The organism is Pseudomonadota bacterium (assembly GCA_039193195.1).
Taxonomy (GTDB): domain Bacteria; phylum Pseudomonadota; class Gammaproteobacteria; order Steroidobacterales; family JBCBZW01; genus JBCBZW01.
In genome coordinates this window covers 57,672-115,342 of sequence record JBCCWS010000011.1, presented here as the reverse complement: position 1 = coordinate 115,342, position 57,671 = coordinate 57,672, and the positions used below count along the sequence as shown (strand labels likewise).

Here is a 57,671-nt window from a genome sequence, read left to right as displayed (position 1 = left end):
CCGACCACGGCCAGGGGCACGTCCGGATGACGCGCGGCCAGCCAGTTGATCGCACTTGGCACATCGCGCTGCCCCCAGTCGCGGTAGCGCACTCCACAGCCGCGCAGGGACGGTGGCGCGGAGTCACCGATGCCGCGATAGTCGTACGTCAACACGGCGAACCCGCTCTGCGCCGCGTGCGAGGCGAAGCGCCGATAGAAACGTCGCGGGATACCGGTGCCCGAGTTGATCAGCAGGGCCGTGTGGCAAGCGTCACCTGGCTCGTAGAACGTTCCCGCCAAGCGAGTACCGTCGCGCGCCTCAAGCGCCACGGTCTGCTCGAGCGTAGGGCGCATCACTTAGCCCGCGCCTGTGCCGCCTCCATCAGGGCAGCCCACTGGGGGTACTCGCGCCAGGCCTGGTCATTCCAGATCACCTCCAGGTCGCGCCGGGCCTGCGCCTCGGGCACGCCCTGGCGCAAGGTGCGGTAGAGGTACACGAAAGCGGATGCGCGGTAGTTGGCCATGCAGTGGACCAGGGTCTTGCGATCCGCTCGTGCGTCCATGATGGCAAAGAACAGATCCAGATCATCCAGCGTTGGTGACGACCAAAGCACCGGGATGTGCACGTAGGCGATACCCTCGGCCGCAAGGCTCGGACCGTCGCTCGCGTTGTGATCCTCCTGCACCGTGGCCAGGTTCACCACCAGCTCGAACCCCGCGTCCTTCAGCTCGGGCACCTGCGGCGCCATCACATGGCCGCCGGTGGAGAGTCTGTCGTTCACCTCGTGATAGTTATGAATCTCGCCGAGTTCGGCAAACCCGTGCATGCTCATAAGCAGGAGACCGACGGTGAGTGCCAAGCGGCTAGCGTTCGTTATCACGGTGGGTTGACTCCGTTTTCCGGCTAACGGTTGAGGGGGAGGGCAAAGAAGCCTCGATGCGGCGAAGAGCAAGGCACTGGTCATCGCAGCGCCGATAGGCCAGCGCCATTCGTTCGAGACCCTCGCGAAAGCAAGGTTCCCGCAACAGGGCCTCGATGGCCTGGCGCAGCACCCTCGGCTTGCTTCGCGCGAGATCCAGGTGCAGCCCCAGGCGATGGTAAACCACGCGTGCGGCATTGCCATGCTCGTCGAGGCTTCCGCCGGAGCACACGAGCATTGGTACGTGCGCCAACACCGCCTCGTTCACGGTCGCGATGCCGCCATGACACACGAGTGCATCCGCCGCTTCCAACACCTCCAGTTGGGGGACGTAGCTCACGGCCTGAACGTTCTCTGGCAAAGGCGCCAGGTCATCACACGTCAGCCGCTTACCGTACGCAATCAGCAGATCGAAGTCCGCGTCCTGGGCGGCGTCGCGCACACGGCGCAGGAAGTCAGGCAGGGACAGGATGCTGCCCATTAGACACGCCACCAAGGGGCGCGTCCCATCGCGCCGGGCAAGGTAGCGGCGCACCTCGTCGATCGCTGGCGGGTGCGCCGTCTCTTGCCGCGCAGCCTGCACCATGGGGCCGACGTATGCCGGATCATCTCCATGGCCGTGGAACTGCAGGGCGCCCGCGTTCAGGAACAGGTGAGTGAGCTGCGGATAGGTAAGGATCGGCCAATGATCCATGCGCACGGTGGCGCGCCAGTCTAGTCCCTCGCGGCGCGCGAGATCTCGCCAGGCGCTGGGCTCATCTCGGCCCCCCGCGCGTAGGCGCGCCAACGCGAGCCTCACGCGCCGACGCAACAATAGCCAGCGCCACTGCGCTGCGCTGCGCAGTTGGGCCAGCGCTCCCACTCCTGGAGCGGCCAAGGAAGTGGGCGGCGGCAGGCCCGGCCGCCGGCGTGGAGCAATGTGGTACTCGAGGATGAGCGGCGCGAGGCCCAGACCCAGCAGCTGCAGAACGACTGCATGATACTCCGAGTCCACCAGCACGAGATCTGGCTGCCAACGCTCGACCAAGCCCTCGATACCCTCGCCCCTGAGCGCGGACTCGTAGCGCAAGCGCTGGCGTGTACCGGAAGCTTCGACCGCCGAGCCATCGCCGAGCGCCATGAACTGTATGCCCTCTTGGGCCACGCGATCGGCGATCTTACGTCGGGTGCTGGCCAGGAGCACCGTATGCCCCGCGGTCTCGAGCATCTGCGCAAGCGCTAAGCAACTATTTAGGTGACTCGTGATGCCCACGGTGACCAGGGCCAGGCGCGCCATCAGGATCTACTCGGTTCGGCCGTGATCGCGCGCCAAGCGGCGCCGATGAGCGCGAGGTCAGCCAGGACGCGAACCACCACCAACATCGCGACCAGCACGAGCGCATCGACATCGCACAACACGCTGGCCGCTACCATCGCGAGCTGAGCCGCAAGCACCGCGGATTGCAGTTTCATCGGGTCCTGCTGGCGGCGCAGGATCACCAGCACCTCGGATGACGGCGCGCTTGCCCATTGGGTGAACAAGAGCGCGGCGAGCAGCTGTGCGTAGGTCCCCGTGCCCGCCCAGGCCTCCCCCATCAGGGTGCTCATCAACCACGGGGCGGCGAGCACCAGCGCCAGGGCGGGCATCCACCCGATGGCCACTAGCGCCACGGTACTCTTGAGCCATGCCCCGCGAAGGGAGCGGCCCGCCTGGTGTATGCGCGCGCCACGCTGATTGAAGACCCGACGGACGGAGGTCGCCAGTACGTTGCCGGGGGCACCCACGAGGCGTACAGCCATGGCGTAGAAGGCGACGCTCGCGCTTGAGTACAGGGCGGCGAGCGCCAGCTGCGGTAGCGCCTGTGCGATGGCACGCAGGAAAGTGGTCGGCATACTGAACAGGGGGAAGTCTCGATAGGCGACGATTGGGGCGATGACCTCGCGCAATCGAGCGGGAGGACGCCAAGCGGCGACATCGCCCGGCAAGCGGCGCCCAACGAGCGCGAGCTGAATCAATGCTCCTACAAGGTAACCTGTGATCAAACCGCCGACGGAGGAGCCCAGGGTGAGGCCCGCCCCGATTCGGGCCGCCCCTGTCGCCGAGGCGCGAGACACCTGTCCAGTGGCGATGGTGGCGAAGTACTTCTCACGCGTGTTCCAGCCGTTGACAAGGGCGGTCAGGCCCAGCAGCAAGACCATCGCCGGCACCGCCCACCACCAGCGCTTGAGATCCACCACCACCCTGTCGTCCAGTGGCCCGGCCACCACAGCCATGACCAGCGCGAGGGCCACGCAGAACACCAGTAGCCAGGAGGTCGCGCTATGGGCCAAGGCACGCGCCTCATCGCGCCCCTTCGGCAGGGTGAGCGCCTTACCCAATTGCAAGGTGGCCACGGTCACTAGAGGCTGGGCCAAGGCCAGCAACGCGGCCATTTGACCGAAGTCTGCCGGACGGAACAGGCGGGCGATGATCGGGGTGAGGGCGAGGGTCACGAGCATCGCGCCCGTGCCACCGCTGCTGAGCACGGCCACGCTGCGGGCAAAGTCCACATCCAGCCGCAGCTTCGACAGCAACGAGCGTTGCCTCGACTTGTTGGTCAGCTCGTCTTCCATCGTGCCCTCGCAGCCGCCCTCAGGGCGCCGTGCGGCTCAGAGCATACCTCGCCGCACGCGCGCTGCGGTCGATCAGATAGGCAGGAATGCCAAGCCGAAGGCTCGCTCCACCAGCCATCCCAAGGCCAGCAAGCCGATGGCGACGGACCCCGCAGGGAACAGGAAGCGCAGGTAGGCGGCGGTGCCACGCAGGGCGAACAGCACTGGGAAGATCACCAGAATGATCGCCACCTGGCCGATCTCCACCCCGATGTTGAAGCCGAGAAGGTCGATCACGATGTTGCTACGGTTCTGGATCTTCTCCGCCAGCACGCTGGCGAAGCCGAAGCCATGGAACAGTCCGAAGCCGAAGACTATCAGCCCCATGCGCTTGTGGAGCACGGGGAACAGGTTGTTGATCGCCGCCACCACCACGGAGGCGGCGATCACCGATTCGACGAAGCGGGACGGCAAGCGCACGACGTCTAGGGCGGCGAGGGACAGGGTGATCGTGTGCGCCAGGGTAAACAGGCTGACGATCTTGACCACGTTCCACAGGGCGGGGCCGAAGTCCTGCACGGGCGCCCAGGCAGGCGGCTCCCGACGCACGAGCACCGCCGGCAGGATCAGGGCCAAGAGGAACAAAATGTGGTCGATACCAATCCAGATATGCCAGATGCCAGAGCGGATGAAGGTGACCAAGCTGGTCCAGGGGGAGAGCGCCGTCACATCGAGCGTGCGCTCCTTACGATCAGGAGCGAAGGCGAGCGTGGTCTCCTCACCCGTGTCGATGCCCTTACCCTTGGCGTTGGTGGGGATCACCAGGAAGCCGCGGTGACGGTCGTCCACGTCGAACAGCAGCTCGTAGCGCAGGCGCAAGACGTCCGGCACCTCGCCGGGATCGCGCACGTCGTAGAGGTACGCCACGTACTTGCCCTCGGGGTAGCGCCGATACTCGTAGCCCGTCCAGTCGATGCTGTAGTCCCTATCGGCCGTGCCGATCCCCACGCGCGCTTCGATGTAGGCGAGAATCTCCCCGATACGTGCCTCGGCTTCCTCCTCGTTGAACTTGCCATCGCCGTTGGCGTCAAGGTCGAAGGCCTTGTCCAGATCGTCGAAGGTCACCTGCAGCTCCCCGTGCAGGCGATCGAGGCCCACGTTGAGGAACAGGTAGCCCTGTCCCAGCGCGTGGCCGTGCGAGGCGCCAGCTAGCGTGAGGCCTAGGAGCAGGAAGGCGAGCGCGGCGGCCGAGGAAAAACGGGTGTTGTTATTGCTTTGGTTCATCTCTCTCTTCTTCGGCCCTGCGCAGCCACCGACCGAGGCCAGCAGCCAGTAGCTCTCCGGCCGTCTCGTTGATCAAATCGACGTGGCGACGTGCCCCCGCCACCAACTCAAGGTGCACCGTACCGCGCACCTTCGCCCCCCAAGCCTTGGCCGTCTCCTCGCGGTACACCTCGTAGGTTTGCGGCAACAGCAGGGTCAGGTCGCCGTTGTAGGCGGGGTAGTGATAGCGGGCGCTCATGCGACGGTAGTGCTGACGGTCCCGATAGCTGATCAGCGACGCGGGCGTGTTTTGATGCTGACGAATAAAAGTGAGCACGCCGAGAAGCAAGCCAAGCAGCACCGTTAGCAAACCGCCGATCGAGTAGGGCGCCGTGCGCGAGTAGCGCGCAGCAAAGCGGCCGCGATCCAAACGGGCGACGAAGCGCGGCGAGAGGGTCTCAACGCTCGCCAGATCCGCGCCCGTTTCCACATTCACGCGGTACAGCTTGCCGGCCTGCACCTCAAAGGCGCCGACGCCGCGCTCCGCCGCGGGCAAGCCGCGCAGACCGAAGCTGGCAAAGTAGGGGTCACTCTGGCCAAAGGGCACGCGCAGCAAGATGCGGCGCAATCGACCGACCGGGGTGCGCGGGCCTGGATCGATGTAGGCGTAGTCGCGCACGTCCCCGCTCGCGATCGTCGCCGCATCCTCGCCGAGCGCTTGCCAGCGTACGTCCAGGGGCGCAGGTTGCTTCACGGCCAGGGCCGAGCGGCGCAGGGCCGCCAAGGGCAAGGCCTTGTCCACCTCCAGCGCGAGTTCGATGCGCCCGTCCTGCTCAGCGACGAAGGTACCTCCGCTCACTTGCGCTGGCGTCAGGTCTAGCACCAGAGGGCGCCAGGTGGGCTGATTGAGCACCCAACCGGCGCCCGCCCACAGCGCGAGACCAAGCGCCAGTAAGGCACTCGCCGCGCCGTAAAGCGCACGCGAGGAACGGCGCGTACGTGAGAAATAGGCGTCCAGCATGCGCATGCGCCAAGTGCGTACGCGGCCCTTCACCACGCGCCCGATCCAGCGTAGACCCCCGCCGCCGACGCCCTTGGTCTTCAGCTCCTCACGGCGCACGCGCCATTGCTGGCGATAGTAGTCCGCGCCGGCTGGCGGCGGCGGGTCGCACAAGGCTAGGGAGACGCGCTCGCCCTGCGCATCCAAGCGGCAGGCCATCTCGTAGGCGATTTTGCCGCCGAAGGAGAAGCCGCACAGACGGTAGGGACCGCGGGGTTGTACGCCGCGCACCTCCTCAAGGTAGCGCTCTGCCATGGTCTGTACGGAGTTGCCTTCCGAATCGCGCTCGGACAGATGGGTAAAGGCGAGGTACACGGGTTGATCCTCACCGAGGTGCCGAGCCGCCTGCCGGGCGCCCCCGTGCACGCAGAACAGCGGCGGCCGAGAGCCGTTCGGCTGCACGGGCATTAGCAGAGGCGAGCGGGCTCGAGCTTCGCCGGTCTCGCGCAAGCGCTCGGCCAGGGCCGATAAGCGCGGCGCCTCGAACAGGGCCGCGAGGGGCAAGCTGCGGCCGAAGCGGCGCTCGATCTCCAGCATGAGGCTCACGCCAGCCAGTGAGTGGCCGCCGAGCTCGAAGAAGTCGTCCTCCGGGCCCACCTGCTCTACGCTGAGAAGCTTGCGCCAGATCGCCGCTAGGTCGCGCTCCGTATCATCCGCGTAATCCCTGCGCGCCGTTGGCGTGACGAGCGCCGTGACCACCTCAGGCAAGCGCTGCCTATCAATCTTTCCGTTAGGCAGGCGTGGCAAGGACTCGAGCATCTGAAAGTGGCTCGGCACCATATACGCGGGCACGTGAACCGCCAGGTGTTGGCGCAGCACGGAGGCCGTGGGCACCTCACCCTGCGCGACGCACCAAGCCACTAACCGCTCGTCAGCGAGACCCACGGCCGCGTCATGGACCTGAGGATGGGCGCGGAGCAGGCTCTCGATCTCTGCCGGCTCGATACGAAAGCCGCGCAGCTTGATCTGCTCATCGGCGCGCCCAAGGTACTCGAGTTCGCCCCCGGGGCCGCGCCGTACCAAATCGCCCGTGCGGTAGCATCGGCCTGAGCCCACTGCAGACGGCGAACGGAAACTGGCCTCGGTCAGGGCCGCTTGACCGATGTAGCCCTCGGCAATTCCCGCGCCACCGATCCACAGCTCGCCGATCGCCCCGTCCGGCAGCAAAGCACCCCGGGCATCGAGGACAAAGGTCTCGGCGCCGGCGATCGGCCGCCCGATCGGCACGTGGTCGACCTCCGCGCCCGTACAGTCGTAAGCGCTCGCCCACACGGTGCCTTCCGTGGGGCCGTACTCGTTGGTCAACTGCGTCCGCTCACCCAACACCTGCGCATGGCGTTGGACGACGCCTACGGGGCACGCCTCACCGGCCACGATCACCGTGCGCAGGGTGGCGAGCTGGGCGTGCGTCGACGCCTCCAGCAGCAGTGCGTACAGGTCGGGCAGCATCAGCGTGTGGGTGATGCGATGAGCCTCGATCAGCTGCCCGAGGGCCCTTGGGTCGATCGCCTGCGGCGCCGGCGGCACGACCAGCGTGTCACCGTCCATCAGGGTCCAGAAGATCCCCGCCACGGAGCTGTCGAAGGCGTAGGACGACACGAGGAGATAGCGCGCCGGCGAGTAAGGGTAGTGCACGGACCGCGCTTGGGTGGATGCCAACAAATTGCGATGGCGAATCGCCACGCCCTTCGCGCGTCCGCTCGAGCCGGAGGTATAGAGCACGTAGGCGAGGTCGTTACCATCGATAGTCGGTGGGTTCGCCAGAGGCGGCTGCGCGAGGGCGCCAGCCAGGGTCAGCACCTCCACCCCATCCGTGGGCGCTGCGCTCCCCGCCAGCATGAGTGGCGTGCGCCCTGCCCTAGCGGTGAGATCCGCGATCACCTGACGGCGGCGCTGGTCGGGATAGTCAGGATCGATGGGAACGTACGCGGCTCCCGCAACCATAACCCCGAGTAGGGCGACGATTTGCTGCGCGCCGCGGGGTAGTGCGACCAGCACGCAATCGCCCTGCCCCACGCCCTGCCCCTGAAGAGCCCCAGCCACTCGACACACCGCCTCGTGCAGCGCCTCGCCGGTGAATGACTGCGCCCCATCGCTCACCATCACCGCATCGCCCCTCGCCAGCGCTCGGGCCAGGATCGACGGCACGACCGAAAGCGAATCGCCCGCGACCGGAAGCACTGCCCCACGCGAGCGTGCACGCAGCTCGTCTGCCTGGGCAGGCGTCACTAGGGGCAGGCTGTCGAGGGCCGCCCCGGGGGTCGCTATAGCGCCGCTTAGGTACTCGGCATAGGCGTCGATCAGCAACATCGCCGTGGCGCCATCGTATAAATCGCTCGCGTACTCGACGGACACGGTCAACTGCCCGTCGTCGAGGTTGACGAAGCACGTCAAATCGAGCTTGGCAAAGCCGGACTCGACCGGCATACGCTCCTGGGCGAGCGCCCCGAAGCTTGCCTCGGCACCTTCGTCGCTCTCCAGCACGAACATCGTCTGAAACAGAGGATTGGCACCAAGGTCACGCTCGGGCTGTAACTCCGCCACCAATACCTCAAAGGGCAGGCCCTGGTGTTCGACGGCGGCCAGAGACGTCTCTCGTACGCGCGCCAGCAACTCCTCGAAGGACCGCGCGCCGTCGATCTGCTCGCGGATGACGACGCTGTTGAGAAACAACCCCACCATCTGCTCGCTCTGCGCCGGCGCACGCGATGCGACCGGCGTGCCCACGCGTACGTCCGATTGCCCACTCAGGCGGTAGAGCACTGCCAGAAAGGCCGCGAGGAGCACCATGTAGGGCGTGGCCTGGTGCTGACGTGCCAAGGCGGAAACGGCGCTCGCCAGAGCGCCGTCCAATCGTCGCTGCTGCCAACCGCCGCGCAGGCTGGCACGGGCGGGCCGGCGGAAGTCACCGGGCAGCGCGGCGAAGGCGCCGTCAAGATCGCCAAGCTGATCGCGCCAGAACGCTAACTGCTCCGTTCGCTGCCTGGCGACCTGCGCTTGTTGCCACAGGGCGTAGTCGCCGTAATCGACCTCGACCGCCGCGGACAGACCCTCGTCACTGCCGCCGTGACCGTAGGCGTTTGCCAGCTCGCGGCGCAGCACGCCGAGGGACCATTCATCTGCAATGATGTGATGCAGGACCAGCGCGAACACGTGCTGATCCGCGCCGACGGCGATCAATCCCGCTCGCAACAGCGGGCCGTCGCCTAGGGAGAGTGGCCGCTGGACCCACCGACGAAGCACCTCGCGCAGAGCGCCCTCGCCCTCTTGCGCATCTGTCAGGTCATAGGTCTCCAGCGCCACGGCAAACGGTGCCCCTACGCGCTGGAGCAGTTCGCTGCCCCGCAGCTCAAAGGTGGTGCGAAGGCTCGCGTGACGGCGTACCACCGTGTCGAGCGCTGCCTGCAAGGCCTCGCGATCTAAGGCGCCGCGCAGGCGTAGACACAGCACCATGTGGTACGCCGCCCCGGCGCCGTGCAGCTGATCGAGAAAGTAAAGGCGCGCCTGGGCGTAGGAGGCCGGCGCCGTGGTGCGATCCTCACGCGGGGCTAAGGCGGGAATAGCAGACGCGACGGAGTCCTTGCCCTTGGAAGCAGCGCCCCCCTGCAGGCGCCGCTTCAGCAGTTCGCGCCGCGCGGCGTCCAGCCGCTCGCGGCGATCGTCTTTGCTAGTCGTATCATCCATCGCGTCGGCCTAGGATTCACCGAGGAGGCGCTCGACCTCCTCGTCCGAGAGTGACTCGATTTGGGTGATCAACGCCGTCTCCACCGCTGCCGCCACGGCGCCGAGCGTCGGCGCAGCGAAGAAGCTCTGCAACGGCAGCTCGACCGCAAACGCCTCCCGGATACGGGCCAGGGCTTGAATGGCGGTCAAAGAGGCGCCGCCAAGGGCGAAGAAGTCATCCTGTACGCCCACCTGATCTACGCCAAGGAGCGAACACCACACGCTCGCCAACTGCTGCTCGACGTCCGTACTAGGTGCGACGAAGGAACCTCCCGCACCACGACCCTCGCCCGAGAACTCCCAGGGCGTCGGCAAGGCCTTGCGATCCACCTTGCCGGTGGGCGCCAGGGGCATGCTCTCCAGCGGCACCAGATAGGCAGGCATCATCTCGTCGGGGAGGTGGGTGGCGAGGTGCTCTCTCAGGGTATCGCTCGAGAGCTCTGCCGCCGCCGTCACGTAGAGGGCTAAGCGAGCCTCATCGCGCGCCGGCGGCTCGCGATAGCCCACCTCGCTCAGCATCTCGCGCACACGCCGCGTGTCGATCTCATCGTCGAGTTCGTACAGCGCCGCCTCGCGCGTCTTGTGCCCGAGGCGCACATCCCAGCTGTAGGGAAGCGCATAGTTGTGGTAGCCACGCTCCTTGCGGTGTACGTAGATCCCCGCCTCGTTGATGAGGCAGTTGGTGGAACGCCCCGTGTCCGCAGGTCGCTGCCAGGGGGTGTGCGTCTCGAGGTAGGCGTACACCTCATCGAGGGGCACGTCCCAATAGCGGTAGAAGTCGATGAACTGAATGTGTTCGAAGACACTGTCATCGTCGAAGGCAGTGACATCTAAATGCTGGGCGACAGCGTCATCGATGCGGTGGTAGACCTTGCGCGCGTCGATGATGGCCTGCTCTACCTGGGCTACATCGAATTGGCGATGGCGGAACATCTCATCGAGTCGGGTCTCGAATATCTGCCCGCGCGAGAGCCCCGTCACGATGTAGGCGATGTTGCGCTGGCGCGCTTCGTTGATGGCAAGCGTGTAGATAGTCTTGAAGCAACCGTGACAGACGTTGCTGTGGCGGCGCAGGCTGTCCGCGAAGATCGCGTTCATATGCGGGGTGCTGGCCATCACCTGATCCACCCCCAGGGACCTGGCCACATGGCGCGTGTTCTCGAGCGCCCCTTCGGAAATAAAGCCATTGTCCAGGGTCAGCGCCAGCACCTTGAGACCCATGGCAGCAACCTGATAGATCATATAGGTGCTGTCCTTGCCGCCGGAAAGCAAGACGATGCAGTCGTACTCGCCCTTGCGCTGGGCTCGCATCGTGCGGGCGATGTCCTCCAGCGCGGCGCGCGGCTGAAAGTAGGCCTGCGCTTCGACCGCGTGGCGCTCGAATGTCACGCACATGCTGCAAACGTCGGCGTCATTGAACACGATCCCCGGGTAGTTCGACGGCATCCCGCAGCGTGTACAAAATCGCACGGGACTGTGCGCTGCGCGATCGACGACCACCGCCACGGCCTGCCCGATCTGTGGATGAGCCACCGCGGCAGCCTCTACTTCGGCCAGTTCGATCCTGGCGCCGCGCACCTTCACCTGCGCATCACCACGACCTAGGTACTCTAGGCGACCCTCGACGGTCCAGCGCCCGAGGTCACCCGTGCGGTACACACGAGCCCCGTCGAGCGCCGCCACTTCGACGAAACGCTCCGCCGTCAGCACTGAACGGTTCAAATAGCCATTAGCAATGCCCTCGCCGCTGATACAGATCTCCCCGAGCAAGCCCGTGGGCACGGGGTCTAACTCCTGGCTGAGGAGGTAGATCTGCGTGTTGGCGATCGGGTGGCCGATGGGCACGGACGCCGCCGTGTCCCGCGGCGGATCGAAGCGGTGGATCATGCAGCCGACGGTGGCTTCCGTCGGGCCGTATTCGTTGTAGAGGGCGAGCGTGGCGGGGAACTGCTCGAGAACGGCGCGCGCAAGATCCGTCTTCAGATCTTCGCCGCCGAGAATCAGGGTGCGGATTCGCTCCGCCCTACCACCAAGTTCACGGATCAGCTCCAGGTGCGCTGGCGTGAGTTTGACCACGTCCACCGCGTCCTCTTCAAACACGCGCAGCACCGGTAGATCGTTCTCGCCCTGATCTGGGTAGACGGCCACGGAACCGCCGCACAAGAGCGGCGTGTAGATACTCGTCACCGTGAGATCCACGGCGAGTGAGGTGTGCAGGGCGAAGTCCTGCGGGCCCCTTGCGCAATACTGACCGCGCGCCCACACGAGGTAGTTGCTGAGCGCTGCGCGGGAGATTTGCACCCCCTTGGGCGTGCCGGTAGAGCCGGAGGTGTAGATGAGGTAGGCAAGATCGCGCGGCGTGCCCGTGGGCTGCACAGGGGCGGCATGCTCCGGCGCCAACGCACCATCGATGTACGGATACCGCGATGGGGCCAGCCCCCGCAGGTGGCTTGGCGCGAGCACCCCCGTCAAGCGCAGGGGCGAGTTAGTCAGATCGTCTAGGATCGCCGCGATGCGGGCCGGGGGATGGCGCGTATCGAGGGGCAGGTAAGCGCCGCCCACGCGCAGGCTTGCCAACATCGCCACGACCGCCTCTGGGGATCGTGGCAGCGCCAAGGCCAGCACCGCACCCGGACCATGCCCGTAGGACTGCAGGTAGCTAGCGAGATCATTCACACGCCGGTCGAGTTCCGCGTAGCTCCACGTTTGACTGCCGCAGCGCATGGCAGGGGCCCGTGCCGTCCGCGCCACCTGCGCACGGAAGGCCTCGTCGACGCCCCCTGCCTCGCCCAGCGCCACCTGGGCCGTGTCGTTGAAGGTGACCAGCTGCTGCTGGCGCTGCGCTCGGGTGGAGAGATCGCAGCGGCGAATCGGCTGATCCAACTCGCGCAGCAAGCCATCGAGGATCGCCAGGAAGTGCTGCAGCAGCAGGTCGTGCGCGGCGGGCGAAAACACGCCTTCGTTCGCATCCAGGTCGAGGCACAGCTCGCCGCTACCGTCGAAATCATGGACCTGCACGCGCAGCTTATGGGCAGCATCGCCCGCGCCAGCGTGGACCCAATCGGTCTCCACGCCCAAGCCGCGCGGGGCCTGCATGCGTGCTGTGACGAAGTTCAGCAACACGTCGTAGGCGTTGTTTCCGGCCGGGGTGCTGGTACCCGGCAGGCCGTGGCGCAAGGTGTCGATCACAGCCTGCCCCACGCTCGCCGCCAGGGCGGAGAAGGTCTCCTCGCCCTCGACCTCCACGATCAGGGGATAGACCTCCATAAAGAGGCCCGGCGTGCGCTTATCGCGGGTCGAGAGTCGGTTGTGCATGGGTACACCCAGGCACAGTCGCTGCGCCCCGCTGATCCGCTGCATCAGGGCCAGCACGGCGGTGGCCGTGAGGCGAAAGAGGCTGAGCTCTTCGTTCAGCAGCTGCAGGCCAGGTGTCGCCGCGAGCGTCCGCAGGGCCGCCGAGCGCTCGGCCCCGAGGGGGTAGCGCAAACGACGGGTTCGCGAGTTACGGCCAACGCCACCAGTGCTGCCGTAGAAGTGCTGTCGGTCGGTGGGCTTGGCGAGCAGCGCCTCCCAATAGCGTCGCGCGCCCGCCTGGGCCTTTCGATCGCGCGAGTCGCGCTCACGGGCAACATAGTCTGCGTAGGCCGGAACCTCCGCCGCGTTCGCCTCACCCTCGTAGTGAGCGGTCATGCGTTCGCACAGCAGGGCGCACGCCCACGCATCGCTCACCAGGTGGTGGAGCTTCAGGAACCACACGTGGTGCGTCTCGCTTATACGCAGAAGCGCAGCCTCGTACAGACAGCGCGAGAGGGTAGAGGGCACCCGGGCGCGTTCGTGTATCCAACGCTCGCACGCCGCCTCGGCGTCGTCGAGGGAAGCGAAGTCTATAGACCTGAGCGAGGGCAACTCGTCTGGGCCAAGCACCTCCTGCTGCGGTATGCCGTCCTCATCACGCAGCACGGTGCGCAGGGCGTCGCACTCGCCAAGCACAGCGTCGAACGCGCGAGCGAATCGATCGCCATCGAGGGCGCCGCGCAAGCGGTAGGCGAACACCATGTTGTAGAGCGGCGAGGCGGGCTCTACCTGCTGCCCCATCCAGATCAGGAACTGGCTACGGGTGAGATTGCTGGCGGCCTCGATATCGTCGATCCATCGGCCGGTGAGCGCATCACCGGTCGACGTGTCGACGGTCATTGCGTCGCAGCTCCTTGGCCTTGACGCGCCTGGAGGTAGGCCACGAGCACGTCTACGGAGCGGAAGTTCTCGATCGTGATGTGCTGCGGCGGCACGCTCATGCCGAGTTCGCTATCGATGAAGCTCACCAGGCGCATGACGCCGAGGGAGTCGAGGTAGCCGTCGACGAGCAGCTCATCGTCGCCGCCGATGGTCACATCATCCTGGTCCGCCAGGAGGTCGTCGTTGATGAAGTCGATTACTTGCTGTCGCATGCTGTTCACTGTGCTCGCGCTTGTGCTCGACCGGGGCTCAAGCAGGCTGCGCGTTGTTGTTGTCGCTGTGGGCTTCCGCCAGCTGGCGTAGCGCACGTCGATCCACCTTACCCGAGGTGGTGCGGGGAAACTCGTCAACGACCGTCAGTGCTACGGGTATAGCATAGGCGGGCAGGCGCGCCTTGAGCGCGCGCTGCAGGGGTGCTGCCTCGAGCTGCCCGCCTGATGCCTGACGAGCCGAGGCGTGCACGGCCAAGGTGCCGGTGCCGTCGGTCACCGGGAACACGGCCGCTTCCTCTACCCCTTCGCAGGTCGCCAACGTGGCTTCGATCTCATCCAGATCTACGCGGCAGCCACGGGTCTTGATCAGGCGGTCCGCCCGACCGAGGAAGTCGAAATTGCCATCGTCACGGCGGATCACGATGTCACCGGTGCGATAGAAGCGATCCGGGGAGCAAGCGGGATAGCGTGAGACGTCGTGATAGGCCTTCGCCATTAGGTCCTCACGATTCCAATAGCCGCGCATCATGGTGGGGGCCCGGATCGCGAGCTCTCCCGTCTCACCCCGCGAGACCGTCCCGCCGTCGGCGTCGATGACCAACGCCTCTACGTTGTCGTAGGGCGTGCCGATCGGCAGCGACGGCGCATCGTCCGCTTCGATCGGCGGCACGTAGTAGCGGGTACAACCATTCACCTCCGTCGGGCCGTACACGTTGCAGAAGGAGACGTGAGGCAGGAGCTGCTGCAGGCGACGCAGGTGCTTGATGGTCATCGGCTCACCGCCGAAGAGCACGCGCGTGAGGGCCGGTAGGGGGCGCTCCTCGAGGGCCCGGCTGGTCACCAGCTGAATCAGGGCGAAGGGCACCGTGTAGAAGAGGGTTAGGGCCTCCTCCTCTAGCAGCTGCGCAAGGCTCGCGGGCATGCGCGCGTGCTCCTCGGGCACCATCACCATGGTGCAGGCGGCAAGGACGCCAGCGAAGTAGTCGAGGGTGGAGAGATCGAAGTGCAGAGGGGCGTAGTTACTGATGCGATCTTCCGACACCAGCTGGTGTTCGGTCGCTGACACCTCCGCCCAAGCCAGAGCGCTGCGGTGGGCGTGCATGATGCCCTTGGGCGTGCCCGTCGAGCCGGAGGAGTAGAGGATGTAGCAGGGATCTTGCTCGGTGACCGGCACGGCGGGGCCGTGCTCGCGGGCGCCGGCGGCGATCTGCTCCCAGGTGAGGCCTTCGCCGCCCTCTTGCTCCACGCCGATCACGTGCGCAAGCGTCTGAGTCGCCTCGCTGAGCTGGGCGAGCTGGCGACGACGCTTCGGCTCACTGATCAATACCGCTAGGCCACAGTCCTCCACGATGAAGGCGTGCCGCAGGGCTGGGGCACCGGGGTCGAGGGGCACGTAAGCGGCGCCGGCCTTCATGATGGCGTGGATGGCCACGGCACACGCGACGCCCTTGCCGAGAAGAACGCCCACGCGATCGCCACGACGCACCCCGCGGGCCACCAGCTCGTGGGCGAGCCCGTTCGCTTGGCGCACGAGGACTTCGTAGGTGAGGGCCTCACCCCGGCAACGCACGGCTTCGCGCGAGGGCTCGCGAGCCGCCGCATCGTCCACCAGGCGATGGAGCAGGTGGCGCATGGCTCGCCCTCGCCTCGCCCTACACGCCGAGCAGGCGCGCGATGACCTGGCGTTGGATGTCCGAGGTGCCGGAGTAGATCACCCCCCCGGCGGCATCGCGCAGGTCGCGCTCCACGCCCGCTTCGGAGAGATACCCTTTACCGCCGTGGATGCGGATGGCGTCCAGGCTCGAGGCGACGAAGGCCTCCGAGATGTGCAGCTTGGCCAAGGCGGCCTCGGCGGCCGACGCGCCACCGTTGTCCATCGACCACGCGGCGCGATAGAGCAGCAGGCGAGAAGTCTCCAGACGTAGCTTCATTTCCGCCAGGCGGTTGGAGATGCTCTGGTAGTTGGCGATCGGCTGACCGAACACTTCGCGCTTGCGGGCAAAGGCGACGCACTCGTCGAGCTGCCGTGCCATGGAGCCGACGTGGCTCGCGAAGATGAAGCTCCGCTCCCATTCCATCGAGTGCTGGAAAATGCTCTGCCCGGCACCGGCGGGGCCGAGCATGGCGTCCGCGGGCACTCGACAATTCTCTAGGGTGAGCTCGCCCATCGGGGCGGTGCGCAAGCCCATCTTCTGCTGGGGCTCTCCCCGCGTGAAGCCCGCCGTGCTCGCTTCGACGAGGAAGGCCGAAAGCCCCCACTGGCCGAGAGACGGATCCGTGGTAGCGAATACTATTGCTAGGTCGCAGGTGGGACCGAGCCCGATGTAGGTCTTGTGGCCGTTGAGCACGTACTCGTCGCCGTCTCGCTCAGCCACCGTGCTGAGGCCAAAAGCGTTAGAGCCAGAGGCCTCCTCCGTCATGCCGTGGGCACCGATGAGCTGACCGTTGGCGAGCCCCGGCAGGTAGCGCTGCTTCTGCTGCGGCGTGCCGAAGGTCTGGATGGGCTCCTGCACGGCCCAGATCTGGCCGTTCAAGCCGAGCGTTAGGCCATTGTCCGGGCACCCGTAGCCGATCGCCTCAAGCACCATGATCGTATCGACGGTGTTCAGGCCGCGGCCGCCATATTCCGTGGGGACGTTTAGGCCGAGCACGCCGAACTCGGCGCACTTGTGCCAATCGCCGCGCCAGTCGCTCTCGTCCTTGGCGCCGCGGTGGTCGCGCGCCACCAGGTCTGCGCCGAGTTCGCGGCTGGCGAAGTCGCGCGCCGCGTCGATGAGCTCTTGGCTCTGCGGGTCTACGGAGAAGTCCATCGTCTCTCGCTCTCAACTCTTCCCTAAGTACCGAGCGCTCAGCTCACCACGGCGGCTACCGCCTGGTCTACCTCGGCGAATTGATACGGGTTCAGGGGGTCGTCACTGATCGACTCGAGTTCGAGCTCGAGGCCTAGGTTGAACTGCTCCGCCCACTCTAGGGCTAGCTCCAGGGCCACGTGGTCCTCGAGGGCGAAACCGGTGGAATCGAACACCGTGAGGCGATCCTGATGGGCCTGCATGGTAGCCGCCTGCTTGGTGATCTCGAGTAGGTCGGGGCCGATCTGGTCGGCCTCGAGGCGCTGGCACTCCCCTTCCTTCATCGCCTGAGGCGCGTAGTCCGGGCACACGAGTGCGCGCTGCAGCAGCGCAATCGGCAGCTCCGTCTTGCCCGGGAAGTCGGCGCCGACGGCGTTGACGTGCAGCCCGGGCTGGCAGTTGCCATCGTCGACTACGGGGCCCGCACCGGCGGCCACGGAGGTGGCCGTGACGAGCATGTCCGAGCGCGCCACGATCTGCTCTGGCGTGGCCGGGACGATGTCGAGGGCGCGCGGTGACAGGCCCGCCACGCGCTTGGCGAAGGACGCTACCGCGGCGCCATCCACGTCGTAGATCAGCACCTGCTCCAGGGGGAAACAGCGGCTCAGGGCGTGTAGGTGACAGACCGCCTGAGCGCCGACGCCCACAATGCCCAGCACGCGACTGTCCGGCCGCGCGAGGATCTGACTGGCCACCGCCGAGGCGGCCGCCGTGCGCACGGCGGTGAGGAAGGTAGCGTCGCTCAGCCCGATGAGATGGCCCGTATCCGTGTCGTAGGCACCGACCGTGGAGAGGATCGTCGGCACCTGGAAGGCGCTCGGGTTGCGCGGGTGGTAGCCCACCATCTTCACGGTGACCCGACGCCCCGCCTCCATCACGGGCATCCACTCGATCAGGCCAACCCGGGGCTGCTCGTAGGTGTACCCGTCGCGCACGCGCACCTGGAAGCGCTGCGTGTCGAACTCGCGACAGGTCTGGGCCAAGCGCTCGATCATGCGACCCATGATTTCGTCCAGTCCAACCTCGGCGACGAGCGCCGCGAGGTCCTGGCTCCTTATTATTCTCGTCTTCATAACTTGACCCAGAGCCTTCCCTAGAATCGCAGAGTGAACGTTGCCCTTAGCTGGCGCGGCTCCACCGGATGGATGTGCACGTCTTCTACACCTTCACCGCTGCTGCCAGCGCCGCAGACCGCCTGCGGGTCCGTCGGTAGGCAAGAAGCGAAGAAGTAGGAGATGTCCGGGTCGTTGGAGTCGAACAGGTTGAAGGCATCGACCGCCACTTCGAAGCGCTCGCGACGGTAGCCGGCACGCAGGTTCACCACGGAGGTGGAGTCGGCCATCACGCTGCCGTCTTCGGTCAGGGGGCTATCGCCGAAGTGGCGGAAATAGACGCCGCCGAAGGGGCCGCTCGGCAGGTCGAAGCTGAAGCCGCTGGTGATCACCCGACCGACGGAGCCCGGGATCTCATCGCCGTTGTCGAACTCCGAGTCCGTGAAGGCGATGTCCGCATCGAAGGTGAGGAACCGGTTGATGCGGTAAAAGTTGCTCCACTCTACGCCCACCCGGCGCGAGGAGCCGCTCGGCTCCGTGGTGCCCGCATCGCCGACGAACAGCAGCTCCGAGTCCAACTCCAGCCACCAGACGGCGAGGGTCGATTGGAGGCCGGGGATGGCCGCCGTGCGAACACCCACCTCGGCGCCACGCGACTGCACCAACGGAGTGACGGGATCGGCGGGTTCGCCGCTGGCGGGGTCGATTCGGGTGACCGTGCCGCGCGCGTCGTTGCTGTGGAAGGCCTCGCCCGCGTTCAGGTAGATCTCCGTGTCGCGGAAAGGCCCGAACACCAGGGTCGCCTTGGGCTGCACCAGGCCATCGCTTTCGTCGCCCACATTGGCGGCGATGTTGCTCTCGTCGATATCGAACCAATACTGGTTCGCGCGCAGGCCCAAGGTGGTGCGCATCCAGGGCGTTAGCTCAATAGTGGTGTCCGCGTAGACGCCGATATTGGTCTGGCTGCCCTCGTCCTCGCGCACCGTGGAGAACGGGTCGCGTGCCACGCTGCGCAGGAGGGCCACGTCGTAGATCTCGTCGTGGCGCAGCTGCGTGCCCACGCGGGTGACCCATTCGCGGCCGAAGAGTTGGTTGGTGAACTCGTACTCGAAGCTACCGCCCACGATTAGGCGCCGATCGCGCTGGGTGATCTGATCGCCGTTCTCGGGATCGTCGAGGAAGTAGGTGAAGTTCGAAAAGAGTTCGAAGTCCGAGGCGACGGCGTAGGCGTTGCCGCGGAAGCCTCCGCCGTTGGCCGGATCGCCAGCAAACTCAAAGTTGAGGCTGTAGCGCTCGCTCTCACCGCCCAGCGTCGGGTCGATATTACCTAGCGGTGAAATTAGGCCTTGCTCGATGGCACGGGTAGGCACCTGATCCGTGGAGTTCCAGTCGGCCGCGTAGGCAGAGGCGGACAGAGAGAGAAAGGTGTCACCGACGTGGCCGGAAATGCGGGCGAAGCCGTTGACCTTTTGGGCATCGTTGTCGAGTTCCCAGGGGCCGTCGTACTGCTGGAGCTCCAGGGCGGCGAGGATGTTGGCGTCGCCAGCGAACTGCTTCGACCCGGCGAGGACCGTGCGGTAGAAGCCGAATTCGCCCAAAGTGGCCTCGATGACAGGCGAGGCCAGGGAGTCCTGGAGCGTGTAGCGAGCGTAACCGGCGGAGGAAAAGTCGCCGATGTCGGCGTAGTAGGGGCCCTTGCCGAAGTCGACCGTCTTCACGAGCTCGGGAATGATCGGGTTCAAGTCGAGGTAACCCTGGCCATGGCCGTGGGTCGGCAGGTTCAGGGGCACGCCGTCGACAAAACCGGCGAAGTCTGTGCCGTGATCGAGGTTGAAGCCGCGCAGGAAGTACTGATTAGCCTTGCCGGGCCCCGAGTGCTGGGTCACGGCGGCGCCGGGGATCGCCTCGAGCAGCTCGCCCACGCGCAGGGTGGGCCTCGCGGCGAGATCGTCCTGTCCGATAAAGCCCTGGGAAGCCGAGGTGGCGACGCCGATGAGGCTAGTGGAGCGGCCGGTGACGATCACCTCTTCGTCCACATCCTCTTCGTGGGCGTAGGCGCCCCCGGCGCTGAGCAGCGTGGCGGCGAGCAGCACGCTGGCGAGGTGGCGCAGCGCAAAAGCTGAGTTCGAGTCCGTCGTGGAGTCGTCCGGTCTGGCGCCGGATGCTGGTCTGGTACGCACGTCCATGTCCTCTGTGTGTTTTTGCGGCTGCCTTCTATTCGCTGGCAAGGCCGCGTCCGATCCTCGTGGGTTCCAGTCTATAGCCGAGATGTAGCAATGAGGCGACGAACGGTCGTTTATACGCGAACAACGACGGCAGTCTTGGGGTGGCGGCAGCTATTGCGGCGGTTATGTTTGATCGACGAGCGTTTCAGCAATCAACGCCGCTAGTGTCCTGCGTTGGGCGTTCATCGCGACACGTGCAGGGGATTTCGTTCCTGGGCGCAGCGTGGCAACGTGCGCGGCAGGCCTCCCATGAGGAGAAGAAACCGGCTTCTGGGGGAAGCGGCCTCAACGAACTTCTAGCTCGAGACGATCAACACAGCGGAAGCAGCGAGGCGATCAGGCGATCGATCTCCGAGGGCGTGTTGAAATAATGCACGGACGCACGCACCACCGCCGTGAGTCCGCGCTGCTCGAACCATACGAGGTTGCCGGAGCCACTCGCCACGGACACGTTCACGCCTCGCTTGCCCAGCCCGGCCTTGAGTGCCTCCGCCTCGCGCCCCGCCACCGTAAAGGTGACGATGCCGCAGCGCTCGTGGCCGCCATCCACCACCTCGACACCGGGCACACCCCCGAGAGCACCGCGCAGCGTTTCCGCCAGGTACTGCACCCGGGCGTAGATCGAGGCGAGGCCGAGATCTGAGGCATAGCGTAGGGCCACGGCGAGCGCCGCCTGGCCGGCGCAGTAGCGCTCCCAGCACTCGAAGCGTCGGGCGTCGTCGCGCATGGTGAAGCGCTCGGCCGAATTCAACTCGGCCGCGTGCTGGTCGAGGAAGGGCGGATCCAACCGATCGAGAAACTCACGGCGCACGTAGAGCAGCCCCGTGCCGCGCGGGCCGCGCAGGTATTTGCGACCGGTGCCGGAGAGCATGTCGCAGCCCAGGGCCTGCACGTCCACGGGCATTTGGCCAAGGGATTGGCAGGCATCGAGGAGGTAGGGCACCTCGTGGGCCCGCGCCAGGGCGCCCACCGCTGCCGCCGGATTGACCAACCCGTTGCCCGTCGGCACGTGGCTAAGGGCGATCAGTCCGACCGGCCGGGAACGATCGCCGAGCCGTTGCGCCAACCACTCGAGGTCGACGACGCCGGCCTCGTCATCCGCCATGAACTCCACCGTAAAGCCGCGTCGCGCGGCCTGGTGTCGCAGGGCGATGACGTTTGAGCCGTACTCGCTAAGGGGCGTGAGCACCGTATCGCCCGCGCCCAATGCAAGACCGTAGAAGGCCATGTTCCAGGCGCGGGTGGCGTTTTCAACATAGGCCACCTCGTGCGCCTGGCAGTTGAGCAGCTCAGCGGCGGCACGGTAGAAGTCCTCGAGCTCATCACGCCGCGCGGCCTCCACCTCGTAGCCGCCCCGCAGCTCTTCGTCGCGCAACCAATCCGTCAGGCGATCGACCACGGGCGCGGGCATGAGCGAGGCGCCAGCGTTATTGAAGTGGCAGCTGTGCTCGAGGCCTCGCGTGTCACGACGGACTTGCTCCAGGGGGAACTCGCTCACGACTTGCGCCCCTGCACAGCGGTGGCGACATCAGCGCCCGGCGCAGACGCCGGCCGCCGTAGGATCACCACGTTGCCGAGGAGCGCCAAGGACACGCCGGCAAGCAGCCATGGCGTCACGGCGAGGCCCTCGAACAGGGCCGAGAGGATCAGCGCGACAATCGGGAACATCACGACCACGTACCCAGCCCGGTGAGCCCCGATGCGTCCCAGCAGGGTCAGGTAGGTGCCGAAGGCGATCACCGAACCGAAGACCGCAAGGTACACGAGGGAGATCACGTAGGCAGGAGACGAATCGAAGGTGAATGCATCGCCGCGTGCTAGGGCGAACAGGAGCTGCCCCAAGGCGCCGTAGGCCATACCCCAGGCATTGCTCTGCACCACCGGCAGCGACTGCCTGGAGCCCCACTGCGCGGCCATATTGCCGAAGGACGCAATCGTAGCGCCCACCAACGAGTACATCACCCCGATCATCACGCTGCCGCTGAACCCCGTGGTAGCAAGCTCCGGCCAGAACAATACGACGATCCCCGCCAGGCCCAAGACTGCCCCCAGCCACACGCGCCCCTCGATGTGGGTACCGAAGATGAGACGCGAGTTGATGATGTTCACCCACAGGAGCATGGAGAACAGGATGGCGTTCAGGGCAGAGCTGATGTGGAACTGCGCCTGGTAAGCCGCCGCGTAGTTGAGGCCGAACAGGAGCAGACCGAGAAGCAGAAACACCCGATGGGCGCGCCAACCGAAGCGCATCGGCAGGCCACGCCACCAGCACCAGGCGAAGAGCACGGCCGCTGCCAGCACGTAGCGGTAGACCAGCGACACCGCTGGGCTTACCTCGCCGAGCTGAAACTCGATGGCGAACCAGGTCGAGCCCCAAATCAGCACGGACGATAGGTAGAGGAATAGATCGCTCAAGCGCCGCCCCGTTCGCTCAAAAACCCGCGCAGGGCAGCACCCGTGAGTGAGGCACGCTTGCGCGCCGCCACCGCCTCCGGCGTGCCGCGGGACACGATGCGCCCGCCCCCTTCCCCGCCTTCGGGGCCAAGATCGATCACCCAGTCAGCCTCGGCGATCACATCTAAGTTGTGCTCGATCACGATCACCGTGTTGCCCGCATCCACCAGGCGATGGAGCACGCGGATCAACTTCTCCACATCCGCCATGTGAAGACCCACGGTGGGTTCATCGAGCACGTAGAGCGTGCGCGGCAAGGAGCGGCGCGCGTGACCGCCGGGTGCAGCACGCGCCAACTCGAGCTGCTCGATGCTCGGCGCCTTGGCCAACTCCGTCACCAGCTTTATGCGCTGCGCCTCACCGCCGCTTAAGGTGGGGCTACGCTGGCCAAGGGTGAGATACCCAAGTCCTACGTCCTGCAGCAAGCTGAGGGTCTTGAAGAGCTTCGGATGAGACTCGAAAAAGGGCGCCGCCTCATCAATGCTCATCGCCAGCACATCGGCGATGCTCCGATCGCGGTAGCGCACGGCCAGGGTCTCGCTGTTGTAGCGCGCCCCGTCGCAGCGCTCGCAGCGTACTTCCACATCCGGCAGGAAGTTCATCTCCACCTTGCGTACGCCCTGCCCCTCGCAGGCCTCGCAGCGCCCGCCGCGCGTGTTGAAGGAGAAGCGGCTCGGCGTGTAGCCGCGGATACGCGCTTCGGGCGTGTCCGCGAAGAGGCGACGGATGTAGTCGAAGATGCCCACGTAGGTGGCCGGGCAGGAGCGCGGTGTCTTGCCGATCGGCGTCTGGTCCACCTCGAGCACGCGATCGATGTGCTCCGCGCCTTCAAAGGATCCGCAACCGAACAGGACCGGCGCCTTGCGTTTGGGCTTGCCCGTCCCAGCGATGAGATTCGTAAGGTTCCGGTACAGCACGCCGCGCACGAGGCTGCTCTTGCCACTGCCGCTCACACCGCTCACACAGACCAGACGCTGCAGGGGTAGCTCAACGCTGACGTTGCGAAGGTTGTTCAGGCGCGCGCCGGCGATGCGCAGAGAATGCTCCGCCCTTGGCCGCCGCGCCATCAGCGGGTGCACGAGGGGCTTGGCCAGGAGCTGCCCCGTCACCGAGCGCTTGGCGCGCGCCACCTGCTTCGGCGTTCCCTGAGCCACCAGCTCACCGCCGCGCGAGCCCGCGCCAGGGCCAAGGTCGATGACATGGTCGGCAGCGCGTATCGTGTCTTCGTCGTGCTCCACCACCACCACCGTGTTGCCCTTGCGTTGGAGCTGCTGCAGCGTGTCGAGGAGCATCGCATTGTCGCGCGCATGAAGGCCGATCGTGGGCTCATCGAGGATGTAGCACACGCCGCGCAGATTGGAGCCGAGCTGCGAGGCGAGGCGCAGGCGCTGGGCCTCACCGCCGCTCAAGGTAGGTGCTGGACGATCGAGGGCGAGGTAACCGAGCCCCACCTGCTGCATGAAGTCCAGACGCGCTCGCAGCTCCGCTAGCACGTCGCGGGCGATCTCCTCGTCTCGACCGCTCAGCCTGAGGCGGTCGAAGAACGTACGGGCCGCGGCTACGGACATCTCGGTGAGATCGGCGATTGAGTGATCGCGGAAGCGCACGCTAAGCGCTTCGCGGCGCAGGCGCTTGCCATTGCAGCTCGGACACACTTCGGGCTCGCCATCGTTGACCGCCGCTTCCGTGACCCAACTGCCCTCTTCGCCGCTCACGTCCTCGTCCATATCGCGCAAGATCTGCCCGGTACCGAAGCAGCTCTCGCACCACCCGTGGCGCGAGTTGTAGGAGAACAAGCGGGGATCGAGCTCCGGGAAGCTCTTACCGCAACCGGAGCAGGCGCGGCGAGTGGAGTAGAGCACCTCGTCGTCGCGGTTCGCATCGGACCGGTTCGCCTTTTTCTTCCGCTTCTTCCTTCCCGTAGCGCCCGGCTCTCCCGCACAGCAGGACTTTTGCACCGGCGCGATGCGTGCCAAACCGCCGCCGTGCTCCATCGCCTCGCGAAGGGCTTCACGCAGCGCGTCACGATCGCTCACCTTCACCCTGAGCTGTCGCACGGGAAGGTCGATGTCATGCTCCTGGAAGCGTTTGAGCCGGGGCCAGTCGTCGGTTGGGGTGAGCACGCCGTCGACGCGCAGGTGCTCGTAACCGCGACCCGAGGCCCACTTGGCGAGGTCCGTGTAGTACCCCTTACGTGCAACGACTAGGGGCGCGAGCACGCTTACCTCTTGCCCGCGGTAGCGCGAGAGCACCTGGCCGAGCACCGCCTCCAGCGTTTGTGGCTCGATCGGAATATCGCAGTCCGGGCAGTAGGCCGTGCCCAGCTTGACGAACAGCACGCGCAGGAAATGGTAAAGCTCGGTCATAGTGGCCACCGTGCTCTTAAAGCCACCGCGGCTGGTGCGTTGTTCGATGGCGACCGTCGGCGGAATACCGTGAATTGCATCCACATCCGGCCGTGTCGAGGGTTGCACGAATTGGCGCGCGTAGGCGTTCAGCGACTCTAGGTAGCGGCGCTGGCCCTCACCGAACAGGATGTCGAAGGCGACGGTGCTCTTGCCGCTGCCACTCACGCCGGTGATCACCGTGAAGCGATCACGCGGCACCTCGACGTCGACACCCTTCAAGTTGTGCTCACGGGCGTTTCGAATGCCGATAGCCTTGGAACGCCTTATCCGAGCGGGTGCTTGCTTTGCAGCAGCTGGGGAACGCTTCGCCTTGGCGGCAGCACGCACAGCAGCATCGGCGTTGCGCAGGGACTTCCCGGTGTGGGAGGCGCGCGCCTTGCGAATGGCGGCTGGCGTACCCGCGAACACCACCTCGCCACCGGCTGTGCCACCTTCCGGTCCCAAATCGATCAACCAATCCGCCGCGTCGATCACGTCCAGGTTGTGTTCGATGACCACCAGCGAACCGCCGTCCTCCACCAACGCCGCGAAGGCGCGCAAGAGCACGCTCACATCCTCGAAGTGAAGGCCTGTCGTCGGTTCGTCGAAGAGATAGAGCGTGCTGAGTCCATGGTCTTCGTCACGCTTACGCGAACGGCGACGTTTGGCCGCCTCGGCGAGATGACCCGCCAACTTCAAGCGCTGTGCCTCACCCCCACTGAGCGTCGGTACGGGCTGACCGAGGCGAACGTAACCAAGGCCTACATCCACCAGCGGCGCCAGGGCGCGCTGCACTTCCGCCTGGTCGGAGAACACGGCGAGGGCGTCTTCCACCGTCAGCTCGAGGACGTCAGAGATGCTCCAGGAGGCATCGTTTCCATCGTCCCGCGACCAGCGCACCTCGAGCACATCTTCGCGATAGCGCTTGCCATCGCAGGTGGCGCAGCGTAAGTACACGTCGCTCAGGAACTGCATCTCCACGTGTTCGAAGCCGGTGCCTCCGCAGTCGGGACAACGGCCGTCGCCCGCGTTGAAGCTAAAGGCGCCGGCCGTGTAGCCGCGTGCCTGCGCCAGCGGGGTGGCGGCGAAGAGCTTGCGGATGCCGTCGAAGGCGCCTACGTAGCTGGCGGGATTCGAGCGCGTGGTCTTGCCGATCGGCGATTGATCCACGAGCACCACATCGCGCAGCTGCGCGGCGCCCTCAACACGCTCATGGCTGCCGGGTAGCTCCGTAGCCCGCCCGAAGTGCTTGGACAGGGCGCGGTAGAGCACATCGTGAATCAGGGTCGATTTGCCGCTGCCGCTTACCCCAGTCACGCAAACGAGGCGTCCGAGCGGCAAGCTCACGTCAATGTTGCGCAGGTTGTGCTCGCGCGCGCCGAAGACGCGCAGATCGCCAAGATCCTCCTGGCGCAGTATCGGTGCATAGGGCGTAAGGTCTGGCGGCTCGCCGCGCAGGTGCGGTGCCGTGGCGCTGCGCGTAGAGCGCAGGAGCTGCGTGGGCGTGCCTTCGAAGACCACCGTACCGCCTCGCTCGCCGGGCCCGGGGCCAATGTCGACCACGCGGTCTGCGGCGCGAATCACGTCGGGGTCGTGCTCGACGACGAGCAAGGTGTTGCCTGCGTCACGCAGGCGATGCAGCACACGGACCAGACGGTCGACGTCGCGGGCGTGCAACCCTATGCTTGGCTCGTCGAGAACGAACAGGGCATTGACCAGCGAGGTGCCTAGGGCCGTCGTCAGGTTTATTCGCTGTACCTCCCCACCACTCAAGGTTCGCGACTGGCGATCGAGGCTCAGGTAACCGAGACCCACGTCGCTCAAGAACCTCAAGCGCGAGCGGATCTCCTCGTAGAGCAACTCCATCGCCTCGTCGGCTTCGATCGCTATGGCGTCGAAAAACGTGCCGAGGTCATCAAGGCTGAGCTGCATCAGGTCGTGCACACACAGCCCGGGCAGCTTCTCGCGCTGGTCGCGTGGCAGGAGCGGCAGATCGAGGTCGTCGGTGGCCACGGGCTGAAAGCGCTGAGCGGGCGGCAGCACCGCATCGGCTTGCTCTTGCGTACCCAAGCGCCAGGCGAGCGCTGGGCGCTTCAAGCGGGCGCCGCCGCAAGACTCGCAGGTGTCGTAGCTGCGGTAGCGCGACAGCATCACCCGCACGTGCATGCGGTAGGCGCGGCCCTCGAGCCAATCGAAGAAGCGACGCACGCCGTACCAGTGGCCACCATCCCAGTCGCCATCGCCCTCCAACACCCACGCGCGCTCGGCGTCCGTGAGATCGCACCAGGGCGTGTGCATATCGATGCCGACGCGCTTAGCGTGCTTGGCAAGATCACGCTGACACTCGCGGTAGCTCTTGCTCGTCCACGGCTTGATCGCGCCCTCGGCGAGGGACAGCGACTCGTTGGGGACCACTAGGGCGTAGTCGATCCCCATCGTGCGACCGAAGCCGCGGCAGCTATCGCAGGCCCCGATCGGTGAATTGAAAGAGAAGGTGTTGGGAACGGGTGTCTCGTAGTCGATATCGCAGTGAGCGCAGTGAAACTGATCGGAGAAGTGCGCCGTGTCCGCGGCCTCGCCGTGCTCGTCCAGTAAGCGCACGAAGGCCCGGCGGCTACCCCGACGTAGCGCGGCCTCGAGGGCTTCCACCAGGCGTCCCCGATTGTCGGTCCGCAAGCGCAGTCGATCCTGAATTACCTCCAGGCGCCCATCGCTCACCGCGGCGTAGCGCGTGTAGCCCTGGGCCTTGAGCAGGGCTTCCACCTCCTCCTGGGTGAAGTTCTCCGGCACGCGCACGTAGAAGCCGACGATGGCTCGCACCTCGCCGTGCGTGTCGATCAACTCGCCGGCCGCCTGCACGGGATCGTCCTTGCGCACCGGCCGGCCGCAGCCCTCGCAGTAAAGCTCCGCCATCCGCGCGAAAAGCAGCTTTAGATGGTCATTGAGTTCGGTCATCGTGCCCACGGTGGAGCGCGAGGTCCGCACGGGGTTGGTCTGATCGATAGCGATGGCCGGCGGGATACCCTCGATCCGCTCGGCGCGCGGCTTATCCATGCGATCGAGGAACTGGCGCGCGTAAGGCGAGAAGGTCTCTACGTAGCGTCGCTGCCCTTCGGAGTACACCGTATCGAAGGCGAGCGAAGACTTGCCCGAGCCGCTCACGCCGGTGATGACGATAAGCTGGCCCAGGGGCAGATCGATATCGACACCCTTCAGATTGTTCTGACGGGCGCCGCGGACGAGGATGGCGTCTTGGGTCATGGCGCTCGCGAGGGCCGCACGCAGGACAGGCGACGATAGGGGGGCGGTCTGCGGCCGGTCAAGGCTTGACACAGGGCGGTCAACGGCCCCGTTTTCCGCGATAATCCCGTCCTTCCCGAAGCTGTTGGCAATGCAGGAGTCTGGACCCGTGAACGATGTCGTACGCTTGGAGTGGCCGAGCCTTCAGATCGGCTTGATTCGCGTGGCTAACCCCCCGGTGAACGCCATCTCCCACGCTGTACGCCTGGGCCTGGTGGCCGCCGTAGAGGAGGCAGCCAAACGAGCCGAAGCGCAGATGCTGGTGCTCGCTTGCGACGGGCGTACCTTTATGGCGGGCGCCGACATCCGCGAGTTCGGCAAGCCCTGGGAACCGCCTGGCCTGCCAGAGGTTGTCGATGCGCTCGAAGCCTCACGCTTGCCCATCGTGGCGGCAATTCATGGCAATGCCCTGGGCGGGGGCTTGGAAGTTGCGCTCGGCTGCCACTTTCGGGTGGCGGTCGCAGGGGCGCGCCTCGGTTTCCCCGAGGTCAACCTCGGCCTGATCCCCGGTGCTCAGGGCACACAGCGGGCACCGCGCCTGATGGGGGTGAGCGACGCGCTCGGCATGATTGTCACGGGCAAGCCTATTCGCGCCGAACGGGCGGTCGAGCTCGGCCTGCTCGACGCGGTGGTGCCACTCGAAGCAGGAGAAGACGGACCGGTCGCCGCTGCCATCGCCTTCGCCGCCGCCCACAGCGACCAACCCCCACGGCGCCTGAGCGAAGTCGCGGTACCCGCCCTCGATCAGGCGCCAGCCGTGCTCGATGCTGCCCGCGAACGGCTCGAGCGGGAGGCGCCTGGCCAGACGGCGCCGGCCTTCGCTGTGCAGGCAGTGGCCACCCTCCTTGAGCACGGCACAGGCGGCACACGGGCGGCCTTCGACGAGGGCGTCGCCGTCGAGCGGGACCTATTCCAGCAAGCGCTCGCGTCACCCCAGTCCGCGGCCCTGCGACACGTATTCTTCGGCGAGCGCGAAGTAGCCCGGGTGCCCGGCGTCGATCGGGAGACATCCGTGCGCGAGATCCGCCAAGCGGCAGTGATAGGTGGCGGCACCATGGGCACTGGGATCGCCATTTGCCTTCTGGATGCGGGCGTCGAGGTCTGCATGGTGGAGCGAGATTGGGCACCACTTACCAAGGCCTTCGACGCCATTCAAGCGCACTACGAAAGGGCCGTGACGAAGGGGCGAATTCCCGAGGCGGTGGCCGAGCAGCGCACTCGCCAGCTACGGGGCGAGCGTGACCTCGCCGCCCTGGGCGATGTGGACCTGGTGATCGAGGCGGTCTTCGAGGACATGTCCCTAAAGCAGGATATTTTCCGTCGCCTCGACGGGATCTGCCGCGACGGTGCAATCCTCGCCACCAACACCTCAACGCTGGACGTGGATGAGATCGCCGCGGTGACCTCGCGCCCTAGCGACGTGCTTGGCCTGCACTTCTTCAGCCCTGCCAACGCAATGCGCCTGCTGGAGATCGTGCGCGGGGCTAAGACCGACAACGAGGTGCTCGCCACCGCACTAAAACTCGGCAAGCGCTTGCGCAAGGTCAGCGTAGTCTCCGGTGTCTGCCGTGGGTTCATCGGCAACCGCATGGTGGACCCGTACCTGCGGGAGATGAACCAGCTGCTGCTCGAGGGTGCATCTCCAAGTCAGATCGATGCGGCAATGGAGACCTTCGGCTGTGCCCTTGGGCCGTGTAAGGTGAGCGACCTTGCGGGTATCGACGTCGGCTATCGTATTCACCAGCATCTCCCGGAAAGACCGGCCGACCCAGGCTTCTTCGTACTGGAGGGAGCGCTGGTCTCCCGCGAGCGCCTCGGGCAGAAATCCGGCGCCGGCTTTTACCGCTACGAGCCCGAGGCCCCCTACAGGGCGCTCCCGGACCCGCAGGTGGATGCCCTGATCGCGCAGACCGCTGGAGATCTTGGCATCACCCGTCGATCGATCGACGCCGAGGAGATCGTTGAACGCTGCCTACTCGCACTGATCAACGAAGGGGCCCGCGTTCTCGACGACGGCATCGCCCTGCGATCGGTCGATATCGACATCATCTACGTGAACGGCTACGGATTTCCCGCCTGGCGCGGCGGTCCGATGTTCCACGGCGACACCCTGGGCGCCAAGCACGTGAGTGCGCGCCTACGCGCACTCGGCGAGCGCCTTGGCAACGAGCACGGCTACTACGACGTTGCACCCCTCGTGCAACGCTTGGCCGACACAGGCGAGTCCTTCCAGTCAGTCAAGGCACCGGGCCTGAAGTAGCACGCGTGGTTCGCCCGCTAACGCTCGGGCGAGCACGGCCGACGCACGGAAAGGCAAAGATACTCATGTTCGGCCAACGCTGGCCGGCAGCGCCGCAGCGAACGGCTTTGTTAGGAAGAGCCACAAGGCAGCGTCGTAGTAGACTGGGCACTTCGAACACACGGCACGATGCTCAATGGCTGATCTGATACTCGTTCGCCACGGACAAGCGAGCTTCAACACCGCCGACTACGATCGCCTGTCACCGCTGGGCACCCAGCAGGCTGAGGCGTTGGCGCAATTCTGGCTCTCGCGAGACATCGCGTTCGATGAGGTAGTCACAGGAACCCTGGCGCGCCAGCAGCAGACCGAGCGCACCTTCGCGCGAGTCTACGCCAAGGCGGGCCTGGCTTGGCCTACGCCCTCGGAGTTGTCCGGTCTCGATGAGTTTCCGGCGGAGAAAGTGGTGCGCAAGCTCACTCCAGAGCTTTGCCTGCGCGACCGTGAGGTGAGGCGCCTGTACCGGCGCTACGCCCGCGGTGGTGATGATGCGGATGAGGCGCTGATGGGGTTGGTCATGCGTGTTTGCGAGTACTGGGCGCGCGGTAGTGTGGCCACACCGGTCTCACCGAGCTGGCCGCAGTTTCGTCAGCAGGTGGAAGATGTGCTGGGCGCCTTACGCGAGCGCACGGCGCTGGGCCGCCGGGTGCTAGCGGTGACGTCCGGCGGAGTGATCAGCGTGGCCATGCATCTGGTCAGTGGCGACTCACTCGAGGAGGCGATCGCGCACAACTGGAACATCCCGAACGCATCGCGCACGGCCTTTTGCCGAGCTGAGCAGGCAGGAGAGCTCCTCCTGACCGAACGAGCCGCGGTGGACCATCTGGAAGACGCGTTACAAACCCTGCGCTAGGCGAGCTCGCGCTCGCGCCGACCGCGACTCGCGGGTTGCTCGCCCGTGTCCGTGCCCACCTGATCGACCAGGATCGGGTTGCCGTCCGGATCCGATAGGAAGAAGTGCGACCCAAAGGTATCGTCGGGAACCTCTACGCCGTTGCCACGCAGCTGCTCGATCACCCGCCCGAGACTGCTGGGGCGGAAGGTGAGCACATTCCGGGGGAACATTCCCTGGAACAACCCAATGCGCGCGGAGCCGTTGGATAGCACGACCCAGTTGTCAGCGCGATGATCATCCACGACCTCGAAGCCCAAGCTGCGATAGAACGCCAGCGAGTCACCGAGGTCTCGGACGGAGAGACTTACGGAGAAGGGGCCCAGCTGCATACGTGTACTCCTGCCAGACGAGGCGACAAACGCAACTTGCGTTCCAGCTCCTGTTGTCGGTGCGTTTGACAGAAGCTTTAGGAAAACGGCGCTTAGTTGATACCCGGCTCACAGGTTAGCCGAGCATCCCAGCGGGCCCGAGTGACGAGAGTGCGAACGAATTAACGGTTCCGCCGGCCGGCAGTACGCGACCATGTTTGGGCCGGGACACCGCTCGGAGCCGAGCTTCGGGCATCCCGATTGGCGTATCCACAGCAGCCATCCAGAGGTGCGATTAGATGAGTGCGGTTCCCCTCGGCGTGCCCGGCTCGTCGGGCGAGACGAGCAACGAGAGCGGCAGGAGCTATGGACGGCCTGGCCTGCGTATCACCCTTGGAGGCGAGGAGCTTCAACGCGTGGCGCTCGACAAGCGCATCGTGACCGTTGGCCGGCACCCGGACAACGACGTGGTACTCGACGCGGACGGCGTCAGCCGACACCACCTGCAGATCATCACCGTGCAAGGCGAGAGCCTGGTGGAAGACCTGGGCAGCCGTAACGGCACCTACGTCAATAACGCCTGGATGCGTGTGCGCCAGCTACGCAGCGGTGACGAGATCGTGGTGGCGAAGTTCAGGCTGCGCTTCCTGCGCTACGAGCCGGATGCGGGCTTCGACGTAGATCAGCTCTTGCGGCGCTGGGGTCTTGCCTCGGCCCGCAGCAAGGCGATTCCCACGGTCTGTTCGACTTGCGGGGCCGCTCGAGACGACTAAACAAAGCGGGGCGAATACCGGTCGCCCGACATCCGCCCCGCAATCGAGGAGTAGGCTCGGCGGAAGATCAGCGCCCGCGCAGCGCCGCCCGCAGCTGGGCCTCGCGGTCGATTTCTGACTGCACGTGGTTAACCCACTGACGCGCCAGCTGGCCAGATCGCTTGTCCTTGGACGCCTCGCGAAAGGCCTTCAGCGAGTCCTGGTAGTTCTTCTCGTTGAAGTGCGCCATACCGAGCAGCACATTCACAGCATCCGTACGCTTGAGAGCGCCCTTACGCAAGGCGGTATTGGCTGCGTCGATAGCGTTTTCGTACTGATCCAGGTTGAAGTAGGTCTGCGCCAAGCGGTAGTCCATCTCGCCACCGCTGGTCAAGCTGGCCGCCTTCTTCAAGGGCTCGATAGCGTTCTTGTCCTCCGCCGCGAGCATCCAGGCCTGGGCGAGCAGACGGTTGTTTCGCTCGTCGCTCTCCACCAAATTGGTCTTGTTGATGCCATCATCGAGGATCTTGGCGGCCTTGTATGGCACACCGGCCTGCATGAACAGCTGCGCGAGGGTCACCACTTCGCTGCCACGACTCAAGAATCCTTGTTTGAAAGCGATCTCATACGCAGCGAGCTGGTTCTTTTCCTGGCCGAGCTCGCCGTAGACGCCCGAAAGCTGAATCCAGTATTCCTTTTTTGGCCAGGTGGTGATCAAGGTTTCAAGCACGGCAAGCATATTTGGGTAGTCGCCGAGCTCGTAGTAGAAAGTGCGCAGCAGGAGGTACCAGTTCTCGCGGATTTCGACGCCGCGTTCCTGGGCCAGGGCGATGCCGTCCTGGCAAGGCACGATAGCCTGGCGATAGCGCTTCTTAGCTGCCTCGCCGTCCAATGCGGCCGCCTGTTGGTACATCCCCTGGCATAGCAGAATGTACGGTTCGGGGCCCGGATTGATGGCCACCTTGAACCAGTCCTGCAGATATTTCACAGCGCCGTCGTAGTCCTCGGTGACGAAGCTCAGCTGCGCCAAGGTGTAGATCGTCGAGACTTGCAGGGCCTCCGGCGGATCCTGCTTCAGCACGTTCTCGTACGCCCTGCGAGCGCCCGAATAGTTCTCCTGCTGAAAGTAGACGTAGCCGTAGAAGGTCCACATCTGCGCAAGCTCGTAGGTGTTCAGGTCCTTCATCTTCTCGAGCTGCGCGAGCTTGGACAGGGCGCCGGCCGAGTTCTCTTCCTCTTCCAGCAGCATCTGTGCTTCGGAGAGTATGGTGTAAACCTTCTCCCGCATCGCGGGGGTCTTCTTGGTTTCCCGGTCGCTCTCCCCTTCCTGGGCGAAGGCCGCGGTGGTCACTGCCAGGAGCAACGTAATAAGTAGGGTGCGAAGAGTCATTGGGTAAGCCTCGATACGTCCGTGGACGTGAAAAACACACTCGCCGTTTGGAACCTCGGGACTCGCTCGAGGTTCCGCCGTCAGGCCTTAGCCCTCTAGCTTGAAGGTAATCTGGTTGCGAACGCCGGGCACCTCGATCGGCTCGCCGTTCACCACCCGGGGCTTGTACTTAAACTTCTGGGCCGCTTCGACGGCCGCGCGGTCAAACAAGGAGCTGGTGGATTCGATCACCACCACGTCCTTCACGGTCCCTTGGCGGGACACGGTGAACTCGACGATCACGTAGCCTTCCAGACCACGTTGGAGTGCACGCCGAGGGTAAATCGGCGCCACCTTCACGATGGGCAGGTACTCGCCGTCTGCAGCGCCGAGGCCAAGGCCGCCGATGCCGCCGACGTCAACCCCAGAGAGCGAGGCGGCCGTGTTGCTGATGCTGATGGAAGCGTCCGTCGGGTCCAGCTGCGGACGAGGCGCTTCCGGCGGCGGTGCTTCCGGCTCGGGCGGCTTTTCCGGCTTACGCTGCTTCGCCTCTACCACTTCTTCCTGCTTGACGCGCACGAATTCCAGGAAATTCAGGGACTTGTCTTCGGTGATAGCGGCCTGACCGGTAGCGATCAGGAACTGCATAATGTAGACGAGTCCGAAGGTGACCGCGAAGGCCAGCGCGGCCGACGGGAGCAATCTCATAACCTGGACCATGGTGCTCAAGCCTCCACTAGGACGTTAGAACGCTGCGGCCTTCCAGTAGGCCATCAGTGGGAAGGCTGGACAAGTACCGAGACAGCCCTCCCGCACGTATTTCCCTGCCGCTGGACCGCTTTCGCGAACCGCCGCTACTTCTGCGCCGCAATCGCCACGTTGGTGACGTTGGCCGCGCGTGCCGCGTCGAGCACCTTGAGCAAGGTTTCGTAGTTGCTCTTGCGGTCAGCCTGCACCACCACCGTGCCTTGCGGATTCTGGGCATGCAGGCGTTCGATGTTCGGCCTAAGGTCGCGTGGATCCGTGCGCTTGCGATCGATCCACACCTGGTTGTTTGGATCGATGGCGATGAGGATGTTCGCCTTCGGCTTCTTCACCGCGGTCGGTGCGTCCGGCTTCGTGATCTCGGTACCCGATTCCTTCACGAAGGAGGCGGTCACAATGAAGAAGATGAGCATGATGAACACCACGTCGAGCATCGGCGTGATGTTGATCTCCTGCTCCTCCTCCTTCTGCATGTTTTGCATCGCTCTGCGCATGGCTCAGTTCTCCGCCAGCGCGGGGTTGCCCACGCCTGCTGCTCGGGAAGCGTCCATCACCGCCACCACCAATTCGTTGCTGGTCGCTTTGTCGGCCTGGATCACCACGATGCCTTCCGGGTTCTGGGCGTGCAGGCGCTCGATGTTGGCGCGCACCTGACGCTTATCCACCCGCCGAAAGTCGATGAAGATCCGATCACTGCCGTCGATCTTGACGATGATGTTCTTCTTCTCCGTCGGGTTTTGCGGTTGGTTGGTATCGGGCTTGTTCAGGTCGATCCCATCCTCCTTGACGAAGGACGCGGTCACGATGAAGAAGATGAGCATGATGAACACCACGTCGAGCATCGGCGTGATATTGATCTCCTGCTCGTCCTCTTCCTGCAGATTCTGAAAACGTTGTTGCATCGAACCGCTTGCCTCAGTGGTCGAAGGTCAGGCTTTCACGCACACGTTCGACGGAGCTGTCGGCGAGGCCGTCCAGCACAGTCGAGGCGAACACGCCCGAAAGGGCGGCCACCATGCCCGCCATGGTCGGCACGGTGGCCTGGGCCACACCTGCCGCCATCGAGCGTGCGTTACCGGTACCAGACACCGCCATCACATCGAATACGGAGATCATGCCAGTCACCGTTCCCAGGAGGCCCAGGAGAGGACATAGCGCAACCAGCGATTTGATGATCGGCAGCCAGGCGTTAGCTTGGAGGTAGACACGCGACACCATGGCGTCGCGGATCTGGTGTGCATTCCAAGACTTACGTTCCTCGCGGGCTTCCCACTGATCCAGCACGGACTTCACGTAGCCGCTGTGATTGAAGGAGAAGTAGAGGAACCGCTCGAAGATCAGCACCCACATCACGAACAAGGTGAAGGCGATGATCACGAGCACATTACCCCCCAACTCCAGGAAGTTGCGAATGGCCTCGTAAGCGTGAAATAGAGCGTCGTTCATCGTGTTTCCTACTCGCCGAAACGAGCAGCCCCTTACAGGTGCTGCTCGGAACGCTCGGCTAGGACGCCGGCACTCTGCTCCTGCAACACGTGCAGGATGTTTTTGGCGTAACCGCTCACGAACGTGTGCAGGAGCACCGTCGGGATCGCCACCACTAGACCTAGTACCGTGGTCACGAGGGCCTGGGAGATACCACCAGCCATCAGCTTCGGATCACCCGTACCGAACAGGGTAATCGCCTGGAAGGTCACGATCATACCGACCACGGTACCGAGCAGGCCTAGCAGCGGTGCTACCACCGAAATCACCTTCAGCAGGAGCAGGCCGAAGTTGATCTTCGGTGTCTCGTGCATGATGGCCTCGGAAAGCTTGAGCTCGAGGGTCTCCTGATCCGCGTCCGGGTTCTCCTGCGCAACCTTGAGCACGCGACCCAGCGGGTTGCCGGTCTTCACTTCCTTACTCTTCAGCTGGGAGTTCACGCCCATGCCGGTGAAGAACAGGACCACGAAGCGCCACACGGCCAGTAGCACGGCGAAGGCGCCGAGACCCAGGATCACGTAGCCCACGTTACCGCCTTGCTTGATGCGCTCGACAAGCGTCGGGCTATCCACCAGCAGACCGAGGATCTGACCCTTGGTGGGGTCGAGTCCAAAGGTGGCGAAGCCGCTCTGGGCGCTGGAGATCGCCGAGGTGCTGTTGGTGAAGCGGGCCTGCTGAGGCTGGCGAGTGAGCTCACTCACCGTGTCGATCGCCGGATCGTAGGTAAGGTACTTGCCGTCGGTGACGATGTTGAACAAACCTACGCGAGTGACATCGACGTTTTGCTTCTCGCCGTCGATCACCACGGGCGTGGTGAACTTGACCACACGGCCAGATTCCACGGCCTCGCGCATCAGCTCGAAGCGCAGCTGTTCGATTTCCTCGATCTCAGCGAGCGAGGACGCGCTGCCCATCTTCTCGTTGAGGTTGTTCAGGAATTCGATGCGCTCGGGGTACTGAATGTTGGTCAGGGACGCTTCGAAGCTACCGGAGGTGTCGCTGGCCACCTGCTGCAGCACACCGAACAGCTCACGTAGGGAACCGAGGCGGTTGGTTAGCAGCGCCTCCACTTCGGCGATGCGCGTCTCGTTCTCTTGGAACGATTGTTCGAGGTTGGCGCTGCGCTGTTCGGCGTTCGCCTTGTCGCGACGAGCCTGGGCGAGGAGGTTCTCCTGCTCGGACTGCTGCTGGCGGAAGCGAGCCTCGCGCTGGCGAGCCTCCTGAGTCTCCGTGGCACGACCGCGCTGGATGATCTGTAGCAGCTCGTCGAGGGAGGCTGCGTCCTGGGCCATCGCCGGCGCACCTGCCGCCAGCGTGGTGAGCGCCGCGAGGGCGAGAAGAATCTTAGGTGCTTTCATCGGGCCGCCTCCGGTGCAGCTGTCGGCAGCATCAACAGGTCAGGTGCGAGCTGACCGCCCGCCATACGGATGCCCTTGCGAATCTCGTTACGTGCCTGACTCTCCGAGAGCGGTTGCCACTGGCGAGCCTTTTGGTCCCATACGCCGGTATAGGTCTGGTCGGAGGTCTGGTAGTACAGCGAGGTGCGGCCAACGCGGAGAATGTCCACGGGGCGCTCCGTGCCGTCGATCTCGAGCAGGTCAGCGTAGGTTTCGATGTTGCGGCCGTAGTCCACTTCGATCTCGTAGGCCTCGAGGACTACGCGGAACTTCTCGGCGACGCTCACGTCGGAGCGCTCCAGGGTCTCGCGCAGGCGCTGGATGCGATCGGCACGCTCATCGGCGAGAAACGGCACGTCGAGCTCAACGAACTGCGCCAGAGACTCCACCATGTCCAACATGAGCGGCGTGATCTGACGTTCGATCTCCGTCACGCGCTCGATGGAATTCGTGATTTCCTCGATCTGAGCCAACTGATCGTCTACCTGGCGCTGTAGCAACGTGTTGTAGACGTTTAGGCCGTCGACTTCCTTGGTCACCGACCGGTACTTATCGAGGGCACTGCGGGTGTCCTCAACGATCTTGTCGACGCGCTCTTGGGAGGCCTGGGCCAAACGTACGACTTCCTCGTCCGCACGCAGGACCGAGTTCAGCGTGGCCTGACCGTGTGCGGCGAGCGAAGCCCCCAGCAACACAGCAGCCCCCATGCCGGCCGTCAGTCCCGACAGTTGAATGTTTCTCATCGGCTGTCTCATTTCGAGGTTATTGAGTGGCAATTTGTGAGGAGTGTCAGTTTGCCGCGGTCATCGGGCGACCGTTTCGCAGCCTACGCCATCAGAGCCTAGGCCGCGGACCGGCGTAGTGGCCCGTCGAGCGCGATAATCAATATGTAAACCAGTCGGGACACGGTTCACGCACCTTGGTGCATCAGACCAACACACTGATGCACCCGCATGGACACACTACCCCGTGCCCACCGCGAGCGGCGCGCTAACCTTCGGTGATCGTCGTTCTGCCCGGCTAGCAACCCATTACTACCATGAACACACAGCAATTTGGGAGCCCCGGAAGGTAAATGACGGGCCGCGCCCAAGCACGCTGCGTTGCAGCAAAAAAGCCTACCGATGCGTTGCGTTCTCAACCACTCCGCCGGAGTCTGCGACGTCTACGCAACAGCGCTCCGGAAGGTCCGCGGCGGTGACCATCGGCGGCTCGCAGGCGGGCGCGCCGGCGCTAGGCTCGTTCGTCAACAGCCAGCCGATTAGCGCTTCCTGGAACTCCTCTCCGGGTCCGCGGTGAGCGTTCTGGTGGTTCATCATGATGGCGACCACGTACTCACGGCCCGCTCCAGACATGGCGTATCCCGCGATAGCAGACACGTGATCCAAGCTACCGGTCTTCATGTGCAAACGCCCTTCCAGGTCTCCGCGACCGAAGCGCTGGCGCAAGGTACCGTCGATCGCTGACAAGGGCAGCGAAGCGATGTACTCACTGACGAAGAGACTCTTTCGCGCCTGCAACAACAACTCCCCCATGTGGCGAGCGGTCATTCGCGCATCGCGCGACAGACCGGAGCCGTTTTCCACCTCCAGTCCTTCGCGCGCCAGCCCCTTCTCCGCTAACCATTCGTGCATCGCCCGCACGCCCATCGCACGTGTGGCCGCTTCCTCATAACGTTCGCTAGCCATGGTTAGCAGCAGGTGGCGAGCCATCACATTGTTACTGTATTTATTCACCGAACGGATAACTTCGCTAAGCGAAGGCGATGGAAAGCGCAGCACAGGCTCTCGGCCTTCCTGCACCGCCGCCGCTTCGCGCGCGCGCCACGCACCTTCTAGTCGACCACCAGATCCCTCCCACATGCCCTTGAAGATGCCGTAGTTGTACGCGTCCGTCGCGCGCAGCGCGCGGCGCATTGCGTAGCGATCACAGGCTGCGGGAAAGGTGCCACTGAAGACTACGCGGAACTCGTCTCCGCGATCGCGGGCATCGAAGGAGATCCCGCGCTGGTAGCCTCCACAGGCGCCGCCGCCCAGGCGCAGGCGATTGTCGATCGCCAATCCGGCCACGGGGGGGTCGCTACGAATGTTCACACGCCCGCTGGCGCGATCCGGTTCGAAGCGAAACACCAGTGACTGGAAGTTCATCAGCAGCGCGGCTGGTTGCACGTTGTAGGTACGGAACGGCTGCCCGTCGAAGGCACCCGGATCGCCTGGCTCGCGCGCGAAAGCGCCCTCTTCGAACACGAGATCACCCACAATGTGTTCGACACCGAGCAGGCGCAGGCGCTGCTGCAACAACCACAGGCGCTCCGCCACCAGGTACGGGTCACCGCCGCCCTGGAGCACCAGGTCGCCGTGCAAGACCCCGTTCTGCACCTCGCCTTCGGCGAATACCTGCGTGTACCAGGTGTACCCAGGCCCCAGAGAGTCGAGGGCGGCGTAGGTGGTCAGCAGCTTCATCGTCGACGCGGGGTTGCGCGCGGTATCCGCCAAGTGGACGAACGCCGGGTCATCAATACCTACCTCGTGCACGTAAACGCTGACGTGCTCCGCCGGCACCCCATGATGGGCCAGTACTCGACGCGCCTGCGGCGGCAGCTCAGCCGTCGCACAGCCGGCCATCACACCGATCCCCAAGCCACCGATCAACGCCTTGCTGAGCGCTCGCCGAAAGTACACCTTCAACTCCGATAACCAATTGACAAATAACAATTTATAGAGATCTTCTATAAGCGCCGAACGCGCCTGTGCAGGATACCGCAGGCGCCCACTGCGCAGGCAGGGTAGACGCGATCACACTTCACTTGCACGGCCTAGGACGCCTGCCTAAGGTGAGCCCCTGCCCCCTCCATGCCGAAAGTGACGGCCCGATCATGCCCACATCATCGCCTGCCGCCTGCCCTGGAGCCACGTCGCATCGACCTGCCTGGCGCCCGACGCTAATGCTAGTGCTGGTGCTCCTCGCTGCCAGCTCCGCTGGCGTAGCTCAGGAAGACATGCGCCTTGGCACGTTGCTGGGCGTACCGGAACACGAGCAGCTGCTGTCACCAGTAGCCAAGGCGCGCCAAGGCGCGGTCGATGCGGACGCAGCCCTGTACGCGGAGAGCCAATGGCGACGCGCCGAGCGCACGCTCGATCGCCTGTTGGGTGACCTCGAACGTGGGCGCCGTGGCAGCGCTGAAGAACGCGCGCCCGTCGCCGTGTCCGAGTACCGACTGGCGCACGCGAGCGCCCTGAAATCAGTGCTACTTGCGGAAGCGCGTAACACCCTGCGCGAGGCGCAACGCAGCGACCTATCGCGCCGCACGCCGCTGCTCCTAGAACGCGTGCAAGGCACGCTGCGCCAGGCGGAGAGAGCCTTGGACGAAGCGCCTGATCAGCCGCAACGTGCACAGACTCTGGCCAGTTCTGCGATGGCAGATCTCGCGCGCGCCCAGGTTCTCGCCACCACGCTGCGCGCGCTTGCCACCGATGGCGAGGCCTCGGCAGAAGCCGTTCTCCTCGCCTGGTCGCAAGCGCTGACTCCCCTAAGGGAAGCGCTTGGTGAGAAAGAGCAGGCACTGCCCCCCGCCCTCGCCGGCAACCCTGGGCAGCTCACAGATCAACTCGTCGCAAGCGTACAACGAAGAGGTAGGCGGCTCGCAGAGCTGGATGCGGAGTTGGATACGCGCAACGCGGTGATCCGCGAGCTGCAGACACGCCTAGCCCAGACGGACAGCGAGCTCGACGACATCGCCAAGGACCGCAACGACATGGCGAGAGCCCTCGCGCGCCAGGAGCGCGCGAGGGAGCGCCTGCAGTCCCTACGCGACCTGTTCACCCCGCAAGAAGCCGAGCTCCTTCGCGAAGGTGAGGTTTTCCTACTGCGCCTAACAGGCTTCGCCTTCGCGGTCGGTGGGACCGAGGTCGACAGTGACGCGGCGCCCCTGCTGGACAAGGTGGCGCAGGCCATCCGTCTATTCCCCACAAGCACCGTCGTCGTAGAGGGCCACACGGACAGCTCGGGCGATGCGGCCACCAACCTGCGCGTCTCGCAGGAACGCGCCGCCAGCGTTCGCCAAGCGCTCCTGGAGCGCACGGGCATGGCGCCTAGCCGTATGACCTCTCGGGGAGAGGGCGAAGCTCGCCCCGTGGCCAGCAACGAGACGTCGAGCGGCCGCACGCGCAATCGGCGCATCGAAGTGCGGATCGATCCGCGGGAGCAGAACCCATGAGTGCTCCCGTGTGGACTGCCTTGGTGGACGCAGCATCCCTCGCGAAAGCGCTAGCCAGTGACAGCCCGCCAGTTGTGCTCGATGCGCGCTTCGATCTCGGCGATCCCACGGCGGGTCACCAGTCCTATATCGAAGCGCGCCTGCCCGGCGCACGCTTTGCGGACTTGGATCGCGACCTCGCTGGCCCGGTGCGCGACGACAGCGGGCGCCATCCGCTACCGGACCCCAGAACCCTCGCCAGGCAACTCGGCGCCTGGGGCGTCGCTAGCGGCGAACCCGGTACCCAAGTGGTCGTCTACGACAGCGCCAGCGGCGCCTTCGCCGCCCGCTGCTGGTGGCTGTTGCGCTGGCTGGGCCACCGCGCCGTAGCGGTGCTAGACGGCGGACTCGCCCATTGGCAGGCGCAGGCACTACCGTTGGAGCATGGCCCCGCCGCGCCGTCGGACGTTGACCCAGCGCGGTTCACCGCTGCCGCGAATCCCGAGATGTGCATGGAGCTGGGTGCCCTAGTACACGCCCTCGCCACCGATGAGGTGCTCCTGACCGACGCTCGCGCCGCGCCTCGCTTCGCTGGTGACCAGGAACCGATCGACCCTGTTGCTGGCCACGTGCCCGGCGCCATCAACCATCCCTTCGATCGCAACCTCGCTGCGGACGGGCGTTTTCACTCCCCAGCCCACCTGCGCAAGACCTACCTGAGTTTGCTTGGCAATCGCGCCCCGCAGCAGCTCGTCGCCATGTGCGGCTCGGGTGTCACCGCCTGCCACCTGCTGCTCGGGATGGCCGCCGCCGACTTGCCCCTAGGGCGGCTCTACGCCGGCTCCTGGAGCGAGTGGATTCGGGATCCGGCTCGCCCCGTGGCCAAGGGCATGACGTAGTTCTCGAAGCCGCCACGCCCACGCGCTGACCCCAAGACGAACCGAGACCTGCGTTCTGCTCAGCCCAAAGTGACGTCGTAAACTGACCTCATGCAGTACCAGTTCCCATCGACAAGGCGCCGCCGTGCGCCGCGCGCAGCCTGTGGCGTGTCATGAGCGGGACGAAGCACGTCATTCTGCTGGTGGAGGACGACAAGTTCGACCAGGAGCTGTTTCGCCGCGGATTCGCCGACCGCCCCGACTGCCAGATCGACTGCGCTGTGGATGGGGAAGAAGCCCTATCCTATCTGCAGTCCCATCCCAGACCCAGCCTGATCGTGCTCGATCTGAACATGCCCCGCATGGACGGCAAGGAGCTGTTGCGCGCCCTGAAAGCGGATCGCGCCTTGCGCGGGATCCCCGCCATTGTCCTCTCCACCTCTAGCGAAGCTACCGACGTTAACGACTGCTATGACCTGCTCGCCAATGCTTACGCCGTGAAGCCGAACTCCCCTGAAGAGCTAGTTCGCTTCACTACTCGACTAGAGGAGTTCTGGCTGCGCGAGGCCTGCCTACCGCGCGATCTATCCAACGATCGGCATTTGCCGCCTAAGGGGTTTCGGGCGCCGACAGGAATTCCTCTTGGGCCAGGGTAAGCGATCTGGCGCCGGCCATAATGGCGTCATGAGGTACCACCGCAACCTCCTTGGCGTGGAAGCGAGCGTCGTCCAGGATCGATGCGTTGTCCGCTCGGAAGAAACTCGAAATCAACCCCCAGCGTGATCGCGCGGAGAGATTCGGCGGGGAGCTGTGCAAAAGGCTTGCGTGGAAGAACAAGGCATCGCCTGGCGCCAGCTCACAGCACATCACGCCGTGGCGCTCTCGCAGCACCTGAACCCGCGCCGGATCGGCGGCGCGCTGCTCCCCCACCACCTGGTGGCGCAGGCGGCCAACGCGATGGGAGGCGGGGATAATCCGCAGGGCCCCGTTGTCTGTCGTCGCCTCATCGAGGGCCACGTAGCAGCTGGCCATGGCATCGGTGAGGAATCCGTCGTCGTACCAGTAGCCGTAATCCTGATGCCACTCCCAGGCACCGCCCTGCTTAGCTTCCTTCTGCATTAGCTTGGCGTGGAAGAAGCTCGCTGGCCCCCCGAGCAGCGCAGCGATCGTCGCCACCATCCGCGAAGAACAGGACAAGCGACCGAACACATCATCCCCGGGCGCGTACCACAAGGTGACCCTGCTCAGCCGCCCGCTGCCGTCGCGACGCTCGTAAGCGTTCGCGGAGACTGCCCGATCGAGCGCAAGCAGCTCGCGCATGCGTGCGGCGACGGCGCATGGTAAGAAGTGACGCACTACCAGGTAGCCCTGATCTTGGAACTTGGCGACGTCCGCGGCACAGGGCTCACCGGCGCTCACTTCGCTGCCCCCCACTCAGCCACACCGAAGGGCGACAGCCAGAAGATCACCGCCAACATGGCGATGATGCTAAGCGCGTAAGCCGGCCATCGTCGGCGCCATGGCGTTAGGTCCACGGCTGCCGTTTGAGGACGTTCGAAGGCCCGGGCCATCGGCGCATAGCGTCCAAACAGCAACATGATGCCGCTCGATAGCAGGAACAGGATGGCGGCGACGTGCAGGAAGTGGAGGCCGAAGTCGTCGACCAGCTGAGTGTATCCGTAGCACAGCAGATAGAAGACGAGCGCTACCTTCGCACCTAGCGCCGGCACACGCTTGGTGACCAAACCTACGAAGACAATCGTGAAGATGGGAATGCTGAAGAAGCCGGCTACGCGCTGGAAGTACTCGTAGAAACCGTCGCTCGCCAACGCGATGAACGGTGCAATGGTCATCGCGATGATTGCCAGCACCACCTGAGCGCCCTTACCGAGGCGAATCAGCCGCTGCTCGGAAACTTCCTTGCCTCGGTTCTCGGCATACGGTTTATACACGTTTAGCACGGCGATGGTACTCGTGCTATTCAAGCCGGAGTTGAAGGTGGTCAGGGACGCACCGAACATGATCGCTGCGATGAATCCAATGAGGTAAGGCGGCATCACCTGGGCCACGAGCTGCGGGTAGGCCTCCGCGGAGTTGCTGATCGCCGGCAAGGCCACCACGGCGATCACTCCCGGAAACACGGTGATGGCCGGGGCGATGAACTTCAGCAGAGCACCGAACATCATGCCCTTCTGCCCAGCCGCCAGACTGCGCGACCCAAGGGAGCGCTGGAGGATGTACTGCTCAGCCCCCCAGTAGTTGAGATTGACCAGGATCATCCCCGTAAACAGCGTCGGCCAGGGCACAGGGTCGGCTGCCTTACCGAGCGAGTTCAAGTGATCCGGCCGCTCAGTCACGATGCGCTCCCAGCCTGCCGCGAGACTGCCATCGCCGATGAAAGTGAGGCCGAAGTACGGCACCAGCAGCCCCCCGAGCACCAGTCCTACCCCGTTGAGCGCATCGGACGCGGCGACGGCCTTGAGGCCGCCGAAGATGGCGTAGGCGCTGCCGACCAGGCCGATGGCCCACACGAGCACCCAGATCGCCGCCCACTCCGAGATCCCGAGCAAACCATCGACGTTAAACATGCCGTTGAAGACGACCGCCCCCGTGTACAGCACCGGTGGCATGAGGTTGATCACGTAGGAGATGATCAACAGCGTGGCGACCCAACGGCGTAGGTCTGGGCCGAAGCGAAGGCCTAGGAATTCCGGCGTCGTGGTCACCCCGAAGCGCAGGTAGATAGGCAGCATGAATTCGGCCACCAGCACCATCGCGAAGATGGAGGCAAAGCCGAACATCATGATTGACATGTTGATCAGGTAGGCACTCTCGGTCTCGCCGATGATGGCGATGGCCGAGATGTTGGAGAGGAACAGGGACCCGCCAACGAGGAACCAGCCGAGGTGCCGACCGCCGAGGAAATAGCCCTCAGTGGTGTCGAGCTTCTCATCGCGCGTCAGCCACCAGGAGGCGAAAGCGACCAGCGCCGTGAACGCCAGGAAGGTGATGGCAGAAATCAGGTTCATCGCTCAGCTACCCCCCAAAAAAAAGGCGGAATCGGATAACCGATCCCGCCCACAAGGACGAAGACAAACGGGGACAGGGAGCTAATCAGAATCCGCCGCGTACGCCAAGCACCCAGCGGGCGCCGTTCTCCTCGAAGGACTCGAGGAAACCGGAGTTAGCGAACTCGGAAATGCGGATCACCTCCTCATTGAAGATGTTGATGCCTTCGAGGAAAACGGTGAGCGTGTCGTTTAACTGGTAGGACATGGAAAGATCGAACTGGGTGAAGTCATCAGCGAACTCATTGAGGCCGCCCTCCACCGTCTGCCCGATCAGGTAGTCGCTGCGATAGTTCACAGACAGGCGTGCCTGGAAGCCGTAGTTCTCGTAGAACACGGCGCCGTTGGCCGAGACGTCCGAGATGTTCTCGAGCTGTGAGCTAACACCATCTGTCGTTGCCGTACTATCGGCAAAGGTCACGTTGCCAGAGACACCGAAGCCCGCATTCGACAGGTACTGGGCTGCCAGCTCAAGGCCGTACACCTCAGCGGAGTCGCCGTTCTGCGGCGCGAACACGAGAAAGTTGATGTCCTGAATGCCGTTATCGGTAATCGAGCCGTCGTTCTCGCGGATTACCTGCGGCACGGTGATGGTCTGCTCCACCACCCGATTGGTGACGAAGTCTGAGATGTCCTTATAGAAGGCGGCCACCGCGAAGTAGGTGCCGCCGTCGCCGTAGCGCTCGATGGACAGGTCGAAGTTATTGGCTCTGATCGCCTCGAGCTCGGGGTTGGCGGACTGCACCTGCTCGCCGCCGGGGTTGAAGCTGGTCACGGAAAAGAAGGTCGAGAGGTCCGTGAGCGTGGGTCGCGAGAGGGAGCGTGACGCTGCCAGCCGCAGCTTGTAATTGTCGGTCAGATCGAAGTTGATGTTGAAGGACGGCAAAACGTCAAAGTAGTCGTTGTCGATCTCCACATCACCGCCGGCGGCAAACCCGAACTCCTGGTTCGAGGTGGTCATGCCGTTCGGGTCGCGCACCAAGGTGGAGCTCACGATGGAGCCGAGGCTGCCGGCGGAGCCAGTCGAGGTGAGTGAGGTGTATGCGAAGCGCGTGCCGAAGTTGGCCATGAACGGAATGCGTCCAAGCTCGCCGTCGAGGTCGAATTGGAAGTAGGTGCCCCACACGTTCTCCTCGACCACGCTGGAGGCCGAGGGATCGAAGGTGGCGATCAGCGCGTCGGCGTTCCCCGAGTCTGCGTAGGCCTGCTCCAGGTCACCGGTGGTAAAGAACGGGAAGACGCGCGGGAAGTTGCCATCGGCCGTGCTGAGGAAGCTATCGTCAAAGGTCTGCAGCAGGCTCGGTACGAGCTGCGGGGAGTTTTGCGCAACGGGGGTAGCGTAGCCGCATAGACGACACTGGTTGGCCAGGTTGTTGAAGGCCGTGTTGGACTTCTCGCGACCGACGAAGTCAACGCCGAAGCGCAGCACGTCCGCGTCGCCAAACTCGAGCTTGGAGTCGGCCCGCAGGGAGATGATCTCGTCCTCCACCTCGATCGTGTCGCGACGGGCGAAGTGCAGGCGGATGTCGTCGGCAGTGAGGTTCTCGATCGACGTGTTGCCCGTGTCGGTGGGCAAGTTTAGCGCCGTGAAGGTAGCGTCTGGCGTCAGCCGGCCGTTGGCGTCGAAGGTGAACTGGGCGTTGTTCGGGTAGCCGAGTACGAAGAAGGTGCCCGAGCCACTGGCCGAGCCGAAGTTATCGCGGTTACCTTCTGCATTGGAGTAAGCCGCATCGAGGTTGATGCTCCAACGATCGTTGAAGTAGTGCTCGATGTTGGCGCCGAAGGCGATCGTCTCGGCTTCGCCCTCCGTCTGACGGGAGACGAGATCGAGGGCGAAGGCCTGAATTTCGTGGGCCACCACCTGATTGAACTCATTTACCGCGGCATTGGTGCCGGTGAAGGAGCCGTCGAAGGCGCTCGGGAAGTAGGAGTAACCGAACAGTTGGCCGGGGCTCTCGAAGTTGGTGTAAAGGGCGTCGACCACGACTTCTGTTTGATCGGACGGGGTCCATTGGAAGGCGACGGTACCGCCGATGCGACGGCGATCAGTGAATGCAACTGAGGGCGCAAAGCCGTTGAAGCGAGCGTCCCGGTTGGTGATCACGGCGCCCGTATCGTCGCTGAAGCCGTCGCCGTCGGCGTCGAGGCCGCCGTTGACCAAACCGTTCGCGTCGACCAACACGTCTGGGATCAGAAAGGTGCTCTCCGCGATATCCGTGCGTGCGTCGCGCTGCTGGTAGGAGATCGAGGCGATCATGCCGAAGGTGTCATCCGCCCAGGTGTTGGACACAACGCCCGTGGCACGCAGGCCCGTGGATTCGTCAAGTCCCTCGTACTGGCCACTGAACGACCCCGTGGCATGGAAGCCTGGACGTGAGAGGGGCTTGGCGGAGCGGATGTTGACCCGCCCACCGAGGCTGCCGTCACCGAGACGGGCCTCGGAGCTCTTGTAGACTTCCGCGCCGGAGATCAGCTCCGAGGCGATCACGTCAAAGGAGAACTCACGACCGTTATTCTCCGTGGCTAGCAATCGCCCATTGTAGGTGACCGCGTTGAACTCCTCGCCCAAGCCACGCACAGTGACGAACTGCCCCTCCCCGCCACGGGTTCGAGTAATCGCCACGCCGGTGATGCGCGCTAACGATTCCGCTACGTTGGTATCAGGGAAATCCGCGATGTCTTCGGCGGAGATCGCATCGACGATGCTGCCCGCGTTCTCCTTCACGTCCACGGCACGTTCGAGTGACCCACGGATGCCCGTGACCACCACTTCCTCCACCTGTGCTGCAGCGCCACCACCCCACAGGGCCACGGCCGCACTTGCACCGCCGGTCAGCCATGCCTTGAGCTTGCTCATCTATTCCCTCCTCAGAGCCTGCGCGCACGCGCTCGCCATACGCCTAGGCGCAGACGCCCCAACGCTGTGCACGGGATCAAGGGTCAAGAAAATGTCATCGATTGAATAACCCTGGCCATGGGCCCGATGGTTCGGTCATGTGTTATTTGGGCTAGGGGCTTTGCACCAGGTGAGTCGCTCGCCGCGCGCTCGCGTGGTGAAGACTTATCCAGAGGTGTCCGTGGAAGACCGCGTGCGCGCAACGGCGCCACGCCATGCGTCGAGTAGCTGGCCACGCCTCGAGGCATCGAAAGACGGGTCGAACACGCAGTCCAGCTGCCACAAGCGACTCACCTGCGTAATGTCCTCCAGAGCGCCGTGACCGAGCATCGCCAGGCATGCGGCGCCGAGGGAAGTCGTCTCCGTGTTGATCGGGCGACGCACCTGAACGTCTGTCACATCGGCAGTGAACTGCATGCACCATCCGTTAGCGGTCAAGCCGCCATCCACATTCAGAGCTGACGGCTCCACGCCGGCACCACGAAAGGCCTGCAACAGATCATCGGTCTGATAAGCGATGGACTCCAGAGCCGCGCGAGCGAAGTGGGCACGCCCGGCACCACGACTCAAACCGAGCACTGCGGCCCGTGCATGGGGGTCCCAGTAGGGCGCGCCCAAACCGCTAAAGGCCGGCACCAGGATGACTCCATCGTTGGTATCCAAGGAAGCGGCGAGAGCCTCCGTCTGCGACGCATCGCTGATAATACCCAGCGCGTCGCGCAGCCACTGCACGACCGAGCCCGCGCTGAAGATCGACCCCTCAAGCGCGTACGTGGTGCGTCCCTGCACGGCGTAGGCAATGGTGGCGAGGAGTCCGTTGTCCGCTCGCAGGCGGGTCTCACCGGTGTTCGCCAACATGAAGCAGCCAGTACCGTAGGTGCTCTTCACGGGCCCTGGCGCCACGCAACCCTGACCGATTGATGCCGCCTGCTGATCGCCGGCAACCCCTAGGATCGGAATATCGCCGGCCAGTACCTGAGGGTCGATCCGACCGAACTCTGCCACGCTCTCGCGCACTTCAGGTAGCACCGAAACGGGGACACCGAAGGCCTGGGCCAGCTCGTCGTCCCAACGTGCCTCATCGATGTCGTAGAGACTCGTCCGTGACGCGTTGGTCACGTCGGTGCAGTGAGACCGGCCGCCCGTCAAGCGCCAAATGAGGTAGCAATCGATGGTGCCAGCGGCGAGTTCGCCGCGCGCCGCGCGCTCGCGGGCGCCGGGCACCTGGTCGAGGATCCACGCGATCTTGGTGGCAGAGAAGTACGGGTCGAGCTGCAGACCGGTGCGCTGGGTGACCAGGGGGGTCAAGCCCTGCGCCTGCAGCGCCTCGCAACGCTGCGCCGTGCGCCGGTCCTGCCACACGATCGCGCGGTGCAGCGGCTCTCCACTACGACGATCCCACAGCACAACGGTCTCGCGCTGGTTGGTGATGCCCGCGGCGACCACCTGTGCTTGTGGGTGCTTCTCTAGGGCCCTGCGTACGGCCTCGCGCAGGGTTGTGACAACGCTATCCCACAGCTCCTGGGGATCGTGTTCCACCCAACCGGACGCAGGGTAGTGCTGGGGAAACTCCTGCTGCGCGAGCGCGATCACCTGGCCATCGAGGCCGTACACGGTGGCCCGCGAACTGGTGGTGCCCTGGTCGATCGCAACGATCAGCTCGCTCATTGGGATGCACTCCTCGCTATTTCGCGCCGCTTGCCTAGATCACCGCGAAGGCCTGCGGATGCTTCTCAAGTAGTTGCGCGTACCAACGATCTCGTTGCCCTCGCGCCAGCAGGGCGACGATGCAACCGCCGAAGCCGCCGCCCGTTAGACGCGCACCGATTGCGCCGAGCGCTTGCGCGTCTTCCACCAAGGCATCGATCATGGGCAGCGACATCTCGAAGTCATCGCGCATGGAGAGGTGAGAGTAGCGCATGAGCTCGCCTAGGGCGTCCATATCTGCGCGACGCAGCGCGTGCCCCGCTGCAATCACGCGGCGGTGCTCCGTAGCGCAATGGCGGGCTCGCCGCCGGCTGAGCTCGTCGATCCCGTGCCGCGATTCAACCTCCCGGGGGTCGAGGGCGCAGAGGCTCTTCGCGCCGAAGGCATACCGCGCGCGGTCACACTCGCGCTTGCGCGCCCCGTAGCGGCCGTCGCCGAGGCGCCGGGTGATGCCGCTGTGTACGACGCAAACAGACACGTTCTGCGGCAAGGGCAGCAGCTCGTAGTCGAGCGTATCTGTGTTCAGGAGCATCGCCATGCCCACCTCGCCGAGCGCCACAGCCATCTGGTCCATGATGCCGCAGGGGATGCCTAGGTAGTCGTTCTCCACCTGGCGCGCCAGCTGGGCAAGCGCTAGGTCGTTCATCGCCGATCCCTCGGCGCCAGTTAGCTCGCGCGCAGCGCGTAACGTCGCCACTATCAAGGCGGCGGAAGAAGATAGCCCGCTCCCTTGCGGCAGGCGCGAAGTCACACGCACCTGGAGGCCTTCGCTCACAAAGCCGACCTCTCGAGCGGCACGCAAAGCGCCGACGATATGATCGGACCAGTGACCTGTCGGTGAGTCATCTGCAGCACGCACGGTGACACCCGCATGCTGCTCGCTGGCGATGTACAGGGCATCGTCGCCGGCACGCGGCGCCAACGCCACCTGCAGGCCAAGGGGCAAGGCAGCAGGCAGGACCATGCCACCGTTGTAGTCCGTGTGCTCCCCGATTAGGTTGACTCGCCCAGGCGCCTCAGCGATCACCGCAGGCCGTACGCTGTAGAGCTCAGTGAAGGTCCGTTGCGAATCACACTTGCTCATAGCACTCGGCGCAAGCTCGTGGCGGCCTGCTCGGGCATGACGTCCACGGTGAACACACCCGTATGCTGCTCCACGGAAGCCAGGTACTTCAGCCTGCCCGGCGCGCGAAGGATCGGGTAGAACTGGGCGGTGAAATGGTAAAGCGCTTCCTGCCCTCTGGGCGCCGCGTGCAGCGCCAGCATGTAGGGCGTAGGCTCGCCGAAAAGGGCATCGTAGCGAGCGGTGATGTCACCGAGCAGTTCTGCAAAAGCGTTCGATTCCGCTTCGCCGAAATCCCAAGGCCCCGGCACGCGCCGCTGCGGCAGCAGCCAAACCTCATAGGGAAATCTAGCGAAGGGCGGACACCACGCGCTTACCCCGTCGAGCGAACGTATTCCATAGGTTTCGGCCGTCGCGGCGTGTGCCGCGACGAGATCGTAGCCCTCGGCGAAGGCACGGGAGGCTACCTGGCTTATGCGTGGCACCCGGGCAAACCCGTAGATCTGCCCATGCGGGTGGGGCAAGGTGACCCCGACGGCGTCGCCGCGGTTTTCAAAGGGCAGCACAAAGTCGCAGCCGGAGGCGAACAGCGCCTCGTAACGATCGATCCAGGCCGCTAGCAGCAGGCGACGCCTCGCCTGCCCGATCGAGTGCATGTTTCCCGTTGGCGCGGTGCCGTAAACCACTACCTCGCACAGCCCGCGCGCTGGTGCAGCTGTTACGGCGGGTTGTTGCGCAGGAGCAGGCGCCTCGGGATGGAAGCTCGTGAACCGATTCTCGAAGACGGCCAGTTCAAAGTGCTCGAAGGGTATCTCCGTGACCGCGCCCCCTGGCGCGGTGGGCGCCAGCGGATTGTCCGCCGATGAGGGCTTGAAGGTACGGTGTTGGCGATGCGCTGCGTACACGTTCCACTCATTGCGCAAGGGATGAAAGCGAAGCTCCGCGCCGCGAGCGAGATCCTCGGGCACCTGCGACGCAGGCTCTCCCTCGTGGGGCGCGTAGCCGTAAAGGTGCACCTTGCGACCGTCTGCGCGGCGGTGAGTGCGTCGGTACACCGGCGCCCCAAGGATGCTCTGCCCAAGCGTGTTGTGAGTATCTGCGTTGCTCAAGCTTGCGTTCCCGGGGCGCTAGGCCGCCTGCCGCAGGCGAAGCCAATGCTCCAGATGCTGCACAGCCTGCGCGTCCAGGCGCAGGCCCAACTTCGTGCGACGCCAAAGCACGTCCTGCGCGCTGCGCGCGAACTCCGTGTCCATTAGGTATGTGACCTCTCGCTCGTACAGACCGTGCCCGAAGTGGACGCCCAAGTCGTCGAGGTGTTTCGCGTCACCGAGCATTGTCATCAGGCACGTGCCGTACTGACGAACCCAGCGCCAAAGCAGCTCCGGTGGCACCCATGGTCGCTCTGCGCGCTGAGCATCGAAGAACGGCGTAACGTTTGATCCCAGCCCGTCGCCACCGGGCAGCGTTGAGTTTGCGGTCCACGGCTCGCGTGCATCGGGGAACCAGGGGGTCAGCTTGGCCATCGCCTGTTCCGCCAACCGCCGATAGGTCGTGATCTTGCCGCCGAAAATGGATAGCAGGGGCGCCATTGCATCGTCGCCTTGGAGGTCGAACACGTACTCACGAGTGACCTGTGAGTCACTCTCGGCCTTGTCATCGTAGAGAGGGCGCACGCCTGAGAAGCTCCAGACGACGTCTTGCGGGTACACCGCCGCCGCAAAGTACTCGCTGGCAGCCCGGCAGATGTAGTCCACCTCCTCGGGCACTATCTGAACCGTGTTGCGCTCTCCCTCGTAGGCCAGGTCGGTCGTCCCCACCAGGGTGAACTCGTCCTCGTAGGGAATGGCGAAGACGACGCGACCGTCGCCGTTCTGAAAGATGTAGCAATGATCGCCCTCGAACAGCTTGGGCACCACGATATGACTGCCCTTGACCAAGCGTACGGCGTGGGGATGCTCACGCGGCGCCGACAGGGCGAGTACATCCGCCACCCAGGGACCGGCCGCGTTGACTACGGCTCGCGCCCGAACCTTGTAGGCAGCGCCGCCGCGCGGCTGGAGGGAGGCCACCCAAGCGTCCCCCTCGCGCTGCAAGCCAACGCATGCAGTACGCGTACGCACCTCGGCCCCGAGCTCTGCAGCCCCCTTGGCGTTGAGCACGACCAAGCGTGCGTCGTCGACCCAACAATCCGAGTACTCGAAACCAACGGCGAAGGCAGGCTTGAGTATTCCCGCATGGGGAGGCGCACCTAGATCCACCCGACGCGTCCCTGGCAAGTGCCGTCGTCCGCCGAGGTGGTCGTAGAGGAACAAGCCCAGGCGCAGCAGCCAGGCCGGGCGCATGCTTTGCTCGTGCGGCAGCACAAAGCGCAGGGGCCAAATGATGTGGGGCGCATTGGCGAGTAGCACTTCGCGCTCGCGCAGGGCCTCTCGGACGAGGCGAAACTCGTACTGCTCCAGATAGCGCAGCCCTCCGTGGATGAGCTTGGTACTAGCGGAAGAGGTGTGGCGTGCGAGGTCATCCTTCTCACATAACAAGACCTTTAAGCCACGCCCAGACGCATCGCGGGCGATCCCCGCGCCGTTTATGCCGCCGCCGATCACGAGCAGATCTGTAGTGCGCATCGCCTCGACAACCCTCACGAGTCGCTGATACAGGCAAGCAGGCTAGCGCCTGCCGCAGACAATCCAATTGACCCTTTGGCACAGACTTGTGCTTTCTGGGCCACAGCACCAGGGCCTGGGTCGCGCTCAGTCACCCTCGGCCGCGAAGTGATACACGAGACAGGTATCTGGGTGCATCAAGGGTAGCTGGACGCCGTGCACGAGAAGCGATTCACCAGAGAAGACCGCGCCTTGCTCCAGCAGCATGGCCGCGTCGACGATCGACGGAGAGGTCACCGACACGTTTGCCGTCGGCCATACCACCCGCATGCGATAGCGGCGGGCCGGATCCAAGCCAGCGAAGCGGAACCGCCCAGGCAAGGTCGTGCTGTGACCGTCCGTCTTCGCACAGGAGAACAGCGCCGCCGACTTGTCACGGGCTACCACGCCGATCACGTTCAGGTAGTCCGAGGAATCCAGGCGGGCGAAATCCCCCTCATGGATGAGCTGGCGATGCTGCTTGTAGAGGGCGACAGCCTTACTCAGCGTCTCGAGATCCTCTTCGCTCTCCTGTTCCGGGTCGAGCTCGATGCCCATGTGGCCGAACAGGGCAGTGCCGGCGCGGTACTCCATGCTGTACACGCGGCGGGTGATATGACACGTACGAGGCCCGACGTGGGTGCCTATGACGCTGGTCGGGAAAAAGTAACTCGCACCTCTTTGGATGTGCTGGCGATCGCCCGCATCGTTGCTGTCGGACGGCCACAGGCGATCGGCGTAGCGAAGCACGCCGTAGTCGGCGCGACCGCCACCCGAGGAGCAGCTCTCAATCTCGAGCGACGGGTGCGCCGCCCGTAGCTTGGCGATCAGTGAGTACACCGCGCGCGTTTGGCGGTGGATCGCCCCTCGACCCGCGCTGCCGGGGTGATGAATATCCCGGTTCATATCCCATTTCACGTAGGACACGCCGTACTCCTGCACCACGCGCGATATGCAGTCAAAGAGATAGTCGAAGACTGCGGGCTTAGTGAGATCGAGGGTGTACTGGTCGCGAAACGGCACCTGTTCTACGCCGTTCGCCTCCAAGATCCAGTCGGGATGCGCCCGGTACAGATCGCTGTTCGGATTGACCATCTCCGGTTCGAACCAGATGCCAAACTCCATCCCCAGCTCGCGCACGTGCTCGACCAGAGCATCCAATCCGTTCGGGTACACCTCGCGGGAGACCCACCAATCGCCGAGCCCCGAGCGCTCGTCGCGACGGCCGCCGAACCAGCCGTCATCCAACACGAAGCGCTCCGCGCCAAGGGCGGCCGCGCGCGTTGCCAGGGTGAGCAGACGCTGCGGCGAGTGATCGAAGTAGATCGCCTCCCAGGTGTTGAAGTGAACGGGACGCGCCTTGCGTCTCGCCCGGCCGTCCATCACCCGACGTACCAAATGGCGATGGAAGCGCTGGGAGAGCGCGTTGAGGCCGTCGTTGCTCCAGGCGGCGTAGACCGGCGGCGTCTCGTACTCCTCGCCCTGACCAAGCTCCATCTCGCCCGGATAGAACAACTCGCCCATCTGAGCGAAGGCCCGGCCGTCCCCGTGACGATCGACGCGCACGCGATTGTTGCCGCTCCACCCGAGGTGAAAGCCGGCGGCAGGGCCCGCCTTCTCGCTGGTGAACTTGGCCATGGCGATCAGGCCGGGGAAATTGTCGTGACTGGTGCGCCCGCTGCGATTCTCCCGCACGTAGCTGCCCCGAAAGGAGGCGACTTCCTGAGCCTGGAACTCTTGGGCCCAGCGACCGGTAAAAGCGAGCAAACGTATGAGGCGCCTGTCGAGCGGCATGCAGATGGAGGCACACCAATCGATCGTGAGCGGCTTCTCGCCACGGTTCACGATACGCGTGCGTGCGCTCAACACATGGCTTTCGGGATCGAGGCTGAGGGTGTACACCGCACTGAGCTGCGTGTTCGCGTCCTCGCAGTATATTTGGGCCTCGTGGCGGGTCGGTTGGACCACGCGCACGATGCGCAAGATCGCCGCCCAGTCCTCGCTCGCACGATGGGCAACGAACCCCGCTGGCCCGGATAGGCCGGTGCCGAGTTCGTTCGATAGGGAGGACTGCACGTCGACGGCGGGGCCGCCCACGGTCCACTGGCGCACGGAGAGCAGTGCCAGCTCCTCCGGAGAGCTGTGCTGAAGTGCTTGCCCCCAGTAGACGATACACGGTCGCCCGCCGGGACTAGTGTCCAAGATCAGCTCCACCGCATCGCTGCGCAGGCGCGTGAAGCGATCACCCGCGGCATCTTCCACGGGCGCGGGCGCGGCCCGATGCAAGGTCATATCGGCCTCGCCAGGGCTCGGTGTAGAGCGTTCTTCCGCCATGAGCACTTAGTTCTTGACCGGCACCAGGTTACCGTCGCGAGCTCGGACAGCCCAGGCGCAGTGATCCAAATTCCTGCGCCCAGCATCATCTCTGGGATCGGCGAGGGGAAGGTTGGATTTGGACGGAAGATGTGTTTTTTGGTGTGCTTCACGCAGATGAGTGGACCTGGAGGGGAGGGTCCGACCCCTTGGAAGAGAGCACCTTCTTCAAACGCAGCATCGCCGTCTCGCCCCTCGGTGGGATTCGCATCGCCTGCTTCGTCAAGCAGGGCGCAGGCGTATTGACGCCGCGGCGCACGCTACCCCACTTCACCTTGGTCTACGTGGTGCGGGGACGCGGCGCCTATCGGGACGCCCTCGGCAACCGGGCCGACGTGGAGCCGGGCAACGCGATCGTGGTGCTGCCGGGCCTCGAGCACTGGTACGGCCCCCCGCGGGGAGAGACATGGGATGAGCTCTACCTGGTATTCGAGGGCCCTGCCTTCGACCTGTGGCTCGAACAGGGCTGCTTCGATCGCTCCAGACCGGTGATCCACCTCTCGCCAGTCGACTACTGGCTGGGGCGAATCAAGCAGGCGATCGGCGAAGCTCACGGCGACGATGCCGACGAGATGATGCGCGAGGCCATCCGCCTGCAGGAACTTCTGGCGGAGATCCAACGCGCCACCCGCGAAGACGCGGAAGGTCGACTGATGTGGCTCGCCGAAGCGAAGCAGAACATCGAGGAGTATTCCGACCCCAAGGTCGCCGCCGCCGCCATGAACGTTCACTACGAGGTCTTTCGCAAGAAGTTCAAGAAGCTGTCGGGCCTGTCGCCCGGCCGCTACCGCACCGCGGTCCTCATGGAATCCGCCTGCCGCCTGCTCTGCGACCGCAGCAAGACCTTGAGCCATATCGCAGCGGAGCTGGGCTTTTGCGACGAGTACCACTTCAGCAAGCAGTTCAGTAAGACTATTGGCTGGTCACCGCGCGAGTACCGCGCGCGAATCTCCCTCCGCAACTGACCGATTCTGCGACTGAACGTAATCGACCGGTGGATGGGTGACCCACCGCACACAGGACTCCCGTTCTGGGCACCGCGCGACCCAGCGCCCCCCGCCGGCCTAGGCGACGCGAAAACCGGTGAACCCGGCCACGGTAACGCTCCCTAAGGGCGTTTACCCTAGCTATGACCGGTGTTGCTTTGCCATCAAGTGATGTTGCTCTCGAAGACGTCCCTCCGGAGTTGGTTGATCACGGCCATGTGTACGGTTGCCGTGATCCCTGCGACCACCCTCTCCTACCTCCTGGCCGACCGCGGCGCCGAACAGCGCGCGGAGCGCTCGGCGGAGCGTATGGTGCGACTTGGATCGTTCCTCGGGCGTTCCGTGGATACCTTCATCGCC

40 protein-coding genes (2 of these 40 cut by a window edge) are annotated in these 57,671 nt (G+C 64.7%); 8 read left to right on the top strand and 32 right to left on the bottom strand.

Annotation, left to right across the window (positions count from 1 at the left end):
- From AAGA68_11775 to uvrA, 15 genes are all read right to left on the bottom strand, one after another.
- Positions 1-335, bottom strand: partial view of an alpha/beta fold hydrolase gene (locus AAGA68_11775; protein MEM9385732.1) — the beginning only. It extends 574 nt beyond the left edge of the window; the window shows 335 of its 909 coding nt (coding positions 1-335); its start codon is at positions 333-335; its stop codon lies off the left edge, out of view.
- Positions 335-862, bottom strand: a complete 528-nt coding sequence (locus tag AAGA68_11770; GenBank protein MEM9385731.1) for a protein tyrosine phosphatase family protein — start codon at positions 860-862, stop codon at positions 335-337. The genes AAGA68_11775 and AAGA68_11770 overlap by 1 nt, the downstream gene beginning before the upstream one ends.
- Entirely contained in the window at positions 846-2,177 is a 1,332-nt protein-coding gene (locus tag AAGA68_11765) for a nucleotide disphospho-sugar-binding domain-containing protein (protein ID MEM9385730.1), read from the bottom strand. Before AAGA68_11765 ends, AAGA68_11770 begins: the two co-directional genes overlap by 17 nt.
- Positions 2,177-3,493 carry a lipopolysaccharide biosynthesis protein gene (locus AAGA68_11760; GenBank protein MEM9385729.1) on the bottom strand — a complete coding sequence of 439 codons (1,317 nt, stop codon included), beginning with the start codon at positions 3,491-3,493 and terminating at the stop codon, positions 2,177-2,179. The genes AAGA68_11765 and AAGA68_11760 overlap by 1 nt, the downstream gene beginning before the upstream one ends.
- A gap of 72 nt (positions 3,494-3,565) precedes the next feature.
- On the bottom strand, positions 3,566-4,756 hold the full coding sequence (locus AAGA68_11755) for a HupE/UreJ family protein (GenBank protein ID MEM9385728.1): 1,191 nt from the start codon (positions 4,754-4,756) through the stop codon (positions 3,566-3,568).
- On the bottom strand, positions 4,740-9,479 hold the full coding sequence (locus tag AAGA68_11750) for an amino acid adenylation domain-containing protein (protein MEM9385727.1): 4,740 nt from the start codon (positions 9,477-9,479) through the stop codon (positions 4,740-4,742). Before AAGA68_11750 ends, AAGA68_11755 begins: the two co-directional genes overlap by 17 nt.
- A gap of 9 nt (positions 9,480-9,488) precedes the next feature.
- Positions 9,489-13,712: an amino acid adenylation domain-containing protein gene (locus AAGA68_11745; GenBank protein ID MEM9385726.1), complete on the bottom strand. Its 4,224-nt coding sequence runs from the start codon at positions 13,710-13,712 to the stop codon at positions 9,489-9,491.
- Positions 13,709-13,966, bottom strand: coding sequence for an acyl carrier protein (locus tag AAGA68_11740; protein ID MEM9385725.1), 258 nt, complete (start codon positions 13,964-13,966; stop codon positions 13,709-13,711). The genes AAGA68_11745 and AAGA68_11740 overlap by 4 nt, the downstream gene beginning before the upstream one ends.
- Positions 13,967-14,003: 37 nt before the next feature.
- On the bottom strand, positions 14,004-15,599 hold the full coding sequence (locus AAGA68_11735; protein MEM9385724.1) for an amino acid adenylation domain-containing protein: 1,596 nt from the start codon (positions 15,597-15,599) through the stop codon (positions 14,004-14,006).
- Between the two features lie 19 nt (positions 15,600-15,618).
- Positions 15,619-16,776: an acyl-CoA dehydrogenase family protein gene (locus AAGA68_11730; protein ID MEM9385723.1), complete on the bottom strand. Its 1,158-nt coding sequence runs from the start codon at positions 16,774-16,776 to the stop codon at positions 15,619-15,621.
- 38 nt (positions 16,777-16,814) lie between these two features.
- Positions 16,815-17,888: an ornithine cyclodeaminase family protein gene (locus tag AAGA68_11725; protein MEM9385722.1), complete on the bottom strand. Its 1,074-nt coding sequence runs from the start codon at positions 17,886-17,888 to the stop codon at positions 16,815-16,817.
- 20 nt (positions 17,889-17,908) lie between these two features.
- Positions 17,909-20,047, bottom strand: coding sequence for a TonB-dependent receptor (locus AAGA68_11720; GenBank protein ID MEM9385721.1), 2,139 nt, complete (start codon positions 20,045-20,047; stop codon positions 17,909-17,911).
- Positions 20,048-20,402: 355 nt separating this feature from the next.
- Positions 20,403-21,590, bottom strand: coding sequence for an aminotransferase class V-fold PLP-dependent enzyme (locus AAGA68_11715; protein MEM9385720.1), 1,188 nt, complete (start codon positions 21,588-21,590; stop codon positions 20,403-20,405).
- Positions 21,587-22,507, bottom strand: a complete 921-nt coding sequence (locus AAGA68_11710) for an EamA family transporter (protein MEM9385719.1) — start codon at positions 22,505-22,507, stop codon at positions 21,587-21,589. The genes AAGA68_11715 and AAGA68_11710 overlap by 4 nt, the downstream gene beginning before the upstream one ends.
- Entirely contained in the window at positions 22,504-28,194 is a 5,691-nt protein-coding gene (uvrA, locus tag AAGA68_11705) for an excinuclease ABC subunit UvrA (GenBank protein MEM9385718.1), read from the bottom strand. The genes AAGA68_11710 and uvrA overlap by 4 nt, the downstream gene beginning before the upstream one ends.
- A 148-nt stretch (positions 28,195-28,342) precedes the next feature.
- Between uvrA and AAGA68_11700 the strand changes: the two genes are divergently transcribed.
- Together AAGA68_11700 and AAGA68_11695 are read left to right on the top strand one after the other, a co-directional pair.
- Positions 28,343-30,493, top strand: coding sequence for a 3-hydroxyacyl-CoA dehydrogenase NAD-binding domain-containing protein (locus tag AAGA68_11700; protein MEM9385717.1), 2,151 nt, complete (start codon positions 28,343-28,345; stop codon positions 30,491-30,493).
- 175 nt (positions 30,494-30,668) lie between these two features.
- On the top strand, positions 30,669-31,385 hold the full coding sequence (locus AAGA68_11695) for a histidine phosphatase family protein (protein MEM9385716.1): 717 nt from the start codon (positions 30,669-30,671) through the stop codon (positions 31,383-31,385).
- On the opposite strand, the gene AAGA68_11690 is transcribed toward AAGA68_11695, so the two are convergent.
- Complete coding sequence (locus tag AAGA68_11690) at positions 31,382-31,756, bottom strand: VOC family protein (protein ID MEM9385715.1); 375 nt, start codon at positions 31,754-31,756, stop codon at positions 31,382-31,384. The genes AAGA68_11695 and AAGA68_11690 overlap by 4 nt on opposite strands.
- Positions 31,757-32,034: 278 nt before the next feature.
- Here AAGA68_11690 and AAGA68_11685 point away from each other — a divergent pair, with 278 nt between their 5' ends.
- A complete protein-coding gene (locus AAGA68_11685; GenBank protein ID MEM9385714.1) occupies positions 32,035-32,508 on the top strand; it encodes an FHA domain-containing protein in 474 nt (157 codons plus the stop codon).
- A gap of 67 nt (positions 32,509-32,575) precedes the next feature.
- Here AAGA68_11685 and AAGA68_11680 read toward each other — a convergent pair whose 3' ends face one another.
- The 8 genes from AAGA68_11680 to dacB form a co-directional block, all read right to left on the bottom strand.
- On the bottom strand, positions 32,576-33,877 hold the full coding sequence (locus AAGA68_11680) for a tetratricopeptide repeat protein (protein MEM9385713.1): 1,302 nt from the start codon (positions 33,875-33,877) through the stop codon (positions 32,576-32,578).
- Positions 33,878-33,964: 87 nt separating this feature from the next.
- Complete coding sequence (locus tag AAGA68_11675) at positions 33,965-34,564, bottom strand: energy transducer TonB (GenBank protein MEM9385712.1); 600 nt, start codon at positions 34,562-34,564, stop codon at positions 33,965-33,967.
- Positions 34,565-34,710: 146 nt separating this feature from the next.
- Positions 34,711-35,115, bottom strand: coding sequence for a biopolymer transporter ExbD (locus AAGA68_11670; protein ID MEM9385711.1), 405 nt, complete (start codon positions 35,113-35,115; stop codon positions 34,711-34,713).
- A 3-nt stretch (positions 35,116-35,118) separates the two neighbouring features.
- Complete coding sequence (locus tag AAGA68_11665) at positions 35,119-35,523, bottom strand: biopolymer transporter ExbD (protein ID MEM9385710.1); 405 nt, start codon at positions 35,521-35,523, stop codon at positions 35,119-35,121.
- A gap of 13 nt (positions 35,524-35,536) precedes the next feature.
- Positions 35,537-36,067, bottom strand: a complete 531-nt coding sequence (locus AAGA68_11660; GenBank protein ID MEM9385709.1) for a MotA/TolQ/ExbB proton channel family protein — start codon at positions 36,065-36,067, stop codon at positions 35,537-35,539.
- A gap of 32 nt (positions 36,068-36,099) precedes the next feature.
- Positions 36,100-37,464 (bottom strand): MotA/TolQ/ExbB proton channel family protein, encoded by a 1,365-nt coding sequence (locus AAGA68_11655; GenBank protein ID MEM9385708.1) that lies wholly within the window; start codon positions 37,462-37,464, stop codon positions 36,100-36,102.
- The gene (locus AAGA68_11650) at positions 37,461-38,246 is read right to left on the bottom strand and encodes a DUF3450 domain-containing protein (protein MEM9385707.1); all 786 of its coding nucleotides are present in this window, start codon (positions 38,244-38,246) and stop codon (positions 37,461-37,463) included. Before AAGA68_11650 ends, AAGA68_11655 begins: the two co-directional genes overlap by 4 nt.
- A 375-nt stretch (positions 38,247-38,621) precedes the next feature.
- Positions 38,622-40,184 carry a D-alanyl-D-alanine carboxypeptidase/D-alanyl-D-alanine-endopeptidase gene (gene dacB / locus AAGA68_11645; GenBank protein MEM9385706.1) on the bottom strand — a complete coding sequence of 521 codons (1,563 nt, stop codon included), beginning with the start codon at positions 40,182-40,184 and terminating at the stop codon, positions 38,622-38,624.
- A gap of 263 nt (positions 40,185-40,447) precedes the next feature.
- Between dacB and AAGA68_11640 the strand changes: the two genes are divergently transcribed.
- From AAGA68_11640 to AAGA68_11630, 3 genes are all read left to right on the top strand, one after another.
- A complete protein-coding gene (locus tag AAGA68_11640; protein ID MEM9385705.1) occupies positions 40,448-41,719 on the top strand; it encodes an OmpA family protein in 1,272 nt (423 codons plus the stop codon).
- Entirely contained in the window at positions 41,716-42,597 is an 882-nt protein-coding gene (locus tag AAGA68_11635; GenBank protein MEM9385704.1) for a sulfurtransferase, read from the top strand. Before AAGA68_11640 ends, AAGA68_11635 begins: the two co-directional genes overlap by 4 nt.
- Before the next feature lie 152 nt (positions 42,598-42,749).
- Positions 42,750-43,232 (top strand): response regulator, encoded by a 483-nt coding sequence (locus tag AAGA68_11630; protein ID MEM9385703.1) that lies wholly within the window; start codon positions 42,750-42,752, stop codon positions 43,230-43,232.
- Here AAGA68_11630 and AAGA68_11625 read toward each other — a convergent pair.
- The 8 genes from AAGA68_11625 to AAGA68_11590 form a co-directional block, all read right to left on the bottom strand.
- Positions 43,186-44,010, bottom strand: coding sequence for a phytanoyl-CoA dioxygenase family protein (locus AAGA68_11625; GenBank protein MEM9385702.1), 825 nt, complete (start codon positions 44,008-44,010; stop codon positions 43,186-43,188). The two genes, AAGA68_11630 and AAGA68_11625, sit on opposite strands and share 47 nt — an antisense overlap.
- Positions 43,992-45,605 carry a solute:sodium symporter family transporter gene (locus AAGA68_11620; GenBank protein ID MEM9385701.1) on the bottom strand — a complete coding sequence of 538 codons (1,614 nt, stop codon included), beginning with the start codon at positions 45,603-45,605 and terminating at the stop codon, positions 43,992-43,994. The genes AAGA68_11625 and AAGA68_11620 overlap by 19 nt, the downstream gene beginning before the upstream one ends.
- An 85-nt stretch (positions 45,606-45,690) precedes the next feature.
- Complete coding sequence (locus tag AAGA68_11615; protein ID MEM9385700.1) at positions 45,691-48,501, bottom strand: TonB-dependent receptor; 2,811 nt, start codon at positions 48,499-48,501, stop codon at positions 45,691-45,693.
- A 204-nt stretch (positions 48,502-48,705) separates the two neighbouring features.
- A complete protein-coding gene (gene glpK / locus AAGA68_11610; protein ID MEM9385699.1) occupies positions 48,706-50,208 on the bottom strand; it encodes a glycerol kinase GlpK in 1,503 nt (500 codons plus the stop codon).
- A gap of 34 nt (positions 50,209-50,242) precedes the next feature.
- Positions 50,243-51,331, bottom strand: a complete 1,089-nt coding sequence (gene galK, locus AAGA68_11605; protein MEM9385698.1) for a galactokinase — start codon at positions 51,329-51,331, stop codon at positions 50,243-50,245.
- The gene (locus AAGA68_11600; protein MEM9385697.1) at positions 51,328-52,419 is read right to left on the bottom strand and encodes a galactose-1-phosphate uridylyltransferase; all 1,092 of its coding nucleotides are present in this window, start codon (positions 52,417-52,419) and stop codon (positions 51,328-51,330) included. Before AAGA68_11600 ends, galK begins: the two co-directional genes overlap by 4 nt.
- Before the next feature lie 18 nt (positions 52,420-52,437).
- On the bottom strand, positions 52,438-53,934 hold the full coding sequence (glpD, locus tag AAGA68_11595) for a glycerol-3-phosphate dehydrogenase (protein MEM9385696.1): 1,497 nt from the start codon (positions 53,932-53,934) through the stop codon (positions 52,438-52,440).
- Between the two features lie 126 nt (positions 53,935-54,060).
- Positions 54,061-56,286, bottom strand: a complete 2,226-nt coding sequence (locus AAGA68_11590; protein MEM9385695.1) for an alpha-galactosidase — start codon at positions 56,284-56,286, stop codon at positions 54,061-54,063.
- Between the two features lie 188 nt (positions 56,287-56,474).
- Here AAGA68_11590 and AAGA68_11585 point away from each other — a divergent pair, with 188 nt between their 5' ends.
- Both AAGA68_11585 and AAGA68_11580 read left to right on the top strand, forming a co-directional pair.
- Positions 56,475-57,290, top strand: a complete 816-nt coding sequence (locus tag AAGA68_11585; protein ID MEM9385694.1) for an AraC family transcriptional regulator — start codon at positions 56,475-56,477, stop codon at positions 57,288-57,290.
- 237 nt (positions 57,291-57,527) lie between these two features.
- On the top strand, positions 57,528-57,671 hold the beginning of the coding sequence (locus AAGA68_11580; protein ID MEM9385693.1) for a diguanylate cyclase. 1,551 nt of this gene lie beyond the right edge of the window; 144 of the gene's 1,695 nt are visible here — the first part of the coding sequence; its start codon is at positions 57,528-57,530; its stop codon lies beyond the right edge, outside the window.

Coding starts and splice junctions, on each gene's coding strand:
- AAGA68_11665 (MEM9385710.1), bottom strand. CDS start 35,523: ATGCAACAACGTTTTCAGAATCTGCAGGAAGAGGACGAGCAGGAGATC.
- AAGA68_11670 (MEM9385711.1), bottom strand. CDS start 35,115: ATGCGCAGAGCGATGCAAAACATGCAGAAGGAGGAGGAGCAGGAGATC.
- AAGA68_11685 (MEM9385714.1), top strand. CDS start 32,035: ATGAGTGCGGTTCCCCTCGGCGTGCCCGGCTCGTCGGGCGAGACGAGC.
- AAGA68_11615 (MEM9385700.1), bottom strand. CDS start 48,501: ATGAGCAAGCTCAAGGCATGGCTGACCGGCGGTGCAAGTGCGGCCGTG.
- AAGA68_11590 (MEM9385695.1), bottom strand. CDS start 56,286: ATGGCGGAAGAACGCTCTACACCGAGCCCTGGCGAGGCCGATATGACC.
- AAGA68_11680 (MEM9385713.1), bottom strand. CDS start 33,877: ATGACTCTTCGCACCCTACTTATTACGTTGCTCCTGGCAGTGACCACC.
- AAGA68_11660 (MEM9385709.1), bottom strand. CDS start 36,067: ATGAACGACGCTCTATTTCACGCTTACGAGGCCATTCGCAACTTCCTG.
- glpK (MEM9385699.1), bottom strand. CDS start 50,208: ATGAGCGAGCTGATCGTTGCGATCGACCAGGGCACCACCAGTTCGCGG.
- AAGA68_11695 (MEM9385716.1), top strand. CDS start 30,669: ATGGCTGATCTGATACTCGTTCGCCACGGACAAGCGAGCTTCAACACC.
- uvrA (MEM9385718.1), bottom strand. CDS start 28,194: ATGACCCAAGACGCCATCCTCGTCCGCGGCGCCCGTCAGAACAATCTG.
- AAGA68_11690 (MEM9385715.1), bottom strand. CDS start 31,756: ATGCAGCTGGGCCCCTTCTCCGTAAGTCTCTCCGTCCGAGACCTCGGT.
- AAGA68_11750 (MEM9385727.1), bottom strand. CDS start 9,479: ATGGATGATACGACTAGCAAAGACGATCGCCGCGAGCGGCTGGACGCC.
- AAGA68_11635 (MEM9385704.1), top strand. CDS start 41,716: ATGAGTGCTCCCGTGTGGACTGCCTTGGTGGACGCAGCATCCCTCGCG.
- AAGA68_11640 (MEM9385705.1), top strand. CDS start 40,448: ATGCTAGTGCTGGTGCTCCTCGCTGCCAGCTCCGCTGGCGTAGCTCAG.
- glpD (MEM9385696.1), bottom strand. CDS start 53,934: ATGCGCACTACAGATCTGCTCGTGATCGGCGGCGGCATAAACGGCGCG.
- AAGA68_11630 (MEM9385703.1), top strand. CDS start 42,750: ATGAGCGGGACGAAGCACGTCATTCTGCTGGTGGAGGACGACAAGTTC.
- AAGA68_11760 (MEM9385729.1), bottom strand. CDS start 3,493: ATGGAAGACGAGCTGACCAACAAGTCGAGGCAACGCTCGTTGCTGTCG.
- AAGA68_11765 (MEM9385730.1), bottom strand. CDS start 2,177: ATGGCGCGCCTGGCCCTGGTCACCGTGGGCATCACGAGTCACCTAAAT.
- AAGA68_11675 (MEM9385712.1), bottom strand. CDS start 34,564: ATGAGATTGCTCCCGTCGGCCGCGCTGGCCTTCGCGGTCACCTTCGGA.
- AAGA68_11740 (MEM9385725.1), bottom strand. CDS start 13,966: ATGCGACAGCAAGTAATCGACTTCATCAACGACGACCTCCTGGCGGAC.
- AAGA68_11655 (MEM9385708.1), bottom strand. CDS start 37,464: ATGAAAGCACCTAAGATTCTTCTCGCCCTCGCGGCGCTCACCACGCTG.
- AAGA68_11725 (MEM9385722.1), bottom strand. CDS start 17,888: ATGAAGACGAGAATAATAAGGAGCCAGGACCTCGCGGCGCTCGTCGCC.
- AAGA68_11620 (MEM9385701.1), bottom strand. CDS start 45,605: ATGAACCTGATTTCTGCCATCACCTTCCTGGCGTTCACGGCGCTGGTC.
- AAGA68_11730 (MEM9385723.1), bottom strand. CDS start 16,776: ATGGACTTCTCCGTAGACCCGCAGAGCCAAGAGCTCATCGACGCGGCG.
- AAGA68_11650 (MEM9385707.1), bottom strand. CDS start 38,246: ATGAGAAACATTCAACTGTCGGGACTGACGGCCGGCATGGGGGCTGCT.
- AAGA68_11735 (MEM9385724.1), bottom strand. CDS start 15,599: ATGCGCCACCTGCTCCATCGCCTGGTGGACGATGCGGCGGCTCGCGAG.
- AAGA68_11755 (MEM9385728.1), bottom strand. CDS start 4,756: ATGAACCAAAGCAATAACAACACCCGTTTTTCCTCGGCCGCCGCGCTC.
- AAGA68_11745 (MEM9385726.1), bottom strand. CDS start 13,712: ATGACCGTCGACACGTCGACCGGTGATGCGCTCACCGGCCGATGGATC.
- galK (MEM9385698.1), bottom strand. CDS start 51,331: ATGAGCAAGTGTGATTCGCAACGGACCTTCACTGAGCTCTACAGCGTA.